This is a genomic window from Fulvivirga sp. M361 (genome assembly GCF_007097395.1).
GTDB lineage: Bacteria > Bacteroidota > Bacteroidia > Cytophagales > Cyclobacteriaceae > Fulvivirga.
In genome coordinates this window covers 1-57,671 of record NZ_VKDC01000017.1, presented here as the reverse complement: position 1 = coordinate 57,671, position 57,671 = coordinate 1, and the positions used below count along the sequence as shown (strand labels likewise).

Here is a 57,671-nt window from a genome sequence, read left to right as displayed (position 1 = left end):
CACCCTGGCAATCTTTTTATAAAGATGTCATCTTAATGGTCTTTATACTTCATCTTTTTTGGTATCGAAAAAAGTATAGTGGATTATTCAGAAGTTTACCTTCTACTGCTATCATAGTAGGTACGACTTTAATATGCTTCATTGTTGGTAAATATGCTGTGGATCATTTGCCATTTATTGATTTCAGACCCTATAAAATCGGGAACAATATTCCTGCTAATATGATAGCCAAAGAAAGTCCTGTTCTGGAATATACTTTTATGAAGGATGGTGAAGAGGTGACCTCTACCAAATATTACAGTCCTGATCAGGGATATGAATATGTATCATCCAAAATTTTAAATGAAAAGGCTTCCACGCCTAAGATTACGGACTATCAGGTAATTGGTACAGATGGCGATGACTATACCGAACAAACCTTTCAGGGGGATAAACTCATTCTCGTTTTCTATACTGCAGAAGCAGATAATGAAACAGCAGAGCAATTAAGTGCTTTGATTAGTTCGGTTTCCGCTGAAACTATGATGTTAACGTCCTCATCTGAGGCGGATTTTGAAAATTTCCGTCATGAACACCAGTTGGCGGCACCGTTTTTTTTCACGGATGCTACTGTATTGAAGGCAATGATCCGGTCAGACCCTGGGGTTATGCTGTTGAGAAATGGTACAGTATTAGGAAAGTGGCACTATCATGACATTCCTTCCGCCAGGGAAATCTCAGAACTCCTTGGATAAGATATTTTTCATTGGGATGCCTGGTTCAGGCAAATCTACCTTAGGTAGAGAGGTGGCTATTGAATATGGCCTTATGTTCCTGGATTTGGATGAGGAAATAGAAAAGCGGGAAAATAAAACTATAAAAGAGATCTTCGAAGCTGAAGGAGAAGATTATTTCAGACAAGCAGAGAAAAGAGAATTAGAAAAGATCACTTTACAGCATCCTAAATTTCTACTATCCACAGGAGGTGGAACACCTTGCTTTTATGATAATATGACGTTTATCAATGCGCATGGATTATCCGTGTTTATCGATGTGCCCTTAGATCACCTCATAAAACGTTTGAGGGCTACTGACCTTGCACAAAGACCCAAAATCGGTATTGAAAATGATCTTTTTCAACAATTGGAAATTACCTACAGGGAGCGGATCGATATTTACAGGAAAGCTAAAATAAAGATCACAGGGCCGGAAATTACCGTCATGGATGTTGTTACTGCGTTAGATTTGAAGTAGAATCTGATAGTCTGTCTGATTTCCATCCTTATCCTTGTAATGATCAGGGAGTGGTGTTGGTTTTGGAGATAAAAAAACTATGTGATCAGTCAATTAAGGCCAATGATTAATGTATTTTTCAAATCTGAAAAGAGAGGACGTAATAACTCGTGAACAGTCAGTTGTAGTTAAAATTTAAATCCGGCTGTGAAAGTAATCCTTGTTCGATTATTCTCTACAAGAGCTACAGGTGCAAAGGGATAGGGAATTACATCTGATTCAGGATTAGTAACACTAGCCACGGCCACGTCGAAATAAAAGTCTTTTTTCCTTATACCTGCTCCAAAGGTGATCTGACGTTCTTCTTCATTTAAGCTATTATTGAAAGGGTCATTGAGGTAAGCAAAACCACCTCTAAGTCTGAAAATGTCATATCGATATTCCATTCCGGCCCGGTAATTGAAAGCATTATTAAAGGTATTGATCGTCTGATTGTCGCCGTCAAACGATAGCCCGTCATCTGCACGCGAGAGGCGCCCACCTGTATAATCTACATATTCTATTTCACCCGTTATAAAACCATTTTTATTGATAAAAATAGTTGCACCACCTTTTAACCTTGAAGGCGTGGTAATACTATAGTCGAATGCTTCAAAGATAATCCCATCTTCAAAATTGTCCCCATCTGTAAATACAGAATTCAGTACGAGTTCCTGATCTTGTGTGACCGTATAGTAAGTAGGAGAGGTATAGCTCAACCCTAATAGTACCTCATCAACAGGTCGGGCGATAATCCCCAGCGTAGCGTTAATGCCTATTCCACTTTGTTCATAAACGTCTGTTAGTGCTAATTCAGATAGGTCCGTTCTTATGGGTCTTTCTGTGAAAATACGTTCCACCTCCTGGTTAAAACTGGCAATGCCGATTCCAGCTCCTATGTATAATATATCATCGTAATTGGCTCCATAAGAAATACTGAATTGAGAACTGGCACCTCTAATATCAATAGTCTCGCGCTGGGTGGTAGGAAATTCTTCGGTGGGAAATCTGGGTTCGCCGGTTTGACTGTCAAGAATGTTACGATCTACAAAAAATTCACCTGGATTATCGGCATCTTCAAAGACCTCGGTAAGAAATGTGTTATAAGCCAACTCAGCAAAATCACTGAAAAAACTGGGGGTATTACCATTCAATTCCGTATCAAAAACTGCCTGATCCAGAAAATCGACCGGGCGATTATCAGGTGTTATTTCGAGAAAGGTATTGCCCTGATAAGTAATACGGTTTTGGAAGTCTGCCATACGGTTAATACTTACGCCGAAAGACTGACTTTTCCACTTTCCCTTTTCTCCTTTATTCTTGATCACCACTCCTAAATTTGGAAGGTTAAAGTTTAATTTTGAATCATTTCTTGTGTTTCCCAAGTAGCTGGACGAAGTTGAGATGCTATTGAATTGCATACTGAACGATACTTCCGATCGGTTAAAGAACCCTAATCCGGCTGGATTGGACGATACGGAACTTATGTCCCCTCCAATGGCCGTTTGCGCCCCTCCAAGTCCCAGTATTCGTGCACTACCTCCATTATTGATCCTGGATAGATTGAGTACTGTGGAGGAGAAATTAGTGGCGTCTTGTGCGAATACAGCCACTTGAGCGCATACCAATATAAGGCTTACTTTTATAAGCGTTGCTAGAACTTTCATAACGTTTAATTAGAAGAGAACCTATTAAGTTGGATTAGTTACGTCTTCTTCCTGAATAACTTCGACTTCCTGAACTAGATCTGCTGGGAGAACTGCTAATTGAACGAGATCCACCACTGCTTCTACTTCCTGAATAACTTCTGCTTCCGCTGCTGGAGCGACTGCCAGAGTTGTATCTATTATTAGATGATCTGGATGGAGTGCTATAGCTTCTTGATCTGGAAGAAGGTCTGCTGTAACTATTATTACCTGAACTTCTGGACCCATTGCTATTCGAACGGTATGATCGTCTTTGTTCCGTTTGTGAGACCCTTGAATAGTTAGAGGACGACCGTGATGAGCGGTTGTTGCTGTACGACCGATCAGTATTGGATCGGGATCGTGATACATTACCAGTAGTATTGTTGGCTGATCGGGATCTGCGATAGTAGTTCCCCTGACTGCTACGGTCAGCCGATCTTGAAGAATATCTGCTTCTGGTTGATTCACCTGATCTGCTGTTACTTGCTACGCGGCTGTTTGATCTACTGGTCCTGCTTGTTGAAATGTCTCCGGTAGATCTGTTACTGGTAACTGCGGTGCGTCGTGATGAGCTTACACCTCTTCTTAATGTCCGGTTTGACCTGTTTTCTATATTGTTGATCACTACAACATTATTACGGAATGGTGAAGGGCAAAAGAATGGATCATAGAACCATGGGTCGTAGAAACCACCACCGAAAAGCCATGGATCTCGCCACCCGGCTCCCCAGCCATAGCTTACACCGAAGCCCGAACCCCACCGACCCCATGAATTTCTGCCGAAACCTATATTAACATTCCAGCCCGGTCTAAAACGATTCCATCCAAATCCAGGGTTCATAAATGGATCAAAGGCGGTACCTCTGTAAAGAAATGGATCGCTCCAATAAAGGTCCTGAGCATCTCTGTAATAAGTAGTGTTACCAAACCGGTCTTGAACCACTACATCCGCATTATTTCTAAAACCTTGAATACTATTACCGTTGCTTTGATTAAAATCCTCGTCGAAATATTCGTCCTGATTGTAATCGTTACCTCTGTCAGATTCTTCCTGATCTGCTCTATATTTGGCAAGGTATTCAGGGTTTACATTTTTTTGTGAATAGCTAATATCGGAATCTATAGTGGCCTGTTCAATTTCTTTTAACTCTGCACTTTGTCTGGCTACTTTTTCCTCCTTAACCACACGGTCTTTGGAGTTGAAATACATATCATCGTATTCAGTAGAAGACTGGGCTGAAACATTAGACGCTGCCACGCAAGCTACTAGCACGACCGGGACGAAAATTTTGCGGTAGGTATTCATGATTCTGCAGGTTTTACATTTAAACTTAGTTTATTCAACGGCAAATCCAAAAAACAGGTTCATTATTATCATTATATTTGTCGCCATTTACATTATCAAAAGTAACAAAAAACGTACCAAATCTAAAAATGGCGAAGGGCTTACCGAAAAGAACAGAAGATTATTCTCTGTGGTATAATGAACTTGTAAAGAAAGCTGATCTGGCTGAACATTCGGCTGTACGTGGCTGTATGGTAATTAAACCGTATGGTTTTAGCATATGGGAAAAAATGCAGTCTGCTATGGACCAAATGTTTAAAGATACAGGTCATTCTAATGCCTACTTCCCATTATTCGTGCCAAAATCGTACCTGAGTAAAGAGGCAGATCATGTTGAGGGGTTTGCCAAAGAGTGTGCTGTGGTAACTCATTACAGACTCAAAAATGCTGATGACGGAAGCGGGTTGGTGGTAGATCCTGAAGCCAGACTGGAAGAAGAACTTATTGTACGCCCTACCTCTGAGACAGTGATCTGGAGTACCTACAAAAATTGGATACAATCGTATAGAGACTTACCTATACTTGTAAACCAGTGGGCCAATGTAGTAAGATGGGAGATGCGTACACGTCTGTTTTTAAGAACAACAGAGTTTTTATGGCAGGAAGGACACACCGCTCATGCTACCCGGCAGGAAGCCATTGATGAAACCACACAGATGCTCAATATATATGCTGATTTTGCTCAAGATCTAATGGCTATGCCAGTGATCAAAGGGGTGAAAACGGAGAGTGAGCGTTTCCCGGGTGCTGTTGATACCTATTGTATTGAAGCATTAATGCAAGATGGTAAAGCTTTGCAAGCCGGAACATCCCACTTTTTAGGTCAGAATTTTGCCAAAGCGTTTGATGTGAAATTTGCAGGTAAGGATGGTAAGGAAGAACTCGTGTGGGGCACCTCTTGGGGTACGAGTACTCGTCTGATGGGTGCATTGATAATGGCCCACTCTGATGATCAGGGTTTGGTATTGCCTCCCAAATTGGCGCCTATCCAGGTGGTAATGGTGCCAATATTTAAGTCTGAAGAGCAACTTAATGCCATCAGAGAGGTCGCCGATGATATTTCAAGCAAATTAAAAGCACTTGGTGTAAGTGTGAAATTTGATGATAGAGATACTCAATCGCCCGGATGGAAGTTTGCCGAATATGAGCTAAAAGGTATTCCTATACGATTGGCAATGGGCCCCAGAGATCTGGAAAACAATACAATAGAAGTAGCCAGAAGAGATACTGGAGAGAAACAAACCTTGGATATTAGCGGAATAGAATCCCGAATTAATGATCTGCTGGATGATATTCAATCAAATATTTATCAAAAGGCATTGAACCATCGTGATCAGAAGACATACACCGTAGATAACTATGATGGCTTTAAATCGGTTTTAGATGAAAAAGGGGGATTTATATTGGCCCATTGGGATGGAACAGCTGAAACTGAGGCTAAGATCAAAGAAGAAACAAAGGCTACTATTCGTTGTATTCCTTTGAAAAGTAAGGAAGAGGCTGGGAAATGTATCTACAGCAACAAATCTTCTAAAGGTCGGGTGTTATTTGCCAGGGCTTACTGATCAAAGATTGCTATAAAGGTTTTCTGCGCGACAAACTAATGTCTATACAGTATCGTTAATAGGCCTATTGTCTTTAGTTTGGTCCGTTTACTTTTTTGGATACACTGAATAGGTGTCTATCGTTGAGTTTTATACGAACCAGACTAAAATGTAGTAATGTGTTTTCATTCTTACAGGTTGGCTTTTGAAATTAAAAGGTAGGCATAGGATACTCGTCATAATTTTTACATTCGTGGTGCTGTTGGTAGTCTACTTTATTGTCTATCAGCATTACAGCTTTTTAGAACACGCTAAAAATGAAGTACACCAGAGGTTAAAGGCCATTTCATGCACAGCATCTTTGCAAATCGATGCTGAAAAACTACTACAACTCCAAAAAGAAGCACCCGACAGAGATGACATTCTGACCAATGAACAACATCCGATTTACCAGGAACTACATCTCTTCCTGAAAAAAATTCATTTGGTCAATAAATTGGAGAGCCCAATTTACATTATGGTGTTTAATAACTCAACAGAGAAGTTTCAGTTTTTGGCTACTTCTTCAGATCGCCCTTATTACCGACATGATTATGAGTTATTTCCCAGTGAACTATTGGATAATTATGAAACCGGTGGTGTGTTAGATGTTTATGATGATGAAAATGGCAGCTGGTTATCCGCGTATGCCCCGGTGAAGGATTTAAATGGCAACCCTGTGGCATTGATACAGGCGGATGAACGATTCGATGACTTTCTGGACCGTGCTTCCGATGGTCTCATTAATAATGTCTTGATTGCTTTGGTGATTCTGGTGCCTTCGTTACTGCTATTATACTCTCTGGTCAATAAAATGCTGATGAATGAAGAAGAGTCAAAGCAATTTCTTAAGGAAAAAAATGAAGAGATCAGGGTGCAGAACGAATTAATTATTCAAAATAGCAATCGCCTGGAAGATGCGAAACGAATTATTGAAGTACGTAACAGGGACCTGGATTTACAGGTACGAAAAAGAACTCATGAACTACTGAAAGCAAACAGAGACCTGGAGACTTTCCTGTATCGTTCTTCTCACGATGTACAGGGACCTTTGGCTACACTTAAAGGCTTATGTTATGTGGCTGAAAAGGATATGACCACTAAAAATGCGGCCCATTTTGTGCAAATGATGAGTCAATCAACACATAAGCTCAGTACGGTAATAAACGGTATTGAGGAAGTGTATCATATTAAAACAAGAAACCTTAGAAAAGAAACGTTTAACCTGAAAGCTGTAATAGAAAAGATCAAACAGGACCACTTATCTGATATTACTAAAAGTTCGATTAATTTTCAATTTGAGCAAAGGGATACAATAGAATTGAATACTGACATTGACATGTTCATTTTGGTAGTAAATGAATTAATTGAAAATGCCATTCAATATGGTGTCACCGACGCTAATCCACAGATCATTGTAAGGGCCTTCAAACAAGGAAAGATACTTCATTTCTCTGTATCTGATAACGGAGGTAATATAGATGTCAGTATGAAAAATAGTATAGCGAAGATCTTTACAAAAGGAGTTATTACTTCGATGGACCAGGGATTTGGCCTGTATGTCGTATATCTTGCTGTGAAAAGGCTTAATGGTACCATTCGTTTAAATACTGATAATCCACCAATTACACGTTTTGAACTTTCATTTGATAACTTTTAAACTCTCTTCGCTTTTGTCTGATATAAGACTTTCATTGCACCATAATTCGGTTAATTTTGGGGGCTTATTTTGATGCACATATGACTTCAGTTGTAAAAGTGATCATCCCGGCATTTAATGAGCAAAATGGTGTAGGAAATGTGATCCGGGATATTCCTAAAGACATCATCTCCGAAGTAATAGTCGTTAACAATGCATCTACGGATGAAACGGAAACGGTAGCAACAGAGGCCGGGGCCACTGTGTTAAAAGAAGATACTAAAGGCTATGGAAGGGCATGTCTGAAAGGGATTGAATATGTTAAGTCTTCTGTTGACAAAGTAGATATTATTGTATTTATTGATGCTGATTATTCGGATTATCCCGAAGAAATGACAGAGTTAATAAAGCCTATTGTAGAGGACAAGGCTGATCTTGTGATTGGGTCTCGTGCATTAGGTAACCTGGAAAGGGGTGCTATGACCCCCCAACAACTCTTCGGGAACTGGCTGGCTACTACTTTGCTTAAGCTTTTTTATGGGGTAAAATTCACCGATCTGGGGCCTTTTAGGGCTATTCGATATGATACACTTATGGCGTTGGAGATGCAGGATAAGACCTATGGTTGGACCGTGGAAATGCAGTTAAAAGCAGCCAAACAGCACTTTAAATGCATAGAAGTACCGGTAGCCTACCGCAAAAGGATAGGCTTTTCTAAGATATCAGGAACGGTAAAAGGCACAATAATGGCTGGGTATAAGATTATATGGACCATTTTTAAATATTTGTAATGCTGAATTACATTATCATCATACTATATTGCTTTAGTTTACTTTTGATTTTTTTCTTTAGTATGGGACAATTAAACCTGGCTTGGAATTACATCAAAAGCAAAAGGAAACCTAAAGAAGGTGATAAATTACTACCTGAGTCACTTCCCGTGGTAACAGTACAACTCCCTATTTATAATGAAAAGTATGTAGTAGAGCGATTGATCGATGCTGTTTGCACATTTGACTATCCGGACACACTGCTCGAAATACAAGTGCTGGATGATTCTACCGATGAAACAGTACAAATAATACAACGTAAAGTAGCAGAATGGCAAGCGCGGGGAGTAGATGTAAAACATATACAACGGACGGATAGAGAAGGTTTTAAGGCAGGTGCTTTGCAATATGGCCTGGAGGCAAGCCGTGGAGAGTTCATTGCAATTTTTGATTCAGACTTTTTGCCTGAAAAGGACTTTCTGAAGAAAACGTTACCCCACTTTGATGAGTCTGTTGGCCTTGTCCAAACCCGTTGGGGGCATCTCAATAAAGATTATTCATTGCTTACACAGCTTCAGGCTTTTGGCTTGGACGCCCATTTTTCAGTAGAGCAAGGCGGTCGTAGTTATGCCGGTAGCTTTATTAACTTTAACGGAACGGGAGGCATCTGGAGGAAGTCCACAATTGTTGATGCAGGAGGTTGGTCAGCAGATACGCTGACAGAAGACCTTGACCTTAGTTACCGTGCTCAACTCAAAGGCTGGAAGTTCCAGTACTTGGAAGACTGTGTGGCGCCGGCAGAGTTACCTATTATCATGCCGGCTATTAAATCTCAACAATACCGTTGGAACAAAGGAGCAGCTGAAACAGCAAGGAAGAACCTGTCTAAGGTGCTTTTGTCAGATATAAAATTGTCCGGAAAGATCCATGCTGTATTTCATTTGTTTAACAGTTCTGTATTCATTTGCCTTCTGATTGCCTCTATTTTAAGTATTCCGATGCTTTTTATTAAAGATGCTAATCCGAGGCTGGAAATACTGTTTGATCTTGGGAGTGTATTCCTGGTAGGGTTCTTTTCGATTGCTTTTTTCTATTGGGTGGCAAGTAAGAGTTTACATCCCTTGAAAACCGGCAAATATTATTTCAGATTGTTTCCATCTTTTTTGGTAGTTTCTATGGGGCTATCCCTTCACAATGGACTGGCCGTTCTAGAGGGCCTCTTTGGCTTCAAAAGTCCATTTGTCAGAACGCCAAAGTTCAATATTTTGAAAAAGGGAGATTCATGGAAGGGCAACACGTATGTGAAACCTACTTTTAACTGGCTTACCTTATTTGAAGGCGTCTTTAGCCTTTATTTTATAATGGGTATTGCGTCGGGGATCTATTTACACGATTGGGGGCTTATTATTTTTCATTTTATGTTGGCCCTGGGATTTGGAAGTGTATTCTATCACTCTGTTAAACCTATCGTAAATGGATGATAAGCGCTCCATTAATGTATTCTATGGCGCTTCATTTCTATCTGCATTTCTTTATATCGGAATAGTTTACTTTATCAACAGACATGATTCAGTAACACTATTAACTGCCTATGGTACACTTTTTTTATGTTACTTTTTTTTATTAAATAAATCTGCTAATGTCAATATCAAAGCGGCCATAGGAGCAGGTGTAGTTTTTAGATTAGTACTGTTTTTTTCTTTTCCTAACCTTTCTGATGACATCTATCGTTTTGTTTGGGACGGTAAATTGATAAATGCAGGAATACATCCTTTCAGCTATTTGCCACGTCAACTTGTTGAAGCAGGAGACTTGCCAGGTAGTTTGACACTGGAATTGTTTAATCAATTGAACTCCCCTGATTACTTTACCATTTATCCCCCTGTTGCCCAGTTTGTTTTTTGGCTGTCAACGGTGGTTTCTGATACCGTTTTAGGAAGCGCGATTTTTATACGCAGTTGTATTTTTACTGCTGAATTGGGTACACTTTGGCTTTTAATTAAGCTATGTAATATTTACCAGACGAAGTCTCATAATGCACTCATTTATGCTTTAAATCCCCTTGTGATACTGGAGCTTACCGGTAACCTTCATTTTGAGGCTTTTATGATCTTTTTCATTTTATTGAGCCTTTATCTATATAAAAAACAAAAGATAGCCGGAGTTGCTACAGGTCTGGCGCTGGCCATCGCGGCCAAACTCTTGCCTTTGATGTTTTTACCTTCATTTTTTCGTAGAATGTCATTTAAAAAGCTCATTTTCCTTTACTTACTAGTGGCTATTGGCGCTGTCTTGCTATTTCTTCCGCTTGTAGACTTTTCCTTGTTCAAGGGAATGGGATCAAGTATTGCATTGTACTTTCAAAAATTCGAATTTAATGCCAGTATTTATTACCTGGTGCGTGAGGTAGGGTTTTGGGTAAAAGGATATAACATTATTGGTGTAGCGGGTAAATGGCTCTCCGTGATCACTTTTTTACTTATTATTATGATTTCATTGGTACCGAAGCCGGAAAAGATAAGATTGCCCCTGGTGTTTTTATGGATATTGTTCATCTACCTGGTCATGGCAACAACAGTCCATCCCTGGTATATCACCACGCTACTCGCCTTATCTGTTCTTACCAACCTACGTTTTCCAATGATTTGGTCAGGGTTGATTTTTTTGACGTATATCGGGTATACTGAAACTACCTATGTAGAAAGTATGTTTGTGGTTTTAATAGAATATTTTATTGTCTTTATCTTCATTGGTTATGAGCTATTTTATTCATTTAAAGGAGTTAAGAAGCCCATGGTATTTCATTAGAATGCCGTGGCGATTAGCTTTGTTTTTTATTCTTATTCCCCTGATGGGTATGTCGCAAAAAGATTTTGATAAGAAGATCAATGAGCTTCTCAGCCATACGGTAGATCTGATCCATCAGGATGAGTTGAGTGAAAAGCTACAGTATGAGAATCTGGTTTTGTTGGATACCAGGACCAAAGATGAGTTTGAAACAAGCCATATCAAAGACGCTCAGTTCATTGATTATGATAATTTTTCGGCGGAAATGGTTAAGGATATAAATAAAGAAAGCCCGGTGGTTTTATATTGCTCGGTGGGCTATAGAAGTGAAAAGATCGGGGAACGACTGAAAGAGTTAGGCTTCACTAACGTATTTAACCTGTATGGAGGTATATTCGATTGGAAAAACAATGACCAAGAAGTAGTAAGAGGTAGAGATACGCCTACAGATAGTGTCCATACCTACAATAAGAACTGGTCAAAATGGCTGGTTAAAGGAGTAAAAGTTTATGACTAAGCTGCTGATTGTTTTTTGTAAGAATCCCGAGCTAGGGCAGGTAAAAACCAGGTTGGCCAGGACGTTGGGAGATGACGCTGCGCTTGCTATCTATTTGAAATTACTCCGCCATACACGTGAAGTGGTCGGTGCTATAAAAGCAGATATAGCTGTTTACTATTCAAATTATATTGATCATCAGGACGATTGGAATAAAAGCTATTTACGCAGACTTCAACATGGTGACGATATAGGGGATAAAATGTACAATGCCATTTCTGAGGGCCTGGAAATGGGATATGAGTCAGTATGTTTGATAGGAGCAGATATCTATGCTTTGACTTCGGCCATAATCAGGGATGCCTTTGAAACGTTGGACAAGAAGGACATGGTAATAGGTCCTGCTGAAGATGGAGGCTATTATTTGATAGGTATGAAGAAAGCGACTAAAAAGGTCTTTGAATTAAGTAAATGGAGTCATCATACAGTGATAACAGAGACATTGAATCATATTAAAGGACTAAACGCCAGCTTTGGGCTGGTCGATAAACTGAATGACATAGATGTAGAGGAAGATTTGCAAGGGACGGATTTACTTTCCGTTGCAAGTGCACTTAAATCCTGATCTTCACAGGGTAAGGGTTATCTATTTCAATTTATCAAGATCACGGATCAATATCTTTCTTCTATCGAAATTGATCAGGTTACTTTCTTTTAATTCATTTAAAATAGTCGTGACAGTCTGTCGGGAGGTTCCCGTTAAATTTGCAATATCTTTATGCGTTAACCGGGTAGGGATCATGGTCTCAAAGCCCACTTTTCTCCCTTTCCAGGCAGCGGCTTCTTTCAAAAATTCTATGATCCTTGTTCGGGCATCTTTAAATACAAGTAATTCAACCTTTCTTTCCAGTCTTCTGATACGCAGACCTATAAGTTTGTAGATTTTAAAGCTTAACTCTTTGTCGTCCGCCATCAGAGCCTGCATATCTTCTATACTCATAGGGCACACCGAGGTTTCGTCATCCATAGCCTGAGCGAAATCTGTTCGTGTCTCTTCTCCTGTAAGCGCCAGTTCTCCAAACATCTCACCTGCACTTAATATGGCTTTAACTACTTCTTTACCATCTTCTGTATAGTGACCTATTTTCACCCGGCCGTCTGCAATCATGTAGACATATTTGGCCTTTTCGTTAGGGAAATAAATAAAATCGTTCTTCTTAAAGTTGTTGAACTCATGGTGATCTTCCATGGTTTTGACCTTGTGAGGGCATAATACATTGAAAAGATCAACATCTTGAAAATACCAAAATTTAGTTTTTTCACCCATAATCTTTATTCACTAACTTATTTTATTCCTTATCACCAAAAAACGTAATATAGTGGAGTTTGATTGCATCTAAAGAACATACCTTCTTAAAGCTCATTTGCTGACAGGTCATTTTTAGTTGTAATCAAAGTATCCTGTTGTTGGGAGTAGCAATATTTGAAAAAGTAAATATAACCAGTTTAAACACATATGACTAAACTTTATCTTTCGGATATCTATGTTTATCCGATTAAATCATTGGGAGGCATACACCTGGAAGAAGCACAAGTAGCTGAAAAAGGATTAAACCATGATAGAAGATGGATGTTGTTAGAGGCTGATTCTGGTAATTTTATGACCATTCGCAGGTTCACTGAATTTTTATTTTTTAAAGTCAACTTACAAGAGGAAGGGTACTCAGTTGAATATAGGGGAGAGTTTCTAAGTATTCCTTTCTCAATAGAACAGGGCAGCAGCTTTAAAACAAAGGTCTGGGATGATGAGGTAGAGGTTATTGAAGGGAAAGATGAGTGGAATCAGTGGTTTTCCGAGAGGTTAGGAAAACAATGCAAGCTTGTATATATGCCTGCAAGTTCGCGCCGGCTTATAAAACCGCAATGGGGGTCAAGGGCGGTGAGTTTTGCCGATGGTTATCCCTACCTGATCATTGGTAAAGCTTCTCTTCAAGCGTTGAACAACAAACTCACTACACCAATCGAAATGGAACGCTTCAGGCCCAACCTGGTCTTTGAAGGAGGGCAATCCTACGAGGAGTTTAACTGGTCAGCGTTTGATGTTGGTGAATGCCGTTTTCAAGGGCTTAAACCATGTGCGCGATGCGTGGTTACCACATATGACCTGACTACCGGAGAAAAAGGAAAAGAACCATTATTAACCCTGTCAAAACAGGAAATTGACAATAAGCTTGTTTTTGGACAGCATGCCACAGCTATGGAACATAAATCCATCAAGGTAGGGGACGAAATTATTGTTCATCAGTATAAAGATTCTCCTTTCGAACCCCTTCATCAATGATTTGTCCTTTAACTTTGAGGTGAATATGACATTTTACTATATAAAGGCCCTGCATATTATTTTTATTGTAACGTGGTTTGCAGGGTTGTTTTATATTATCAGATTATTTATCTATCAAGTAGAAGCTAATGCCAAACCAGAGCCTGACAGATCAATACTTATTAAAGAATACCAAAGAAACTCTATGAGGTTGTGGTTAGGGATTACCTGGCCATCTGCTGTGCTTACGTTACTTTTGGGAACGGTTATATTATGGGATTCCCCACATTTTTTGACTCAGTCCTATATGCATGTCAAGCTGGGCATGGTATTTTTATTATATGTATACCACTTTATTTGTCATAGCATTTACAAGCAATTGCAAAATGATATATACAAATATTCCTCGCAAAGACTAAGAGTATGGAATGAAGTGGCTACTATTTTTCTGGTAGGCATTGTTTTCATTATTGTTTTGAAAGATACGCTGAGCATGTTCTGGGGATTCCTGGGGCTTGCCGTATTTACATTAATCCTGTTGATGGCAATAAAAATTTACAAAAAAATAAGAGAGAAAAATGAAGGTTAACAGTGTACTTGTGTGTATTGTGGTACTGGTAATGTTTGCTGTGGCTTGTCAGCCGGGAACAGAAGAGAAACTACCTTACCTTGGCAGGAAGGAGATCAATGGTCAGGATACGACATATCATACCATAAGCGATTTTAAATTTGTAAACCAGGATAGTAATGTGGTAACACATGAGAATTTCAAAGGCCAGATATATGTGTCTGACTTTTTCTTCACCACTTGCCCTACCATATGCCCTATCATGAAAACTCAAATGTTGAGAGTGTATGAACAATTTAAAGATAATGATCAAGTAAGTATACTGTCGCATACAATAGACCCTAAGCATGATACAGTAGGTGTATTAAAAGAGTTTGCTTCACGTCTGGGGGTAGAAAGTAGTAAGTGGCACTTTGTTACGGGCGAGAAAGAGGAAATTTATAAGATAGGTCAAACCAGCTACATGGTAAGTGCGGTGGAGGACCCTAATGAACCGGGTGGTTTTATTCATAGTGGAGCATTTATATTAATAGATAAACAGCGGAGAGTAAGAGGAGTATACGATGGAACGAAAGAAGATCAGGTGAATAAGTTGATGGGGGATATGTTAGTGCTGTTGAAAGAATATGAATAAAGGTTCGTTAGTTTTATTTAGCCTCTGGGTGTTTTTAGTAAGTTGCACAGGTAAAAGTGGGGGTGGAGCCCAACAGAAAGACGTTAAGCTGGAGCAATACCTGGTGGAAGGCCAGCAACTTTATTTACAAAACTGCAGTAGTTGCCACCAGCGTGAAGGTGAGGGGCTGGCTAAACTTTTCCCTCCTTTAAATCAGTCGGACTATCTTGAAAATAATACAGAGGATGTAATTTGTATTATTAGAAATGGTATGAAAGGCGCTATTGTGGTAAACGGTATAGAGTTCAATCAACCCATGCCTGCTAACCCTAAATTGACGGCGCTGGAAATTGCAGAGATCACCACTTATATCTATAATAGCTGGGGAAGGGCAGAGGGCTTAACGTCCGTGAAAGAGGTAGAGAAAGTGTTAAAAACCTGTCCTACGACAAAATAATAACATTACTCTTTTGCCTAAAAGGTTTTCATTTTTATGAGTACCGAAATTTCTTTACCCTTTACCTCAAAGCATGTCTCTTTGAAAGAAGGAGGTCCCATAACTCCTAAAGACTTTTTTGTAAACCCAAAGCTTTCTTTTGGGATGCCTATCCAATTTTTATCCAATTCGCCATTCTCATTTTCGTCATGTATGATACTCGCGGAATATATTCCTTGAGGCACATCTTCAAACACAACACTTTCTTTGATATTCTTTGCGTCGACGATCAGTCTTTTATAATCCTTCTTTAAGTAACTCTCTTCTGAGTTGAATAAAGCAATGATCAAAACTCCTTTGTCTGATTTAAGATTTTCAATCTTTACCACAATACGATTATTATCAATCGAGGTGTATCCGGTGGTCGATATACCTAGATTCAAGGCAAGTGCTATGAAAAATGGAACTGTCATATCACACAAGGTTATAGATCGGAACAAGAATATAAAACGTCTGTATGGTTATGGTAATTAAGGTTTTTTGTAGGGTATTCGCATTTGTAAAGTCAATTTCTCTTTAAGGAAATCGGTGTATGAGTTTCAATAAAATGCGCATTCTGACTGTATTATCTATTTTTCAGTGAAGCTAATAGCTACTCCACCCCCTGCGGCAAGCTTTAGGTCCAGAGAAGATGCATTATTCACATCTGCAGTGGTGATTTTGTAATCTGTTGGGTTGTCATTCCAATGAGACTTATCTCCATCAGAATATATGGTGGCTGTATAGTTTTTGTTGTCATCCAGAAAGTCAAGGCTGATGGTCAATTCCCTGGGTTCTTCGTCCGTAATGGCTCCGAAAAACCATTTTCTTGTACCTCTTTCTTGTCTTGCTATAGCTACAAAATCTCCTACTTCTCCATCTAAAACGCGTGTTTGTTCCCAGTTCACACCTACATCACGAATAAACTGAAATGCCGGATGACCGGAATAGCTCTCCGGTAGGTCGGCTGCCATTTGAACAGGGCTGTATATCACTACATACAGTGCGAGTTGATGGGCAAGTGTGGTATTTACCTGATGCTCTTCTTTATATGGGCTTAATTTTATATTGAAAATACCAGGAGTAAAATCTATGGGGCCCGCCAGCATCCGCGTAAAAGCTACAGTAGGGAGATGGTCCGGAGGATTACCTTTTTCTACAGACCATGCATTGAATTCCTGGCCTCTCAACCCTTCCCTGGATATTGCATTAGGATAGGTTCTTCTAATACCCGTGGCTTTTATCGGCTCATGGGCATTAATGGCTACCTGGTACTGAGCTCCTTTTTCTATTGCCTTACGATAGTGGTTTACCATCCACTGACCATGATGGTATTCACCTTTTGGAATAATTTTTCCTACATATCCTGTTTTAACAGCATGGATGCCTAAACTCTGCATTAATGAATAGGCTGTGTCCATTTGTTGTTCATAAGTTCTTGGTGCCGCAGAGGTTTCGTGATGCATGATTAGCTCTACTCCTTTTTCTCTGCCGTACCTTACTACCTCTTCGAGGTCATAGTCTTCATATGGAGTAACGAAATCGAATACTCCCTCACGGTCTTCAAAGCCTATCCAATGTTCCCAGCCGGTATTCCACCCTTCTACGAGTACTGCGCCAATATCATTTGCCGCAGCAAAATCAATGTATTTTTTAGCATTTTCGGTAGTAGCCCCATGCTTGCCATCGGCTTTGGACCAGGATGATTTACCCAGATGCATCTCCCACCATATCCCAACGTACTTTGTAGGTTTGAACCAGCTCACATCGCCAAGTTTGTTAGGCTCATTCAGATTTACGATCAGATTGGATTCAATCAGGTCACCTGCACGATCAGCTATTTGGACAGTTCGCCATGGGGTACTGAACGGAGTAGTACGTATCACCTTATAATCTGTATTTTCAGACCCTACCAGTTCACTTTGTAAGCTTAGCTTAACAACATCGACTTTCAGTGTCATCCCGGCATAATCAGTAAGGTTAGCTTCATGAAAACTAAGGTAGGTTCCATTCTTTGTTTTCATAGTTACCGGGGTATTTACGGCATTTTCAGGTATGTAGTTATGCTGACCAAGGTTAGGGTGATTGCGTTTGGAGGTAGCGTCAACGGCAGAAAGTTTAGTTTCATTATACAGGTATTCATAAATATCCCAATCCCCGGGTATCCACCATACATCATGATCACCCGTCAGGTTGAACTGAGTATTTTCATCGGTAATCATCACCTCCGTTAAATTGGTTTGTTCCGGGAAAAAATACCTTAAGCCTATACCATCGTCGTAGACTTTGAAGATAATGGAAAACTGTCGGTTAAGCCCTTGCTCTTCGATCAGGTCTATTTTTAGTTCGTTGTAGTGATTGATCACTGTACGTTGTTCGCCCCAGGGCATCTCCCATTGTTCATTAAATGTCCGCTCATGCTGGCCAGCTGTTATCAACCCTTGTTGAAGAGTGGGTTGGCCTTTAAATTCAAAACTCAGATACGAAGTATCGATAACTATTTTATTATTGTGTGCAACAAGGTAAGCAGCTTCCCCTGCGTCAGTTAAGAAGAAGGTGATCAGGTTATTGCCGGAAGGAGATTCTACAGTGATCAGTTTGTCAGCAGATGGACTACAGGCCACTCCCCAGCACATTAAAGAAACAAGTATCGTTTGGTTGAAAAATTTCATTAACTACGTTGTTTTGATTCGGGCAATAAAGATATGAAGTGCCTGGTTTTTTGAGCTATTTCCAGCCGTTACCTTTAACGAAATGCATGAAAAAACCCTAAGCACTGTATCAGCACTTAGGGTATGTTTTTGAATGGAACTTCCGATTTATGACGTAAAACAGGAATTACTAGGCATCCAATTTTACACCATCATTGCCAAGCAATATTGGCTTTCCAAATCTATCTGCTTCATCTTTAACTTCCAGGTTAAGTACGCCACGAGGACAAACCGAAGAACATACTCCGCATCCTACACATGAGGAACGTACAATATTCTGACCGCGCTGTGCATACCAACGCACGTCAATACCCATCTCACAGTAGGTAGAGCAATTGCCACAACTTATACACTGACCGCCATTGGTAGTAATTCTAAAACGTGATTTAAAACGCTGTACTATTCCTAAATAGGCAGCTAACGGGCAGCCATAACGACACCACACTCTGTTCCCCATTAAGGGATAAAAACCAGTACCTACTACTCCTGCAAAACCTGCGCCTATCCAGGCGCCGTATACAGAACGTACATCATAGCTGCTAAATCCCAGAATTTGACTATTTCCCGTCCAATAGGTATACAGTACTCCCCCGGTCATTACAATGGCGAAGGCTAACACCGTATGGATCATCCATCGTTCCACTTTCCAGGCTTTCAATGATTTATCTGAAAGTTGACGGTACGGGTCGCCCAGTGTTTCAGCAAGTCCACCACAACCACACACCCAGGAGCAATACCAGCGTTTTCCAAAGAAATAAACAAATACAGGTACTCCTATTATGATCAGAGCAATACCCCAGCCAAGCATAAATATTCCGAGAGAGCCACTCTCTATTAAGGTACTGAGCTCATTGTCAAAAAAGAAGTCATAATCCAAGGGCCAAATGTTTTTGAAATCAAAATACGGCTTGTTAAGACGCAGTAAGATCTCTGGCAATAAAAACGCGAAAGAGGTTTGGAAAAACATCACTGAGGCGGTGCGCACGATCTGATATTTACTGTGCCGGTATTTGATCATCATACGTACGCCCATTACCAGTATGCAAAGTGTGTAAATAAAACCATAAAGGAAAAACCTACCTGCGTCAGAGCCTTTTAGGAATTGACTTACCGGATCTACCATTATGATCCAGTTGGTCATGTATTCAGGAAAGAAATATAAAATGACATAAAATGCAATCAGAAAAGAGCCGGTCAAAATCCCTAACCAGCCTACACTGGTCATGGCCCTGTGAAATAAGCCGTTATTTTTTATGCCAGGAGGGCCGTCTTTGATTTTAGGCAGGATATACATCAGTGCCCCTACAATACAAAGTACGTAGGTGAGAAATAGGAACAAGCTGGGAGAACTGCTTACCGGCCCGATACTTGATTCCTTTGTCATGGAATATTTAAGATCTTTGATCTTATACTTGTCAAAACCTTTTTCATTGACGATCTGATACTTTTTAATATTTTCCACAACTCCTGAAATCTGTGATTTCATTTCCTCAGCGCTGCCAAATTCTCTGCTATCAAGCCATCCGCCGTAGTCTTTGAAGGTACTTTTTTTATATGCTGCTATATCTCCTTCCCCTAGTTGGTCTAAACTGGTGAGTTGAAAGCTTCCGGTATTGGCACTGACTATCTTTTCTATTTCTGTCTCTGTAATGCCGTATATTTTAAGTTGCTGTGTGTTAATATCATTGAAGGCAGTTTCAAGATCACTTACCAGTTTGAAATTGGACGAATAAGACTGTCCGGTAATTTTATTTGATTCCTTGAATAACTGTGCTTTATCACCTAGCTGGTTTGCCAGCACTTCATCCGTTACAGTGTAGGACGCCATGAAAAATGACCCCAGGAATATGGCAAAGCCTGTAAGGAACAATCCTAACCCTATAATTTTTATTGCTTTCATGTCTTATCCAAATATTGATTCTAGTAAAGATTTTTTGCCTTTAAGTGTGATTGGTTTTTGAGGAAACTGATGATTAAATGTGTCAGAAATCTCCTGTTCATGGCGGTCGAAAAACTCAGGATCGAAATTGGCCTCCCTCAGGTTTTCAAGCACATGATAAATATCCCGTTCCTCGTTCAGCCATTTGTCAAAAGATTCATGTCTTAACCGGATGCCGAACGTGTTTACCCCGAGGAATTTTTTACTTGACTTGTCGAAAATAAAATGCATACATTTCTTTCCTGATTTATGCTCCCAGTAGAATTCTTCCTCGTTTTCCTTAAGTTGGTTCCATACCCACCCATAGGTTTGGTATTCTATATCAAAGAACTTCGCCGAATTGAACCAGTGACCTGGTTTATAATCGGACCGGTTTCCTGTTATCGTTTGGGCTACGGTTTCTCCCATCATGCGTCCGGTATACCACACCTGTTCTATGGGGCGTCGGCTGGGAAGGGGGTCCTTTCGCTGGGCGCAATCTCCAATGGCATAGATATCAGGTTGATTGGTTTCCAGGTATTCATTGACAAGTATGCCACGATCTGTTTCTATTCCGGAAGCTTTTGCAAGATTGATATTAGGGTGCACTCCGGCTGTCAACCCCACAAATTGACAGGCTATCTCTTCTCCGCTTCCTGTTATTATTCTCTTGACATGGCCCTTATCATCTGCCAGGATCTCTTTGAGTTCTTCGCCCAAGCGGAGGTCAATATGGTTTTCCAGGATGTGACGACTGATCAATGAAGCTTCTTGCTGCGGAAGTACGTTATTCCAGAATTGTTTTTCACGTACTAAAAAAGTCACATCTATTTTTCTGGAGTGGAACATTTCTGCCATTTCCACACCTATCAAACCGCCACCTACGATCACCGCTCTTGAAATTCCCTTAGAGTGTTTTTCAATGTATTGCAAGTCTTGATAACTCACCATTCCACTTACTCCTTCAAGGTCCTGACCCGGCCAGCCGAATTTATTAGGCTTTGCACCTGTGGCTAAAATTAATGCATCATAGTCCATGACACCTTTCCGGGTGAGCTTGATGTTTTTTGCTTCAGGGTCTATTTGCTCTACATAATCATTGATCAGGTTAATGCGATTCTTCTTCCAAAACCAATCTTCATATGGCTTGGTATTCTCAAATTTCATGTGACCCATGTAGATGTACATCAGGGCAGTACGAGACCAGAAGTGATCAGTCTCAGCAGAAATTACAGTGATGTCAAAATCACTATTTTTGCGGATATGTCTCGCGGCTGTGATCCCAGATACCCCATTCCCCACAATTACAATATGCTTCATTCAGGTTGATATTTGTTTAAAGTTTGGTTTTTGTTACGAATTGACCTTTCGTTTGTTAACAAATAAAAGGCAATTGTCATTCTATTGACAAGTGTCCCCGTGAACAATACCCCTCACAGGAAGGAACATCAGTTAAGGCGTTAATTAAAACTTATATTAAAAGTAGTTAAAAATTCCATTGTAACTCTTATACAGGTTTGATGTTTAACTATCAGATATTTACCTATTTAAAGAGTTATTTAGAATGTGTTGAAACCTAAACCGGAAAGATTATGAAATTCTCATTTTTAATAATGACTTTTATAGTATTGGCGGAGACGGCGACTGTTACGTCTGCTACAAGCCTGGAGGACTATTTCAATAAAGCGAATACTTTTCTAAAAACCAATGTAAAAGATGGCAAGGTAGATTATAAAGATATTGTCAGGCATTTTTCAGAAATAGAAAATCTTTATAATTACCAAAGTACTATTAATTTGAACGGTGCTAGTGATCAGGAACAAAAAGCCTTTTACATCAATGCTTACAATCTGATCGTCATTTATCAAATAGCGAAATATTACGAGTTCAACAAAAAATCACCCATGGATCAAAGCGGCTTTTTTGATAAAATGAAACATACTGTGGCGGGGAGTTTAATGACCCTGAATCAATTGGAAATTAAAAAACTATTACTGGTGTATAAAGATCCAAGAATTCATTTTGTACTGGCCTGTGCTGCTAAAAGCTGCCCTCCGCTAGCGAGCTATGCCTTTCATCCTGAAAAACTTGAACAACAATTGGAAACCCGAACAAAGATGGCTCTCAATGACACGGATTGGTTAAGATTGAATACTGACCAGAAGAAAGTTTTTCTCTCGAAAATATTTGATTGGTACAGAAAAGACTTTACACAAAACGGGAATACCGTCGTTCAATATATCAATCAATACAGAGACAGTCCTATACCTCCTGATTTTACGGTTGATTTTTACAAATATGACTGGAGTTTGAACGAAGGTTGAGTGAGTAACATGTCACAAGTCTTTTGAAATAATGGTCAAATAAGTCCTTGCTTTCTTTTATATTCGATGGCAGTGTGTCCAATAATGAAAGGGTATCGTTTTATTCTAAATGTGTAGTGATGTCAATTCGCAGACAAACCAGTTTTCGAGGAGCGCCGTATCTACTGATAACTTAATTAAAGAGATTATGAAAAGTGTATTTTTAATTTTTATAGCAACTACTATGCTGCATGTTACTTCAGTTGCTGCTGACGTAACTAGTTTTTTTTCGCAGACTGACGCTTTTTTGAAGAAGTATGTGGATAACGGAATGGTGCATTACAAACAGATCAACTCCAATTTTTCCGAGATAGAAAGTTTATATCAAAGTATTGCTGATATGGACCTGTCCAATGCGAATGATCAGACAAAAAAAGCCTTCTATATCAATGCGTATAACCTTTCAGTAATTTATCAGGTAGCCAAATATTATCCACTCAAATCCCCCCTTGACAGAAGCGGTTTTTTTGATCGCGTGAAACATGTTATTGCTGGTGAGTCTATGACTTTGAATGCCCTGGAGATCAAAAAAATCGTGATTGCCTACAAAGATGCTCGCATTCATTTCGCGCTGGCCTGTGCTGCAATCAGCTGTCCTCCGCTTGCCGATTTCGCCTATGTTCCGGGTAAATTGGATCGGCAGTTGGATGCACGTACTAAAAATTCCATCAATAATGCGGCCTGGCTTAAACGAGATGATAAAAATAAACAAGTAGCGATCTCGAAGATATTTGACTGGTACGAGAAAGATTTTACAATGAATGGTGAGAATTCTGTTCTGGAGTTTATAAATAAGTATAAAGCCTCTCCTATACCGGATGCCTACAACATCACCTATTATGAATATAACTGGGGCCTTAATGAAGGTTAATTATAACTGGTCCAGGTATTGAATAAGTTTTTCGAGGGAGTCCAGAGTGACTCCTTCATTTATTTTCCAATATGCTTTGTCAGAGGTTACCATTGTTTCTATGGTAAAATCATTTTCAGGATCGATGCCATAGCCGTTTCTTTCCAGGGCATTTTTAGTCCATAGCAAGTAATGCCCTTCACTTTCACCTGTTAAACTTACATTTCTCTTGGATTTTCTTTTTTCAAGATGGCCGGTCCTTAAGTCGAAACCCTTTAACTGAAACACATGATCAACCTTTCCATTCAGTACCAGGTCTTCCGGAAAACCTACCTGCAGTTTTTTGTCAAACCCTACAATCCAAAGCTCATCAGCGGTTTGCAACGCCAAATCTAGTTCGTGTGTTGCCATCACAATGGCTTTTCCCGTCTGCCTTGAGAGGTGTTTTAAAAGATTGATGATCTCTACGCGATTGTTTAAATCTAAGTGGGCGGTGGGTTCATCTAAAATTATAATGTCAGTATCCTGGCATAAAGCTCTGGCTATAAGCGCTTTTTGACGTTGCCCGTCACTGAGTTCTGCCAGCTTAGTGTCTGCTATTGGTTGTAGTTGTGTCTCTTTTATTGCCCGGTCAATTATCCTGGCATCTTCCGGTGAGAAATTCATGTTCCATCCGGTGTATGGGTATCTGCCGAAAGAGACAAGCTCCCGTACAGTAATATTTCCAATATAGACAGGGTCTGTAAGCACTACGCTGATCTTACGTGCCAATACATCCTTTTGAATACTTTCTATTGCTTTATCCTGGATAAACACCCCACCCCTCAAAGGGCGTTGTACACCACATAATGTACGTAGTAACGTTGATTTACCCACGCCATTAGGTCCCATAAAACATACCAGCTTTCCAGCCATGAGCTGTACGTTAAGATGGTCTATAATGAGAACATCCCTCCTTTTTATTCGATATCCAACCGCTAGATCTTTGGTATGAAGCTGGATACTCATTATCTGCTAAAAGAAGTTTTTATACCACCTTTGGACAAGATCACCCAAATGACAACAGGTGCCCCTATAAGCGAAGTAATGGCATTAATAGGGAGAATATATTGGCTTCCCGGCAGCTGTGAAACAATATCACAGGTAAGCATGATGATCATTCCTGATAAAGCTACTGCTGGTATCAGTACTTTGTGGTTAGCAGTGTTAAACAGGATACGCGTGAGGTGAGGTACCGCCAGGCCGATGAATGCAATCGGTCCGCAGAAAGCTGTAACTGAACCCGCCATAAGGCTGGTACTGACAACGATCAAAATCCTGACCTTTTTCACGTTTATACCCATACTCTGCGCATAACTTTCGCCCATTAGTAAGGTGTTGAGAGGTTTTGACAGGTAAAAAGCGATCAATAGGCCCAGGCCACAAAGTACCGCCAGAAGGTAAAGTTCATTCCAGTCCAATCCTCCCAGACTTCCAAAGGTCCAGATAAGATAGATCTGAAGTTGTTGTGCTTCACTAAAGAATTGTAATACACTCACTATGGCACCAGCCAGACTTCCAAACATCAGGCCTATGATAAGTAGTGTCATGCTGTCTTTTACCTTTAGAGATAAGGCTAACACAGCCATAAGTACTACTCCGGAGCCGGTACTTGCCGCCAATACCACGATCCAATCCCCCAGGAGTGAAGTGTTGAAAATGCTGCCTAGTGAGTAACTTGCCAAAACTACCAGGGCCACTCCCAGGCTGGCACCTGAACTGATACCCAGTACATAGGGTCCTGCCAGAGGGTTTCTAAATAAAGTTTGCATTTGTAATCCACTCACAGCTAATGTAGCACCGGCCAGTATAGCGGTGAAAGCTTTCGGCATCCGGAACTCCCAAATAATATTTTGCCAGCTTACCTTGTCTGTTTCAGCGCCTAAAAGCGCTTTTACAATTTGGAGCAAAGGTATATTCACACTGCCCAGTGAAACATCGAGAATGAGCAAAATGATTACCAGTGTAGGGAGTAAGATCCCTAGTTGAAAGGTCCATTTGGTATAGGGAAACGACTTCTGCAAACAGGTCTAATTAAGCTTTTGAAAATAATAAAGGTTATATTCCGGGAACAGCTCCGGATGAAATATTTTGGCTAGGTCTTTTAATACGATGTCCGGCCGGGAATAACCCGATTCATAATAATCATTCCCACCAGCTTTTGTAACACGGGCATTACTATTATATACCATTTTGTTTTTGTAGGCATTAAATGCCTTATATCTTTCATCGTTATCCCCCAATTGTTGTAATGAAGTGAAACTATGTGCATTGATCCATATATCGGCGTCCTGGGCACGGTCATAAACAGTTTCAAAACTTAGCTCCAGGCTACCTGTGCTTGTATCTTCCTTCCACAGGTATGACGAGCGAGCGTCCCGGAGAAACTTACCCATCCAACTGTCCCCACCAGGCATATACCATACGCCTTTATAGTTAATACCACAAAAAGATGTGGGTTCGTCCTTTTCTATTGCATTGACTGTTGTGATCACCTCGTTATATTGTGTTTCAATACCATTAAAAATAGAGTCTGCCACTTGTTCTTGTCTAAATAAAAGACCAAAAAATTTGATCCACTCAGCTCTTCCCAACGGAGTGTTTTCTAAGTAATCGGAATTCAAAACGATGTTTGAACCCATTTTTTCGAGCGGAGATAAGTGCTTGTAGTTTCCATCTAATGTAAAGATCATCACAACTTCAGGGGAAAGCTCAATGGCCAATTCTGTGTTTAAGTTGTAATCTCTGCCTAGATCCACCACTTTACCTTCTTTTGCCCTTTGCTTAACATGCTTCGATGAAACTAACTGCAAAGATGGAAATCCAACCAGGCGGTCAGTAACTCCTAGCATATCAATGCCGGGCAGGTGGGTCGTAGAAGTACATACAAAGCGTTCTACCGGCGTTTGTATTACTCGTCTTCCCAAAAGTGTATCAGGTATGGCGGATCCTTTAGGGATTAAGAAGTATTTGATGGCTTCGGATGCCCCTTTAAAAGGCTCGCTAATGGTTACCATAGCCATTTGGTCGTGATACTCAATTTTTAGCTTTTGCGCATGTTTGATCTCAAGTGGATAAAATGCTTCATTATCCACGAGTTCTTCAGTTACCGTAGTAACTGTTTTTTCGGGTGGTTGGCAGGCGGTAAAAAGTAATATAATCAGGAAAGTACTACCAGCTTTTATCATATCATTTAGGACAGAGTGACAATATTAGTGATTTGTTTTGCAATGGATAAACTTTGTTAACTACCTTTGCCGCATATTTTGGTTCTTATTGGTCATAACAGACTACAAAGATTAAAAGGGAACCCCGTGAAAACCGGGGGCTGTACCCGCAACTGTGAGCTCTAAGAAAGTTTGCCGGTCATCTTTGCCACTGTCTTTCATTATTACCTGAAAGATGGGAAGGCGCCAGCAAGAGAGCAAGCCAGGAGACCTGCCAAAGAAAACTTTATTAAATAAGCTTTCGGGAGTTATGGCTTGGATATAGATACACATTTATTCTTATCCACTTTTATTTTTCGATAAGCTTTGGCCACAGTGATTGTGTCAAAGTATGAAAAGATTTTTGAGCGTTTTGCTTGTTTGCTATGTCTATACTTATCAGGTAACAGGCCAGTCGGTACGTGATACTTTGGTACTGGACGATGTCAGTGTTTTTTCTACACGTCTGGAAGACTATGGTACGGCGAACAAAAGTGTAACACTAGATAAGAAAATAACCGGCATTCAAAATCAGGCCAATCTTAACCAGGTACTTTCCCGCTATTCAGGATTAAATGTACGATCTTACGGTGTAAGTGGCCTTTCCGGCGTGTCATTTCGGGGGGCAGGAACTAATCATTCCACTATACTTTGGGAAGGTGTGAATTTACAAAGCCCTATGAATGGAGGGCTTGACCTGACATTAGTTCCTATATCATTTGTCGATGATATTGTACTTCAATACGGTGCAGGCAGTTCATTTTATGGATCAGGTGCCATAGGCGGTTCTGTTCAACTGCGTACAGAGGATCCAGCTTTTTCAAAAAGACCATTGGCGCTTTCGTGGCAACAGCAAGTAGGTAGTTTTGGTCAGCGTTATTCAGGTATTCAGTTATCATCTACCGGGAATAAAGCACAGCTCAAGTTAAGAGGGTTTGTACATCAGGCGGACAATGATTTTCAATTCTATAATCGGTTTTCAAACCGGGAAGAAACGTTGGCTAATGCAGGTATTCGTCAGAAGGGACTTTTAGTAGAGCCTTCCGTCAAAGTTGGGTCTAAAGGCTTAGTAAAGCTAAAATATTGGTTTCAGGACAATGATGTGCAAATCCCCAAAACAGCCGGAGAAACGGTGGATGGAACCGATTTTCAGAAAGACAGATTTCATAGAACGGTGCTTACGTACGCTAACAACCTACCAAACCTTCGTATTAAAGCTTTCACTTCCTGGATAAATCATGAGTTGATTTACAATGAAACCACACCGATCCGGTCCAACTCATGGATATCGGAATTTCAAATGGATCAATCATTCAAGCATTTTCTTAAAGTGCAATGGGGTATAAACCACACACTGGAAATAGCTGATGTGCAAAACTATGCCAATAACGACGCCAGGAGAGATCAAACTGCGTTATTTATTTCCGCGACAAAGCTGCTTTTTACCAAATTCGAAGTATCTCTTTCCGCGCGTGAGGTATTGGTAGATGGTGAAACTACTCCGTTTGTACCCTCTGTAGGAGTGAACTATCATGTATTTCCCGGGTATAGCCTGAAAGCTAAAGCTGCCCGTAGCTTTCGAATACCTACTTTTAATGATCTGTTTTGGGTAAGTGGTACCGATAGTGGTAATCCTGATTTGAAACCTGAAGACGGTGTGAACCTGGAGTTAGGCCAGTACATTGTTTTTGGTCAGGGCGAAACAATAACAGCGGAAATTACTGCATTCAGTAATTATGTCAAGAACTGGATAAGCTGGCAGCCTGACGATAATGGGAACTGGTCTCCAATTAATGTGCTGACGGCCTGGTTACGTGGGATGGAATTTTCTTTAGATGCTCAGAGAACTCTCCATGAAAAGATAAAGGTCGGTGGTAAAATACATTATACCTATACGGAGTCATCCAAAGAACGCATAGAGGAAGGGGGAAACATGGATGAGTTAGGTAAAAAATTGATCTACGTTCCTTTACATCAGGCTTCAGCTAACCTGTCTTTCAGCTATTCCCGGTTCGTAGCTTCTTTAAACCAAACTTTTACGGGTGAGCAATTCAGTACGTTCGATAATAATCCACGATGGGCGCTTGATCCTTTCGCGCTCACCGATCTGAACCTGGGTTACGCAGCTGATCTTGGAGCACATAAAATAAATGTTGGTGTAGGCGTCAACAATCTTTTCAATAAAGATTACGAGATAAGAAGCGCCTACCCCATGCCCGGAAGACATTATAATTTTAACATAACCTACTCATTTCATTAATACCTATTGCATGATGAACAAATTACGACACTTTTCTAAAATCATACTTTTTACATTACTATGGGGCACTTTTTCTTGTAACAATGACGAAGATGTTTCGCCCATATCGCTGGGAGAGAATGGATTCTTTATAGTTAATGAAGGCCTTTTCAATGGTGGTACCGCCAGCCTTTCTTTTTTTGATGTTGATACGGAGCAAATCCAAAACAACATCTTTTTTACTGTAAATGGTCAGCCATTAGGTGATCAGGCACAGTCTATGACCATAATAGGAGATAAAGGATACATTGTAGTGCAAAACTCCAATAAGATAGAGGTCATCGATACAGATAATGTCATTTCATTAGCTACTATTGACGGAACAAAAGGAATAGCGTCACCAAGGTATTTGCTTGCGATAAATGATGAAAAAGCTTATATATCCGACTGGGGTGCTACAGGAGATGTAGGAACGGTTAAAGTATTGGATCTCACAACAAATACGGTAACCAAGACGATTCCCACAGGTTTTGGTACCAACCGTATGATCCTGGTAGGTGAAAATGTATATGCTGCTAATGGTGGAGGTTTTAACAATATTACTTTTGAGCCTAAAAAAGATAACAGAGTGGTAGTGATCAATACTTCTACCGATGAAGTAACACAAGAGATCACAGTGGGAGATAACCCTAAAAGTCTTGATATAGATAGCGAAGGGAATATCTGGGTAGCAGGAACAGGTAACATAGTTCTTAATGATGACTTTTCTGTGAACCTGGATGCTACTACTCCGGGTTTCATCTCAAAAATATCTCCGGATAATGAAGTCTTGTTTACAGTTTTCATGTCTCAAAAGAACGTAGGGCCTAATCACCTGGTATTCAATAAGAGCAAGGACGGGCTGTATCTGGATTATGAAAAAGATATTTATAATGTAGGAACCATAGGTACAAACACGGAGGAAGACTTTGAAATGAATCTTTTCATAGATAGAGAAAAGGAGTTTTACGGATTCGCTGTTAACCCTTCAAATGGTAATTTTATTGGCACAGTAGCACCTGGTTTTTCAAGTGATGGTTTCATTATAAGATATACGGAAGAAGGTGAATTAATAGGTGAGCATACTTCAGGGATAGCCCCAAATAGCGCGACATTCAAATAATATGGCCATGAAAATGCCAAGAATAGTAAGCTTACTTCCCAGTAGTACTGAAATAGCAGATGCCCTGGGTTTTAGAGACCGCCTGGTGGGAAGGTCACATGAATGTGATTTTCCCGCAGGAATTGGTTCATTACCCATACTTACATCACCAAAATTCAATCCAAAGGGCTCCAGCCTTCAAATTGACAAAGAGGTACGCCAGATATTGCGTTATGGCCTTTCTGTTTATCAACTGGATGTAGAGCAGTTGGAAGAACTTAAGCCCGATTATATCATTACGCAGTCACAGTGTGAGGTGTGTGCTGTGAACATGAAAGATGTAGAAGCTGCTGTATGCCAATTGATCAGTTCCAACCCTACCATTATCAACCTTGAACCTAACAGCCTGCGAGATGTATTGGATGACGTTGATAAGGTGGGAGAGGCCCTGGATGTCAAAGGCAGAGCTCAGGAGTTAGTGAGCAGTATGCAGTCGGTATTTGCCAAGATACGTGATATAACAAGCGGTCTGAATAGGCCCAGGATCGCTTGTATAGAATGGTTGAGTCCTATCATGCTGGCAGGTAACTGGGTGCCTGAGTTAGTAGAAATAGCAGGTGGTGAAAATGTACTTGCTGCAAAAGATCAGCATTCCCACTATTTTAAGTGGGAGGAAATACGGCTTGAAGATCCTGAAGTCATCGCGGTTATGCCTTGTGGCTTTGACATTGACAGAACCATGGAGGAAATTGGACTACTGACTGATCTGCCCGGGTGGGATGAACTGAAGGCGGTTAAAAATGATCGTGTTTTTGTGACGGATGGCAATCAATATTTCAATCGTCCGGGGCCACGTATAAAAGATTCAGCAGAAATACTCGCGGAGATATTACATCCCGAAGTATTTGAAAAGCAACATTTAGGTAAAGGCTATGTTCCTCTGGAAAGAGTATTGAAATGATCCACTTAATTACAGGAGGAGAAAGATCCGGTAAGTCTTCCTATGGTCAGGAGATGGCAGAAAACCTTACAGATAAGCCTGTTTACCTGGCTACAGCTAAGGTATGGGATGAAGAGATGAAAGAACGGGTGAATAGGCATAAGGCTGAGCGCGGTACTAAAACCTGGGAAACGATCGAGGAACAAATAAGGCTTAGCGCGGTTCTTCCATCAGATAGGGTGGTGTTAATGGATTGTGTCACGCTCTGGCTTACCAACATTTTTCATCAATGTAATAATGAAAAGGAAAAAAGCCTGGAAGTTGCTAAAAGTGAGTTTAACAAGATAAAGGACTATAATGGTACACTCCTGGTCATTACCAATGAAATAGGAATGGGTGTTCATGCCCAAACCAAACTGGGTAGAGACTTTGTAGAGGTACAGGGCTGGGTTAACCAGTATATAGCCAGTTATTCCGATAGTGTGACACTAATGGTTTCAGGGTTGCCATTAAAGGTAAAGTAAGCGAATAACCCAACTATAAAATGATGGTGCAGTGAGGGACATAAAAAAAAGGAAAGGCGAGCTTTATTATATAGAAAACGGCCTGTACGTGTTTACAGAAGAATATCATTTAAAAAGAGGATATTGCTGTAAAAGCGGCTGTCGCCACTGCCCGTATGGATTCAAGAAAAAATAAATGTTATCAGAAAAAATACTACCGCCGGACTTAGGCTTGGAACAAGCTTTACAAAACAAAATTGATCAAAAAACAAAACCGCTGGGAGCCTTGGGTAACCTGGAAGCGTTAGCCCTGAAGATAGGGTTAATTCAGCAGACGCTGACGCCCGAATTAAAAGCACCGCATTTGTTGGTATTTGCCGCAGACCATGGAGTAGCCCTTGACGGCGTTAGCGCATTTCCGCAAGAGGTTACTTATCAAATGGTAATGAATTTCCTCGGAGGAGGTGCAGCCATCAATGTTTTTTGCCGTCAAAACGGCTTGGGACTTACCATTGTAGATGCCGGTGTAAAGGGTGATTTTGAAGGGCATAATAAGCCTGCGGACTTCAAAATAGCGCATGGCACGCAGAATTTTGTTGAAACGGCAGCCATGACTGCTGAGCAATGCAGTACAGCACTTGAACATGGTCGGGAGATCGTTAAAGACCTGTTTGAAAAAGGATCAAATGTAATAGGTTTTGGCGAAATGGGAATAGGTAATACCTCATCTGCCAGCCTGTTGATGAGTGTTTTCTGTGATCTGCCCTTAACAGAGTGCGTGGGTAGAGGTACTGGGCTTACTGACACCCAATTGCAACATAAGCAGGAACGTTTGACCAGGGCTTTGGAGTTTCATCAGTTGGATCGATCTGATCCGTTGAAAGTGATGGAGGCATTTGGTGGGTTTGAGATTGTGATGATGGCAGGAAGTATGTTAGCGGCTGCAGAACGGAAAATGATCGTATTAGTAGATGGGTTCATTGCTTCAGCAGCGCTTTTAGCCGCTTACCAATTGAATAAGAATATACTTCAATATGCAGTTTTTTGTCATGAGTCGGCCGAACAGGGCCACCAGAAAATACTAAAATACCTGGGAGGTAAGGCGTTATTGAAACTGGACTTAAGGCTGGGAGAGGGGACAGGCTGCGCATTGGCTTATCCATTACTTCAGTCTGCGGTACAATTCCTCAACGATATGGCTTCTTTTGAGTCTGCCGGAGTGAGTGAGAAGAAGTCATGAAATGGATTAAATCTGAGGTAAATGTGTTTTTTACCGCTTTAATGTTCTACACCCGGTTGCCTTGCCCAAGGTGGGTGGACCACTCCGCTGATATGCTCAATAAGTCCACCCGGTATTTCCCGCTGATCGGTTGGATAGTAGGTGGTTTTACTGTGCTTGTTTTTTGGGCTTCTATTCATTTACTACCGCTATCTGTTAGTATTCTTCTTTCTATGATCACGGGTATTTTAGTAACAGGTGCTTTCCATGAAGATGGTTGGGCGGATGTTTGCGATGGGTTTGGTGGAGGCTGGACCAAGGAGCGTATCCTGACCATTATGAAAGATAGTGTGATTGGGGCTTATGGCGTTGTAGGAATGGTATTGATGCTATTAATGAAGTATGTCTTACTTTGGGAAACCGGTGGGGTAGTTTCTGTTCCTGAGATGATCTTAGTGATGATATCAGCACATAGTACAAGCCGCTTAATGCCAATAACTATCATGTATTTAAACGAATATGTTAGGGAAAACGAAGATAGTAAGGCTAAACCAGTAGCTAAACAGCTATCCATTCGTTCTTTTTTGGTCGCTATGGCTTTTGGGCTGACGCCATTGATATTTTTTCAAAACCTCATGATAGCACTACTGTTATTACCCATGATAGGCATGACACTTTATTTGAGCTACTATTTTAAAAAATGGATAGGTGGCTATACAGGCGACTGCCTGGGAGCGGTTCAGCAGGTGACAGAAGTGGTGTTTTATCTTAGCTTTATGATCTTATGGAAATATATTTAGTACGTCATACCACCCCTGAAGTTGATAAAGGAGTGTGTTATGGCCAGGCAGACCTGGATGTGATCTCGTCATTTCAAGAAGAAGTCAATCGTTTAAAGTTTCATTTACCAAAGGATATCGGAAAGGTTTATTCCAGTCCGTTGAAAAGGTGTAAAGTGTTGGCGCAGCAACTGTCGGATGAAATATCTTTTGATGACAGACTCAAGGAAATGTCATTTGGTGATTGGGAACTAAAGAAATGGGACGATATTGGTACGGAAGGGCTCAATGTCTGGATGGACAACTTTGTGGGCGAAAGACCCGCGGGAGGGGAGTCGTTTGAAGATCTGAGTGCACGCGTACTTGAATTTTGGGGGGAGTTAATAAATAAAAAGCTTGAAGACCCCGTTATATTGTGTATTCATGGCGGTGTTATTCGTGTAATCATCAGTCATCTGTTACATATACCTCTTCGTAACACTTTTCATTTTCATCTCGATTATGGTAGTGTAAATAAAATTGCCAGACATGGGGATATCATGCGGGTAGAATATGTAAATCGCTAGCGGATGGAGGAAAAACAACCCGTATCTGTTGCCTGGAGTGGAGGGAAGAATAGTGCTTTTGCCTTTTACAAAATTCTTCAAAGTGGGAAATGGGAAGTAGAGCATATTCATACTGTATTCGATGTGGATACCAAATGTGTAAGGTCACATGGCATTCATGAAGATTTGATTGAACAACAAGCTTCTGTTTTAGGAATACCACTAAAAAAGCAGTATTTGGATGAAGTGTCAGATACAAACGCTTACCAAATACCTGATGACCTTTTATCAATCAAGCCATTATTAACTGGGCCACTCATGAAAAATAGTTTTAGCTCAAAAGTGTGTTTTGACGTTTAAATGCACCTTTTTATGGGAGGTTTTGGTGTTTTGAACCTCAAAATCATTGGTATTATACCATTTTCGAGGTTTTTGTCTTCTATCACGGTCTGATTTGCAATAAGCGACTGAGCAATATCATTTTTCAAGTGTATTTGTAATATGATGATAATCAATAAATTGTGCGCTGTATTGCCAGTGGCCCAGTGACCAGCACCCGGAAACAAACCTTGAAAATGGAATTTTCGAGAGAGCCCTAACTGCATGATAACATCTTCCCGGATCAATAAGCTAACTCGATCAAGCGTCTTGCTGCCGCAAAAGGGGTTATTTTACCTGATCTGATATCATCTTCTAACACGGGGATCTCTTTTTCCACCAGGGGAGATCTATAAAATGTAGTTTTAAGCAGATGACCTATACTTTCATGCATCCAGTTAAGGTTCTGACTTTTGCGTTGTTCATCAACACCCTCACCTCCCAGCTGTGTAAAGTAGCTTTCCATCATTTCCCAGACCTCGGCTATGCCACTGCTTTTGAGAGCAGAACATAGTTTTACTTGTGGTATCCATCCGGAGGCAGTGGGAGGGAAGAGATGCAGTGCATTTTGATATTCTGCTTTGGCCAATTTGGCAGGAGTTATGTTGTCTCCATCCGCTTTATTGATCACTACGGCATCTGCCATTTCCATGATACCCTTTTTTATGCCTTGAAGCTCATCACCTGCCCCGGCAAGCATTAGTAAAAGAAAGAAATCAACCATGCCTTTAACAGCAGTTTCTGACTGACCTACACCTACTGTTTCAATGAATATTACATCAAAGCCGGCAGCTTCACAAAGCAATAACGCTTCGCGGGTTTTATTGGCGACTCCTCCAAGCGAGGAACCTGTAGCAGAAGGACGGATATACGCATTTGGATGCTTCGAAAGGTTGTCCATTCTTGTTTTATCACCCAGGATACTGCCCCCCGTTCGTTGACTGCTGGGGTCTATGGCAAGTACCGCCAGTTTATGTCCTTTGTCTGCCAGGAAGAGCCCTAATGACTCTATAAAAGTACTTTTACCAACCCCTGGCACACCTGTGATCCCAATGCGTTTTGATTGGCCGGTGTAAGGCAGTATGGCGCTCAATACTTGTTCGGAAAGGTGCAGATCATCTTTCCGGCCACTTTCAATAAGTGTTATGGCTCTGCTCAAAGTAATAGTGTCTTTTTCCACTATTCCTTGTACATATTCATCTACGGAAAGCCTTGTTTTAACGGTGGTTGTCATATCACTTCTAAATTAAGAAGATCGATACATTTAGAGTCGAAATTGTGGGAATTTTGAGATAATTCTTAATTTGTTCGATTGTTAATAAATCTGTGTTATGGCTAAGAAAAAACTAGAAGGTAATATTTGGGTGGATAGTATATTCGCTACGTTATTTATATACCTGTTTATGTACGTTATATCTCAAATTCCTGCGTTTGGGATTTTTGATGCATTTGATGCCGTAGGTCAGGCATTGGAAGATATGGAAATGACCGATGTGGCCTTTAGCCAACTCCGGGAACCGTTGCCACCTGATACTTCCATTGTGTTGGTAAATATGGGTAATTTAAGTCGCGGGGGTATTGCTGAACAGATCAGAATTGTAGATAAATATGATCCTAAGGTCATTGGTATTGATAGTTTTTTTAAAGGATATACAGATACCCTGGAAACACTGAGCCTGGCGAGTGCTCTTACGCAGGCCAATTCGGAAGTGGTGATGGTGACAAAAGTAGAGCAAACAGATTCTATTGCGGAACTACATTTAGGTGATGAAGTGTATGATTACCTTTACCAGTCTGATTCTATTTTTATAGAAAACACCCATCAGGCCATTGCTAACCTGGATACCGATGCCCGGTTTCAGGATGACATAAAAATATGCCGGCAGTTCCCTCCCAGGCGGTCACTTACCAGCGGCGATACCTATGTGGCGTTTGCTGCAAAAATGGCCGAATTGTATCGGCCAGGTAGTACGGAAAAGTTGTTTAAGAGGGATAATGACTATGAGATCATCAACTACCGGGGAGATTTTGTGAATTTTTTTGAAGAAGATAAATTCTCCACACGGTTTTACTCATTGGATTGGTACCAGGTATTAAATGAAGATTTTGAACCCGGTCTTTTAAAAGACAAAATTGTGCTGTTTGGTTTTTTAGGAGCACAGTTTGGAGCACCGGAATGGGAAGATAAGTTTTTTACGCCGCTGAACCCGAAAATAGCCGGCCGAGCAAATCCGGATATGTTTGGACCCGTGATCCATGCCAATATACTCTCTATGATATTGAATAATGACTATGTAGATACCTATCGACCGACTTTTGAAAACATTCTTGGAGTACTGTTATGTTATTTGAATGTTTTACTTTTTTCTTATATCTACAGAAAGTACGGTGTGTGGTATGATGGCCTGACGAAGTTGATACAGGTAATAGAAGTAATTCTGATTCTCTTCCTGATCATTCAACTGTTCTCAACGCATAGCTTTAAGCTGGAACTTACTTACGGCCTTATTGCCCTGGCTCTGGCGGGTGACCTTCTGGAAGTTTATTATGGTGTGGTAAGAAATCTTTTTACGGAAACCGGTAGACGTTTAATGTTTAGAAAGAACAAAAGGCTAAAGGCTTAATTTGTTTTCTTTTGCAGAACAGATGCTTACATTTGTTAATATATAGGCGTAAAAACCTGATATTAAGAGGTTTTTGAAAAAATTGGCAGGGTATCTGTTTACCAAGTAGTACATTGAGGTATAAAATGACATGTATATCTTAAATATCATCTGATATTAGAATCTTCAAATTATCTGTGAAACCATGAAAAGGAATTTAGTAATAGTTTTTGTATTTCTTCTGACAGTAGGGCACTCCTTCGGTCAGGGTTATACGTTTAAGGTCTTGGCCAATAAGGGCGATAATAAGATCAAAACGGGATCGGACTGGAAAGCATTGAAGACCGGAGCTTCATTGAATACGGGCGACGAATTGGTGGTATCTGACGATGCTTACCTCGGGTTAGTACACGCAAGTGGTAAAACAATGGAATTGAAAGATGCCGGCACACACAAGGTAGCCGACCTGGCAGAAAGGGTAAATAATGGAGGTTCCAGTGTAGCCAGCAAATATGCAGATTTCGTGCTAAGTAAAATGTCTGCTGAAGGTAAGAAGAACAGGCTGAGTGCTACGGGAGCTGTTCATCGAGGCATAGGGACACCCATCAACGTATATTTACCTAACTCCATCTCAGAGATATACGGTGACAAAACAGTGGTGAGATGGGATCTTTCAGAAGACGCCGAAGTCTATAAAGTGACGCTCAAAAATATGTTTGAAGACGTTATTCTTGAAATAGAGACGAATGAGAACAGCGTTGAAATAGACATGACCGATCCAAAAATTGCGAAAGAAAATGTATTACTGGTAGAAGTAATTGACAATAATGATAAATCAGTTAAGCCTAAAGCAAAAGCAATGCGGAAATTAAATGCTGATAAATCAAATCAGGTCAAAACACAGCTGGAAGAGTTGATGGCTGGCGTGGAAGAAGTCAATGCGCTGAATAAATTTATACTTGCCGGTTTCTTTGAAGAAAATAACCTTTTGGCTGATGCCTTAACCAGTTATGAACAAGCCATTGCCATGGCGCCTGAGGTATCTACCTTTCAGGAAGCGTATGAAGAATTTTTATATCGCAATGATTTAAAACCAAATTAATATAAAAAAAAAGCGGCATTTGCCGCTTTTTTTATGTCCTTTAGTTAATGTTGATGATCCGCCGGTTATCAACTTTTTTGTTTAAAGGCAATTCTAGTTTCAGAATGCCTTCCTCATAATTCGCCTTTATCTTTGACTGGTTTATGTCTTCGGAAAGTTTGAAAGTCCTTTCAAATTTTCCGTACCCAGATTCCCTTTTCAAAAGAGTGTTAGCCTTATCTTCTTCGAGTTTCCTTTCTCCTTTCACGGTCAATCGATTTTCGTCGATGTCAATAATGAGATAACTTTTTTTCATCCCCGGAACTACAAAATGTAATTCATAGTGCTTTTCCGTTTTGAAGATATCTACCTGGGGCCTGAAAGAAGTAGGCTTGCGGTCATTATTCAAAGTGCTTTCAATCAGATCTCCAAACGTGGTGGGAAGGAAATCATTCAATGGGTTGTATCTAACAAGTGTCATATCTTTTTACATTTAGTTATTTGATGGTTCTATCTATCAATACCGTACCAATGATGATCAAACTCATTTTTAACATCCAAACAAGTCATTTTGTCATAAAAAATCAAATCCACCCTTTTTGAGCAAGACAAAATGTCATTATTATTTCAAATTTGTCGTATTCACGCATTCATATGATAATCCTTATATTTAGAGATTATAGTCACTCGAGTGGAGCGTAAGATTAAAAACTTTATTAAAACACTAGGTCCGGGGATTGTTTTTGCCGGAATGTGTATCGGTGTATCACACCTGGTACAATCCACGCGCGCAGGTGCGGATTATGGATTTTCCCTGCTGGCCGCAGTGATAGCTGCTAACCTTTTTAAGTATCCTTTTTTTGAGTTTTCGTCTCGTTATACCAGTGCGACAGGAGTAAGTATCCTGGAAGGGTATGCAAAAATGGGAAAATGGATCGTATGGCTATATGGTATTATCACCTTTGTCAGCATGTTTGCCGTTACATCAGCCGTTACTTTCGTTGCAGCAGGGTTACTCAGCAATCTTTTGGGGATAGACCTTTCTACCAACCTGTGGGCCGGTGTTATATTTATATTTTGTGTTGCTTTACTTTCTACTGGTAAATACAATGCACTGGATAGTCTGCTTAAAGTAGTGAGTACCGTATTATTGATTTCCACGATGATAGCTGCTGTTATCGCCTTTTATAGAGGAGGGGTAGAACCCATAGAGAGTTTTGTGCCGAAAGAAGTATGGACTTCAGGAGGTGTGATCTTTTTAATAGCCTTAATGGGATGGATGCCTACTGCTGTTGATATCGGTACCTGGACCGGCCTGTGGGCTGAGGCGCGTATTACTCAAACAGGCTATAAGCCTACCCTCAAAGAGACATTGCTTGACTTTAATTTGGGGTACATTGTTACGGCAGTACTTGCAGTCATCTTTTTGTCACTTGGAGCGCTGGTGATCTATGGGTCCGGTACAGAGTTGTCCAATAGCTCTCCTGTTTTTGCCGGGCAATTGATCAGTCTTTATACAGATTCTATAGGAGCATGGAGCTATCTGATCATCTCTACCGCGGTTTTTAGTACCATGTTTAGCACTTCCATCACTGTTTTAGATGGTTATGGCCGTACCATGGACCGTATGGTTAAGCTGTTAACCGGAAAATCATACAAATGGAATTACAATTTTTGGATCGTCTTATTAAGTGTAGGCTCATTCATGGTGATCTCTCAATTTTTGAATAACCTGAGGAGCCTCATTGACATGGCAACGATCCTGTCATTTGTGATTGCACCATTTGCCGCTTTTCTGAATTATAAGGCTGTTTTTTCGAATGATGTAAAGGAAGAATTCCGACCGCCACAGTGGCTGAAATTGCTGGCTATTGCCGGTCTTATTTTCTTAAGTGCATTCACACTCATTTATTTTTATGTGCTGATCGTATGATCTTAAAATTTTTTCGATTTTATCTATTGGAAATTAAACTATCAAACTCTAATATTGCAAACCATTTATAACACTCCCCCTTAGCTCAGTTGGTTAGAGCGGCTGACTGTTAATCAGTAGGTCCTTGGTTCGAGTCCAAGAGGGGGAGCTTGAAGATTAGCCAGTTACGTTTAGTAGCTGGCTTTTTTGTTTGCCTCCCGGCGTGTTTTTGGAATTTGGGTTTAAAACTCTATAGACTTATTTCATGGGAGCTACTGCATAGGCAGGACTTAAAACTATGTGGGCATTGCGCCCGTGCGGGTTCAAGTAATGCTCCTGTATGCACTGTTAATCAAGTGGTTAGGAGCTTCAAGAATTTCTTGAAGCTCTTATTATTTTGTACTGGTACAACATAGGTACAATCTAGTAAGGCTTCAGTTTGACCAACAGCGGTCTGAACTTCCTGCGGTAATTCCCCGTAATTTAAGATTTCCACAAAATTACTATCTGAAAAAGCTATAGTTTCGACAGTCTTGGTTTTCAACTTACCAGGAGTATTTGTGAGAATAGGATCGATCAGTTGAACTAGATCCTTAATCTTACTTGTTTGTTTATCTATTTTCAGTTTTATAAGAGCCCCAACATTGAGCTTTGGAATGGAATTAATATATCCAGGTCCTAAAACATTTTCCTTGTATTTCGTAATATCAACGGATGAAATCTTATTGTCGAGTCTTAAGGAAATTTATCCATTCTGGAGCTTTTTTTAGAATATTAATTTTTATAGTAAATCAAATCGATACTAAGCTTAAATGAAATACCCAAGGTTAGGTATTTTTATAATAGGTTTCCGAAAACTCATCAAAAAGTTGAACTTTCTCAAAACGACACATATGAAAATGAAAAAATAGATTCCAACCTTTAATTTGGAATTGTTTATAAAAAGGAACCAACGACAAATGACTACAAAGTGTCTACTATGGTTTTCCTTGCCTAACGGAGCACCATTGGATCATTACTTTCTAATCGGTCATTTCGGGTATGGTAATGCTGCTTGATTTCCAGGCTGGTATCATCTATAAATATTTTTCAAATACAATGAATTAGCCTGTGTAAGCTGATATTATGTAACTCATAAAAGCAAACTTTGAAGAACGGCAATGATTAATATCCGGTGCTTTCTTTAGGGCATGACATGTCCTTTAAACCGATAGTGTTACTGCAAAGTGATATGGGATACTATCGCACTAAGGAGCTTATCCTTAGTGCGATCCTGAGTCCAAAACCTCCTTACTGTTCATATTTTGCCTTAGCAGAAAAAGATTGTCTTTCTCAGCGACACTTTTGTTGGGATAGGCATTTTTTTACTCCGCTTGTTAAAATGTCCCACTTATTTTATGAAAACACCCCCAAGGTACGGGAAACTCATTCAATAAATTTGAAATGCCGTGACAGCACTGAAACCTGGCTAAAATCTACCATGCACAGCAGACGGGCAATAGTCTTCCTGTTCATGGGTAAAGACATAAAATTAAAAAGTCACATGTAATGTTGCTAACATGGCCATTTTCAAATAAAGTCTAAACTATTCAGTGTGATAGGTTTCACAATCTATCCTGAAAATTCTCAAACCAAAACTACAATGAAGAACACTTATACCAACTTCAAACCTTCATGGCTGTTGAGCCTGATGTTATTGATATTTTCTATAGCATGTAACGACGATGAAGGAAGCAGCCTGAATCCTGCTTTCGACGTTTCCACGAATACCCTGGATTTAGGTAACATCACAGTAAAAACAACCGCTATCAAATCAATGTCAGTAACCGCCAGCGACCTAACCGAAGATGTGATCATCACCGTGAGCGGTGACGCATTTTCTATTTCTGACGACCAAAATGGTACTTTTACTAACTCTTTGACCATACCGGCCGTCGACGCAAACACGGCAGGAACCGTTTCCGTTTTTGTGAGATTCGAATCAGAAACAACTGGAGACATCACAGGTTCTTTGAAAATAACGAGTGAGATAGGAGAGTTTACTGTAACACTTTCAGGAACGGTTGAAACTGAAAAAGACCCTTCTTTGGATGTCTCATCTACCACTTTGGATTTTGAAGATATAGAGTCCGGGACTTCGGCTATTAAGTTCGTCACTATTACGGCAGCAGATCTGACGGAAAACATAGTAGTAACGGTGACCGGAAATGGATTTTCCATCGCCGATACTGAGGATGGCTCCTACGGTAATTCTATAGCAATTTTAGCATCGGCTATTAACGGAGCAGGTACAGCTTCTGTTTTTGTAAAGTTCTCTTCATCCTCAACAGGAGATTTTGAAGGTGAGCTTACGATCATCAGTGAGCTGGACGCCGATAAAAAAGTGGCTCTATCAGGATCTGTTTTTGAGAACGCTGAGGCAAGCCTTGAAGTATCTGCCGAAGCAGTCACATTCAGTGCCGAACCAAATACGGCGGCCACAAAATTTATCAATATTAGCGCCGATAATCTCACCGAAGATCTAACGGTTACCGTATCAGGCAATGCCTTCACCATTTCAGACGCAGAAGACGGTACTTTTGGCTCTGATCTGGCACTTGCCGCAGCAGATCTAAACGGTTCGGCTGAAGCTACCCCTGTGTATATTAAATTTTCACCTACAGACATAGGGACTTTTGAAGAAACTCTGACTATTTCTTCCACAGAGCTGGATCCGGGTAAAACAGTCGCTTTAAATGGAACGGCTACAGCAGGAACACTATACTTTGTAGAAAACTTTGATTACGATGCTGATGCCATTACCCCTGCAGGTACTCAGGAAGAATGGTTCGCACTGACGGACCCGGATACTGAAGGATGGTACCATTATGCGAACACTATTTCCCCTATGACATTAACAGAAGGACTTACATTTACAGGGTATCCGGGGTCGGGAATTGGCAAAGCATTTGACCTATCCGGTGCAGCTGGTGGCCCGGGAGCCTTTAGAGATGCAACCGTTGAAGATCTGTCTAACCCTACTAAAGATTTCTACTACGCCGCTATGGTCAACCTTACCAGTGTAACGGCCACAGGGTTTGGAGGGCCATTTGCCAATATTTTGGCAGATGATGGAGTCGGCGGCGTTTCCTGGAGAACCAGGTTTAATGTGAGAGTGGATGGCAACGATGCGACAAAATGGCAATTGTCGGCAAGAAAAGATCTGGCCAGTGCTGCCGTTTACAGTGAAACCTCATATAACAATGGTGAAACCTATGTAGTCGTTTACAAGCAAAGTCCCGCTACAGGAGATGTAAGTTTATATGTATTCAACCAGGCTGATGGGATCCCAGCCACAGAACCGGTTGTGCCAGATGCAATAAGTAAGGAAGTGGTGACCGAAATGACCCCTATTGGTTTTATCTTGAGAAATTGGAACAACGTCGGCGATGGGTCTAAAATAGATGGTTTACGTATCGCTGACAGCTGGGCTACATTGTTTAGAAATGAATAATGGCAGTGATTTCCCGGATACTTTCTATACCGTCACAGAGATCTCCGGGAGCCAGTCTGTCGTTAAAAACAGGCGATGAAGGCATTACCGATCACTATTATTGTGCTAGACGGTAATAAATAATCTCCGACGACATTCTGGCTTTCGGGTCATAAGCAGTCGTACAACTTTGGATCTACCAGAGGTCAATTCTGGTAGATCCAAATTAAGTTAAACCTTAATCATGCCAAATAACTAATGAAAACAGTCCTCATAATCATATTTGCAGTGTTCGCTTTTTTAAGCGCCACATCTCAGGAGAAGATCATTGTAGATCCAGCGATGAAATTGTCCGATGTCTCTCATAATCCGGTAGGGCTTAACGCCTGCTGGCTTTTGAGTTCCGATAAAGGTTATCCAAACAGAATAAACAGCTTCGAGGCTGCTATTGCAGATATGGGTATAGGAGCGCTTCGGTTTCCCTTCGGTCATTTGGCTGATAACTACTTATGGCATACCGGTGATTGGTCAAGCGCATCTAATGGCTTGAAACCCAAGATAGCAGCGTTCAGCGAAGACCCCTCACCTACACAAAAAGACAGGTGGAAACAAATGGTCAACCCTGATGGGACTTTCATCAACGATATGGATTTCGACGAATATATATCCATTTGCAACAGGCAAGGTATAGAACCCGTCATAATGGTCAATGCCTTATCCTGGAAATATGCCGACGGCCCTACAAGAGGCTATCTCATAGAAAGCGCCAAGGAATGGGTACGTTATGCCAATGTGACAAATGATTTTGGCATCAAATACTGGGAGATAGGTAATGAAGTGGATCTTCATGCCAAAAGAGGAGAGATCACTCAAAAAGAATATGTAGACTTCTTCCTGGAAGTTACTGAAGCCATGAAATCCATAGATCCCTCTATTAAAGTTGGATTCGGGCTATTAGGTTTCTGCTGTAAAGGCTGGTATGACGATATCTTAAAGGACCATAAAACGGAAGTCGACTTTTTTGTGGCACATTCCTACTTAAACAAATGGAAAACGTATGAAGAGTACCGGGATGACCTCACTTTCAACACCTTAAAAGCACTCAATAACGCCCTTAACAGTATAAGGACTTTCGCTCCAGATGAAGGCATAGAGGTTCTTTTAACTGAGGTTGGTCCATTTAGTACAGGTAACAAATGGGAGAACAGGAATAACAATTTGCTAAAAGCGCTTGCATTTTTCGAGCAAACAGGACGAATGATCAGGAATAAAGAAGTCACCTATTACATGCACTGGACAAGTCATAATGCCTTTGGGTCTACTTCTCCTACTACAAACCGATTTGATGCTACTGCACTGGATCTCGAAAACCAGGTGCTGGCTACCGGCCACGTGCATAGATTATGGTCAGAACATCTGAAACAGGAAATGGTTGCATCCACCCTGGAAGCAGGAAAGCTGAGGTCATTCGCCAGCTTTGATGAAACCAGCAATGAACTTTCCTTATTCCTGCTCAACAAAGATGACAAGCCTGTGGAAACCGAGGTGCTTTTGAAAAATTATGTAGGCAGCCTAAGACACACTAAATGGGTATTTACAGGCACTTCACCTATGGACCTGGCTCCGACCATTAAACAACATGATGAAGCAGAGATCAGCGACAATACTTTTGAGATCACATTAGACCCTTATTCTGTGACTGTGATTTCTTTCCAAGAACCTGAAACAATCGTAACCGGATCGATACCTGAAATATCGGACGGAGAGGTTATATTCTTCCCTAACCCGGCCAATGAATATCTGAAAATAAAGACTAAACCGGACCTCACGCTTTCGAGTGCCAAAGTTTTTGATCTTACCGGAAAATTGATGAAAGAATCCTTTGGCAACAAAAGGAGTATTTATGTGGCAGACCTGGAAAAAGGCACTTATTTGATAAAGATATACTTTACAAATAGAAGCCAGTTAGTTCATCGCTTTTTTATCAATTAGAGTCATCGTCAAATAACCATGTACTATTATCCAGCTGCAAGAAAGAATAATAAGCTCAATTACCATAAAACAAGATCTGTTTTTATTTTTTGTATTGTGTTATGGATGTTTTCATGCTCTACCCAAAAACTCCCGGAGCTGAATGTTTCATTCGAAAGTTCCCAAGCCTATACAAAGGGAAATAAATTGGTTGTTTCGACAGGCAAAGTTGAAAGGGTATGGGAGCTAACGAGCTCCGGATTACTCACTATTGCATTCAAAGATCTGACTAATGGGGTGCAATATGCCGGAGAAACTAACGGTATTGGTGCTGACTGGTCATACTTTGGACTGATCGGGGAGAAAACCACCGGCACTTTGGCCAGCCTTACCGCCAAGCAGTCTAATGATGAACAATTCACCTCAAATCATATTGAGATTATAGCCGAAGTTGATTATCCTGAAGTGGAAAGTAGTGTAAAATATGTGATATGGGCTTATCCTGATGCTCCCGGTATAAGAACGCAAATTTTTATAAAGGGAGAAGCTAAAAAGCATATAAAACTTTCAACCGCTACGAAGAGAAAAGACATCCGCTTCGATGTGGTTTCGGGAAAAAACAAATTCGATTATCATGCGGCAACAGTTGGTGAAAGACACGTTGGCAGCACACTCGAGGATGACCGATCTATCGAACTTCATGTAAAAGGATTGGAAAAGAAAAAAAGCTACAAATTAGGCTTTACCTGGTGGGATTTCAAAGGGCAGGGAACTGAACAGGACGTACGTGTAACAAGCGTTGATGGAGAAATCAATGTCAACGTTATTTCATCTGCCAGGCTGCCTGATTATAAAAACGATCAAAAGCCGTTTGAAACCGTGCTGGTAGACCTCCCGTCGGAAACACTGCTTGATGGCACATGCCGTATATTTTTAGATAAAATAGCCGGTGATATAGCACAGGTCTCAGAAGTTTTCATTTATGAAAAAGGAGGCTCAGACCCTGAAATACTAAATAATTCAGATGAACGTGTCGATGAGCTTAAAAAGAGTGCTCCATCCGGGTACGCGCTCACAGGTTATATGAACTGTGGTGAACGTATACAAGGAGAAAAAATGATGACAGCCGGACGGGTAGATTACCTGCCTGTCAGCGCTATAAATGTAACACGAACCTATATTGGCTATTATAACGACACACAACATCGTAACAAACCGGGAACTCCCATTTTAAGAGAAGAAATGACCAGCCAAGGGATTGATCATGAGGAAAAGGTCAACTGGAGTAACATAGTACGTATGGAAAAGCATGGAAACGGCGTACTCATGGTAAAAGAATCCCATAAATGTGTTAATCAGTATGGTGTTGAGACCGGGGAATTTCTGCTGGATAAAACAGGGATCCGGAACACAGGAACCTCTTTGTTCCCCTCGGATATATCACCGGAAGAATACAAGCAATGTTGGGCCTCCTGGAGCATTTTATATTCAGGAAGCCAGGACGAGGCTGAGCTGGCATTGAAACAATTCGATCGCCTGCGCTACCCGGTAGACAAGGAACGAGATATTTACTTACAAGCGAATACGTGGGGCTCAGGGAAAAACCGTGAAGGGTCAAAAGAAGCAAACGTTTTGCTGGAAATAGGATCTCAGGCTGACCTTGGCATAGATATCCAGCAAATAGATGATGGCTGGCAAACCAAAAACTGGAAGCTACGTGAAGACTGGTATCCGGAAGGTTGGAAAAATGTTGTAGCAAAATCACACGAAACCGGTGTAAGGCTAGGGCTATGGGCTGCGGCCATGCCCGTTACATATGAAGCACTGAAATGGCATTATGATCAAGCGGGGTTTACAACGTACAAACTTGATTTCGCCAATTTGGGGAATCACAAAAATATGCAAGCGTTAACCGGCAAGATCAGGAGCTTTATTAAATATACTGACCACAAAGTAAGGGTGAACTGGGACCTTACAGAAAATGCCCCGCGTTTCGGTTACTTCTGGGCCAGGGAATATGGATGCATTTATTTGGAGAACCGGAAACCGGACAAACCCTCAAATGTGGTATACATCCCTTATTTGGTATTGCGTGATATCTGGCATGTGGCGAAATACACTAACATTAATAAGTTTCAAACCTCTATACAGAATATAGATAGGGTCAACCAAAAAATAAGTGACGCTTATATGCACAATCATCCTTATGCCGTAGCTATTGGATTGGTCGGAACCCCATTATTCTTTCAGGAAACGCATTTGTACAGCAGTGAAGCTAAAGACCAGATCAGGCCGCTTATTGCAACCTATAAAGAACATCGGGAAGAAATGTACGACAGTTATGTTTTCCCCATAGGCAACGAACCTGACAATGCCAGCTGGACAGGGTTTCAATGGTACAATCCACAAAAAAATATCGGCTATCTAATGATTTTTAGAGAGCTGAATAATATCAATGCTAAAAACCAAATTGCACTGAGGTTTGTGAAGAACAGAATGGTAAAGTTACTGGATATTCAGTCCGGTGAAAAAATGATCGAAAACATTGGCCCACAAGGTGGGTTGAATGTAGAAATTGAAAATCCAGCCGGGTTTTTATTCTTACAATATGAAATTGATCAAACACCCCTTCAATAACTACAGCTCTCTGTTATCCTTCCCCCTTAGGTAATTCCTCCTAAACACCCTGGGGGAACTGGACAACAAAAAGAGAGCGCTCTACAGTAATCCTATATTCACTTCTAACTCGTACCTGTCTGGTACAGGAGAAACGGTAAACATTAGCACTGAATTTTATGACACCTTTATTTGAGAAGGATCATGGCCTTTAACATGATCGAAGATGGATAACGAGAGGCTTTACAGCCTTACTGATTAAACAAAATGCTATGATGAGTTTGAAATTCACCGGTAATTAGCTGAATAATATAAAGGCCGTTTAAGAGAGTGGTTCCATTTTGTCCCTGTCCGGACCACTCATAAGAATAGTTACCCGCCGCATGCTTGATCCCAGGGATAAGAGTATGCACCTTCTGCCCTTTCATATCATAGATGTATAGATACACTATCTCATTTTTTGGTAGTGTAAATCCAATGGCTGTCTTACCGTTAAAGGGGTTAGGATAACTTCGGAGGGCGGCTGATGCCATCCGTAAAGGCTCATTTCCCAATATTACCGCTTCTTCTGAGGCGAATACCGGTACCCACCTGGTCCATTCACCGGTGCTGGTATTTTTTGCCTGTTCAATGAATGGATTGTCACTATTTTGCGAAATTATCCTTAATTTCTTTTGGGTGTGCCTATTAACAATATGCGCATAGCCATCCCTTGTGCCTACCAGTTTCCACTGTACCCAATGCCCTAATGAACCACCCGGCACCTGTACCATACGAGAGGCATCTGTAATATCAATCGGCCTGAAATACTTTTTGGTTTCCCTGTTTTTTAAGAGGAAGTAACTACTATCTGTGTCTATTTTTTCCCATTGAACCCAATGGTCCTCGGTTTGAGCAGTAGTGTGAACCATTTCCGCACCACCTCCGGCATGCTCGGGTCTCATTTTAAGGCTATCCGTTTGCAAGACTAAATAGTAGTAGGGAGTCCCATTACCGCTATTAACAACAACCCTAAAGGTTTGCTGTGTTTTTGCGCCGCATTCATTGGTATAAGTAACGTTATAGACCCCTTTATGATCCATTTGAATCTGATCCAGCGCAATTTGGCGGTTTGATGCTGTAAAGTTATTTGGTCCCTCCCAGCTCCATGAGCCTGGGGTATTTGCTGGTCCGGGGGTCATGGTTAAAGCATCACCAATCTTGACAAAGGCAAATGAAGTTTTTTGCGGGCTATCTTGATTGACCTGCAGCTGACTAGTAACAGCTGATGGAAAGCAGCCATTCCCTTGCCCGCTTGTATTGGAAAGCCCCATATCCTCACGCAAGGCCCCAACCATGTATACATGACGCTGCACATCTTCATCTTTTGAATTTAGCCCGTAAGGCCAGAAATGCCATTTATCAGCGTGCAAAACAGCATCGGCTCCGTTATACTCCATGATAAGTGCATTCGCAACCGGACCCGTCCACACCTTCTTCTCATCATCTCGATTCGCTCCCCAGTTACTATAGGTGCCTACCCCTAAAACATGCGCCATTTCGTGCAAAGCAGTTCGCTGTCCCCTGGATCCGCCAAAGGCAATCCGGCCTTTATAACTTGCATTTGCCGTTGGTACTGAAGCGCTATAGATCACTTTCACATTTTCAGTGTAGTTACTGTAACGGTTGTATATAGTCACACAGGAATCCATAGATCTCCTGATCTGGCTTTCATAGGGGCTGTCCAATACCGATTGGTCTAACCAGTAGGTAAGTTGTGCATAAGCAGCCCCATTCATGAAGGCAACAAAAATAAAAATTGATATTAAAGGGCGTAAAGCACTTTTAATAGATGCAGCTGTGTTCATTGACCTAATTCTCTTGGTTACGACAAGTTAAGTATACTCACCAGCACTTGTGTATATACAGCTTATCATTGATTGATATACCCCTCCGATTATGCTAAAACACCCACTGCAACAAGGGCTCTTCTACACAGGGTACCTTTTCAGTATAAACAATGAAAATCAAGCCACCGGATGATGTGGCTAACTTGTATTTTGAGGCAGTTAAGTGTAAGTTCTTGTCAATCTAAAATACATGCTGCGCAGAGCGAGCCTGTCAAAAAACGGTGAATCCAATTCCGCGAGCTGATTACCGGCTTTTCCATATATATAGATGAATAAATGGCCGGTAAAAGTAATAAAATATGATCTGTGACAAAAAATGGAAAGAGCTTAAACATTGCCTTTGCTATTCTATTCGGCAAACCGTATTCTCCAGGAGATACCCGTATCTATAAACCAGTCTGTGAGGCCCTCATTCTTACCAAAACCACCCGGTAGGTCCTGTTGAAGATCGTTACTCACTAAATAGCCAATTCCGGTGTCCCATCGAACGTCTAGGTTACAGGCCTGTCGAACACTGGCTTGATGCGTAGCACATATGTAGCGAGCCAGTTCCCGTTTTTCAACAGGCCTTAAAGCTTTTTTCTATGACATCTTTAAGGATATAATTATCATGGGCTAACTCGGCGTACATCTTCTTGTATTGGGCCAGTTTAGATTCTAACTCTTTCACTCGTTTTAACTGGTTGGCATCCATACCACCATACTTGCTCTTCCAATTGTAAAAGGTAGCCTGGCTAATCCCATACTCACGGCAAAGGTCTCCAAGCTTACGACCATTTTCATGCTCGGTGAGAATCTTAATGATTTGAGTTTCGGTGTAACGTGATTTTTTCATCTCCCTAAGTTAAAGTTACGATTATTTTATAGTTTCAATCGTTCCGGTTTTTAGGGAGGAGGTCATTGTCCACAACCGCAAGATCTATGGCCCATTTCGATAGACACGTACAACCTGCTTTACCGAGTTTTAATAAGCACGTTGAGTCAACGGCAGTTTTCAAATGGTGTTAAATTTGGACGAAAAAAGGCACATTCCACGTGCGCATACACTGCCCTGACTTCACCATTCTACCCCCATTCCGTCCATGTTTTTCCATGATCAGGTTATATTTTACAATGTAATATTTTTTTTATGCGGTGAGTCTGAAAAGGAACCTGCTGTACTTCAGAAAGCTTTTATTTTTTTGCTGATGGCGTCCTACTATTTTGTTACATCCGGTTGCTACTATTAAAATTTCTAGGTCTTTTTGGCGGCTTTAAAATTGTTTAAACGAATAAACCCCAAAACAAATGGAGATTAACGTAGCGTTATTAACCACCGCAGAAGAATGTGACACCGCCCTGGAGATCCTGCAGGCTGAAAAGACCCAGCTACAGCGTAGGCTGCGCAACCTGGGAGAGCGACTGGAAAGCCGCTCGGCTACTACGGTGGATGTGAGTGAAGGCATAGACAGTGTGCAAGCCATCCTTACAGGCTATCAGGCCGCGGTAGACCTGATTACCGATGAGAAAGCCAAACGTGAGCTGGAACTGAAGATAGAACGGGAAGAGACTAAGCTCAAAGCCTTACAAAACCGTCAGGCCAACTATAATGCTGTTTCGGTGGTGGAAGACCAGGTAGACCATACCCAGCTGGAAGCACAACTTCCCGTACTGGATGATGCCATTACCATGGTAGAAACCCATAAAGGCACGCTCTAATCCAATACGCAGTGCCTGAAAACCCGATGTGTTCGGGTTTTTTTATGTAGGTGTTGTACAACGAAAAAATAAACCCGAAGTGATGTTGTACAAAACACAAAAGGCATTTGTACAACGTAAAAATATTTTCGTTAAAACTTTGTACAAGCTTGTACAACATGTGGTAGAAAAAAATAAAATATTGTACAACATGTCACTCCTGGAAACCCTCAGACACTATTTTGATATCAGTAACACCTCCATAGCGCATTTGATCGGAGCGTCTTCTTCCCTGGTTCATTCTGTGAGTTCCGGCCGCAGGTCATTATCGCTATACCACATTCAGCCCCTGCTACTCCTCCAGGAAGCGCTGGAAGTGGATACGCCCTGTGAAGCGCTACCCCATGCCCGGCGTTTTATAGCGCATGAACAGCAAAAGCTGCCAGTAGCCCTGGCACAGTCCATCAAAAAGATGGAAAACAAACTACTGAGACGGCAAGACGCCCTGGCCCAACTAAAAGCCTACCGCCAGCGACTACTACGTGGGTTAAATGCTTGTGATAGCCTGCTGGAAAAAGAGCAACTCTCCTCCCACCAGACCAAATGGGTGAAGCTAAGAAAGCGGCACCTTACCGGTAAGCTAAAAGAAAGCCCCCTGGCTTGGGAAGTAATGTTACAGACCCAGGTGAAAGGGCTGGAAGCACAGCTTACCATGTTACAGGAAGCTGTGTCTACAAAGTAAATTTTATCCGTAGAGATTTTTATTTGATTTTGCCGACACACTGACAAGCACATTGCGTCTGCCCTTCGGGACAGCCACAAAGAGCTTGCCTTCCCTCCCGCAGATTTAAGAATTTGAATTTCGCTTTCGAGTTGGATATAACTTCTGCTTAGAATCAGTGATTTCATCTTTTAATTTCTTGTTGGCGCTATTCAGTAATTCATTTTGATGTTTCATGATACTCAAAAGGTCATGCATGGCATTGAGGTTTTCCAATTGGACGGAAACGATTTGTTCTAAATCGGCTTTGGTATATCTTCTACTCATGTGTCATTTTTTGAAATTATTGTTTATTATTTCTATACAAAAGTGTAGATAAAAAACCTATTTTCAAAACAATTATATAAATAATAGCAACAAAAGTTTCATGTATCTAAATTTACGTTTTAAAAAACGATACAAAAATGACGGATTTAGGCTTGTATCTTGCGAAAAAGACTGTTAACAAGGCAGAAGTATCGAGAAGGACAGGAATTAGCAAATCTCGGTTGACACAGCTAACCTCCAATGAAACTACAAAGCTAAGAGCAGACGAGCTTTACTTGATCGCTTTAGCTATTGATGCTGACCCCGGAGAAGTCTTTAAAGAGCTTTATTCAGATTTAAAACTAAGATAGAATAGTGAAGATTGATCATTCAAATATTGAGAGAAATCACCCTGGTCTTAGGTTAAGCGCAGCGGTCCTAAGACCCTAAATAGCCGAGAGCGTCCGCTCGGAACTCCTTTAGAAAACATCCTCTAAAATTCACAACACTAGCCCACAGGGTCGACATCACCACGCATAGGGTAGTAGCAATACCCATCAAATTAAACCATAAAAACTATTTCCAACTTACCCCTAACCTCTCTTTCATAACTCATACAACTACTCCATTCCCATCCTGACATAAGTTTGACAAAGCGTAACTTATGCCTACCCATAACCGCAAGTCCCATAGCCTTCATGACCATTTTGGCAGAAACGTATCACTTGCTTTGCCGAGCTTTAATAAATACTTTGAGTTAACGGCAGTTACAAACTGCCTAGGATTTGAGGGCTATGGTTATAAACTTAAGCCAGTTGAGAGAAACGATTACTCGTAACAACATCGAACAAACAGAATAAATACTACCTACAAACATATTCCTTGAGATCAAGTCTTAAGATTTCCCCCACAAGGCAGGTATATATTGGTCGAAATAAGACTGCCGCTGTACGATGATCACCTTCTTTACACCGCGATCATCGTTGATAGGCGAAAAGGCAAAGTCATAGCAGACATAATAGTATTTACCTTGCCTGGACCTATATATTCCGGTAAAGAATCTATAATCATAACCAAGTGTATCTAATACCTCTTTTCGCACGGTAGCCTTCCCCATAGGACTTAGCTGCCTGAGAATTTTTCGGTTACGCCTTAAAATGATGTGTGTTTCTGCAATTACTTTTTCACCTTCCGATTTATTTTGATTATTAAAGGTATTCCTGCAGTAAGAATCGCAAAACCGTTTGTCCGTGCGACCTGTGAGCTCTTTCCCGCATTGTTGACAGTGTTTTTGTTGATAATTATCCATTTTTTAAGTGCTTATTGTCGAATATAAATGTTTAAAAAACAGATATGGCTAATGCAAAGGGTTTATTTGGAACATGGATCATTTACAGTTTTACCAAAGTGAGCTTTTAGCTTTTAACCATACCTTATCCGCTCACAGGTATAGTGAGTCTACATGCAGAATTTATGTAACTATGTTCCGTGAATTTCTGAACTACCTGTACCCCCGACGTCTGCATAGCATCAATGGGCAGGATATCGTTCGGTTTCAATCTGCCCTGATCACACGAAAAAAGATCAGCCGTTCCTACCAAAACCAAAGTATCAATGCGATCAAGTTTTACTTTGAGAAGGTATTACATTGTAAAAAACAACGCTTTAAGCTGGAAAGACCGAAAAAAGAAAATACATTGCCGGTAATCCTCTCAAAAAAAGAAGTTGCCAGGGTCATTAGCTGCATTAAGTCCATAAAGCACCGGGCGATCATCAGCACTATCTATGGTACAGGCCTGCGAATATCAGAATTACAACATCTGAAAATTGAAGATATCGACTCAGATCATCGCCGAATATGGATACGATCAGGCAAGGGCAATAAAGACCGTGCCACCTTATTACCGGATAATCTTCTGATGTTATTACGTGCTTATTATCGAAAACACCGGCCTGAAAAGTTTCTTTTTGAAGGGCCTGATGGTGGTATATACAGTGCGAGCAGTATACGAAAAATACTGAAGCGTGCTTGTTTCAAAGCCGGGGTTAGAAAAAAAGTAACCCCTCATACGCTAAGACATTCCTTTGCCACCCACTTAATGGAGTCAGGAGTAAATTTACGGTACATTCAAACACTGTTAGGACATACCAGTAGTAAAACCACAGAAATTTACACGCACTTGTGTAACCAGCATATTTCTGAGATCCGGAGCCCACTAAGTATGCTGGAAGATTTGAGTACCTTTGAAAGGTAGATAACAGGAACAGTTCCTGTTATTCACATGTTGTGTATAATTGACTTCATGAGTAATTTTAGTTTAGTAATGCTGTTCTGCTGCCTCAATATGAATTTGGCAGCATTTTCCCAAACATTATATCTAGTTCCATTTCAAAGCATGAATCACATCAAAGATTCTATTGTAAATATAAAAGTGGAAAGGAAACAAAAAGGGATTTGGAAAGATAACGGATATTGGAAAAACTGGTACAAATATAATGAGAACGGATTCTTGGTTGAAGCCTTGATTCTTAATCAAAGATTTGTTCCTAAATACAAAAATAGACGTGTTAAGCATATTTTAGTATATGATAAGAAAAAGAAACAGACTAAATTAATTTATCACTACAACGAAAAAGGCCTAGTGTTCAAAATTGAGACATATGATTTTTTAAGAGGGTCGCCTAAGTTTTGGGGAAGTGAGTATTTAGAGTATGATACTTTGAATAAGGTTATTTCTTCATCTTATACGATTGAGAATAAACATTCCGCACATACAGGATACAACCACAGTGCAAACTACGTCTATAATATCAATGGACAATTGACTTTAGAAGATTGGGGTTATAAGCAAGAGAAACACTTTTTTAATGATGAAGGAAAAATTGAATATAGCCTTATATTCGACAACGAATTTGGATCAAATGAATACAGGAGACAATATAAAATCCTGGTAACCAAACATGCAATTAGAAAAACTATACACAACAAATGATATAGCACATGCCTCTAAGAAGTTACTTGAAACTGATCTGCAAATCCCCTAGATTGTAGATATAAATAAAGTTCAGAGTCACGTGCCATATCTGGACGTTAGTGGCAAGTTGGTCATACATAAATAACTTATCCGATTACAATATTTTATCAAGAATTGGAGTTGTTAATTTAGGAGAAAACAAATCATACTATTATGCATCAATTCCTGAAAATAGCTTGTTTAACGATTGGAATAACCTCTGTGACTTGTTTGGATGTCTTCTCGCAAAACAATTCTAGTGGCTTTTATGATAACCCACACTCAACAGTTATATTTTTTAGAACTTTTAATATTTTCGACTTCGGGTTCAATTATAACCTTTATATGGCTGACAGTCTAATAGGGAGAATCAGAACTCATGACGTTTATATGGTAGATATAAATTCCAGTGTTGCCACGCTTAGGGCAACAACGAAAGCACCTTCTTTAAATGCTGATAAAAGAACAAAATATAAGAAAATCAAGAGTGTTCAATACCCAATCAATTTGAAGTCTGGAGATACCTACTTTGTGAAATGTGGGTTCTTAAATCAAAATGTTTTTGATCTACCAAGGCAACCAACACTTACACTTTTGAAATCAACACAAACAAAAAAATACCTTCGCAAGAGATTTTTGAGAGAAAAGATCAAAGACAATCTTTATGAAAAATGGCTTAGTGAAAATGGCATTTGAATTAAATTTCGACAAAGATAAAATAGTCCAGCCACTAACATCGTATAGAAACGCATGCCTTTACTCTCGTTTATTTAAGTCCATGCGACTAGTCCGTATTTTCTGTGTTTAGAGTTTCATGGCGGATTAAGTAGGTCTCGATGGAGCAAGTTGTTGTGGTTGGCCTGCACGCAGGTTCCGGCTGGTGATCACGCAGAAAGGTTGTCGCTAAGTTCTCTGCTACTTGGAAGGAAACACAGAAAATACTACTTTCATCACCATTAAGTTCCGGATAGGCACAGCGTCCTATACGGGCGTTACCAGCAATTTCACCAATGAGGATAATTCTACTTTTATTATTATTTGTCGGACATTTTGGTCAATCACAAGAACTGATTGAGCCTTTAGAACTGTCTAAGCAAATCTTCTCCAAGACAAAATTCAAACAGCTCAAAAAATATACTACCGGGGAATACCAGAGCAATAAAAACCATCCGAATGGAACAGATTTATCATCTACAATTGAATTAGAATTTGAACTGCTGACAAAATTGGAAGATATATCTGTTGTCGCTCTAACTCTTGTAGATTCAACGGGAATTCCGGTTACAGATGTTTACCTTCATTTCAAGTTCGAAGACCAGATTTGGAAACTGGCTGCATTTAGAGGTTTGGCGATGACTGGTCTGATAGAGCAAGTTGTTCAGATGTATGACTCACTGAACGAACAACAAATTGATAGCTTAATAAATCAAGAAAATAGCCGCTTTAAGAACCGAAAAGAGTTTGATTTTGAGCTTATGAACTCCAAGCTAACTCTTGCATCAGATCGGGAACTAATTGAGCACTTTATCACAAATCAAGAAAAATTTCAAGTGTTGGTAAACGAAGTAAATCAAGATAGACCTGAGTTCAATCCAATGAGACGAACTCCATTAGGAGAAAATCAAAAGCAGTTAAGACAGGAACTTTTGATTAGCCACATAACCGATGGGGCGTACAGCTGTGAAGACTGCATGGAATTGACAATTGGAGGGATGGTCGACAATACAGTAGGTTATCTTTATTTAACAGATCTAGACCAAGTTCCTAAAATGAATCCGAACAGATACATAATGGTGAGGCAAATTGCTTCCAACTGGTATCTTTTCAAAACAACATAAAAGCTGGTAACAGGCGCTAAGCCCAATCGGCTTACTGAGTTGTTTGCAGAGGGCATTTGGATCCGATACATTTGAGATATTTGGTATCCCTTCGGTGTTGGGCGTATTGCTGTATGCTTTCTGAATAGTGATTTTTGTTCACAAAAAGAGCGATGAGCAAGGAATCTAAGATGTTTGAGTTGATGAAGGAGTGGGAGTCAAGTGG

52 protein-coding genes, 1 tRNA gene, 1 pseudogene and 1 riboswitch (1 of these 55 running past the window's edge) are annotated in these 57,671 nt (G+C 40.5%); of the genes and pseudogenes, 38 read left to right on the top strand and 16 right to left on the bottom strand.

What is annotated here, in order from left to right; genetic code table 11:
• On the top strand, positions 1-734 hold the 3' portion of the coding sequence (locus tag FNH22_RS18145; RefSeq protein WP_143399849.1) for a BT_3928 family protein. 364 nt of this gene lie to the left of the window's left edge; the window shows 734 of its 1,098 coding nt (coding positions 365-1,098); the start codon falls outside the window, past its left edge; it ends in the stop codon at positions 732-734.
• Positions 727-1,233, top strand: a complete 507-nt coding sequence (locus FNH22_RS18140) for a shikimate kinase (RefSeq protein WP_185154280.1) — start codon at positions 727-729, stop codon at positions 1,231-1,233. The genes FNH22_RS18145 and FNH22_RS18140 overlap by 8 nt, the downstream gene beginning before the upstream one ends.
• Positions 1,234-1,400: 167 nt before the next feature.
• On the opposite strand, the gene FNH22_RS18135 is transcribed toward FNH22_RS18140, so the two are convergent.
• Both FNH22_RS18135 and FNH22_RS18130 read right to left on the bottom strand, forming a co-directional pair.
• Positions 1,401-2,918, bottom strand: a complete 1,518-nt coding sequence (locus tag FNH22_RS18135) for an OmpP1/FadL family transporter (RefSeq protein WP_143399847.1) — start codon at positions 2,916-2,918, stop codon at positions 1,401-1,403.
• A gap of 34 nt (positions 2,919-2,952) precedes the next feature.
• Entirely contained in the window at positions 2,953-4,245 is a 1,293-nt protein-coding gene (locus FNH22_RS18130) for a hypothetical protein (RefSeq protein WP_143399846.1), read from the bottom strand.
• Positions 4,246-4,373: 128 nt separating this feature from the next.
• Between FNH22_RS18130 and proS the strand changes: the two genes are divergently transcribed.
• The 7 genes from proS to FNH22_RS18095 all read left to right on the top strand — a co-directional run bounded on the left by proS (position 4,374) and on the right by FNH22_RS18095 (position 12,184).
• A complete protein-coding gene (proS, locus tag FNH22_RS18125) occupies positions 4,374-5,849 on the top strand; it encodes a proline--tRNA ligase (RefSeq protein WP_143399845.1) in 1,476 nt (491 codons plus the stop codon).
• Positions 5,850-6,033: 184 nt separating this feature from the next.
• Complete coding sequence (locus FNH22_RS18120; RefSeq protein WP_143399844.1) at positions 6,034-7,527, top strand: ATP-binding protein; 1,494 nt, start codon at positions 6,034-6,036, stop codon at positions 7,525-7,527.
• An 80-nt stretch (positions 7,528-7,607) separates the two neighbouring features.
• Positions 7,608-8,297: a glycosyltransferase family 2 protein gene (locus tag FNH22_RS18115; RefSeq protein ID WP_143399843.1), complete on the top strand. Its 690-nt coding sequence runs from the start codon at positions 7,608-7,610 to the stop codon at positions 8,295-8,297.
• Between the two features lie 62 nt (positions 8,298-8,359).
• On the top strand, positions 8,360-9,757 hold the full coding sequence (locus FNH22_RS18110; protein WP_370513189.1) for a cellulose synthase family protein: 1,398 nt from the start codon (positions 8,360-8,362) through the stop codon (positions 9,755-9,757).
• Positions 9,750-11,084: a polyprenol phosphomannose-dependent alpha 1,6 mannosyltransferase MptB gene (mptB, locus tag FNH22_RS18105; protein ID WP_143399842.1), complete on the top strand. Its 1,335-nt coding sequence runs from the start codon at positions 9,750-9,752 to the stop codon at positions 11,082-11,084. Before FNH22_RS18110 ends, mptB begins: the two co-directional genes overlap by 8 nt.
• On the top strand, positions 11,032-11,580 hold the full coding sequence (locus tag FNH22_RS18100; RefSeq protein ID WP_255518089.1) for a rhodanese-like domain-containing protein: 549 nt from the start codon (positions 11,032-11,034) through the stop codon (positions 11,578-11,580). The genes mptB and FNH22_RS18100 overlap by 53 nt, the downstream gene beginning before the upstream one ends.
• Positions 11,573-12,184 (top strand): TIGR04282 family arsenosugar biosynthesis glycosyltransferase, encoded by a 612-nt coding sequence (locus FNH22_RS18095; RefSeq protein ID WP_143399841.1) that lies wholly within the window; start codon positions 11,573-11,575, stop codon positions 12,182-12,184. Before FNH22_RS18100 ends, FNH22_RS18095 begins: the two co-directional genes overlap by 8 nt.
• A 21-nt stretch (positions 12,185-12,205) precedes the next feature.
• Here the strand turns inward: FNH22_RS18095 and FNH22_RS18090 are convergent, their stop codons facing one another.
• On the bottom strand, positions 12,206-12,808 hold the full coding sequence (locus tag FNH22_RS18090; RefSeq protein WP_255518088.1) for a Crp/Fnr family transcriptional regulator: 603 nt from the start codon (positions 12,806-12,808) through the stop codon (positions 12,206-12,208).
• A gap of 267 nt (positions 12,809-13,075) precedes the next feature.
• Between FNH22_RS18090 and FNH22_RS18085 the strand changes: the two genes are divergently transcribed.
• From FNH22_RS18085 to FNH22_RS18070, 4 genes are read left to right on the top strand one after another with little or no spacing between them, the layout of a single operon-like run.
• Positions 13,076-13,900: an MOSC domain-containing protein gene (locus tag FNH22_RS18085; protein ID WP_143399839.1), complete on the top strand. Its 825-nt coding sequence runs from the start codon at positions 13,076-13,078 to the stop codon at positions 13,898-13,900.
• Between the two features lie 25 nt (positions 13,901-13,925).
• Positions 13,926-14,468 carry a CopD family protein gene (locus FNH22_RS18080; protein ID WP_143399838.1) on the top strand — a complete coding sequence of 181 codons (543 nt, stop codon included), beginning with the start codon at positions 13,926-13,928 and terminating at the stop codon, positions 14,466-14,468.
• Positions 14,458-15,081 carry an SCO family protein gene (locus tag FNH22_RS18075; RefSeq protein ID WP_143399837.1) on the top strand — a complete coding sequence of 208 codons (624 nt, stop codon included), beginning with the start codon at positions 14,458-14,460 and terminating at the stop codon, positions 15,079-15,081. The genes FNH22_RS18080 and FNH22_RS18075 overlap by 11 nt, the downstream gene beginning before the upstream one ends.
• The gene (locus tag FNH22_RS18070; protein WP_143399836.1) at positions 15,074-15,517 is read left to right on the top strand and encodes a cytochrome c; all 444 of its coding nucleotides are present in this window, start codon (positions 15,074-15,076) and stop codon (positions 15,515-15,517) included. The genes FNH22_RS18075 and FNH22_RS18070 overlap by 8 nt, the downstream gene beginning before the upstream one ends.
• Before the next feature lie 17 nt (positions 15,518-15,534).
• Here the strand turns inward: FNH22_RS18070 and FNH22_RS18065 are convergent, their stop codons facing one another.
• The 4 genes from FNH22_RS18065 to FNH22_RS18050 form a co-directional block, all read right to left on the bottom strand.
• Positions 15,535-15,969 (bottom strand): DUF2141 domain-containing protein, encoded by a 435-nt coding sequence (locus tag FNH22_RS18065; protein ID WP_143399835.1) that lies wholly within the window; start codon positions 15,967-15,969, stop codon positions 15,535-15,537.
• A 156-nt stretch (positions 15,970-16,125) separates the two neighbouring features.
• Positions 16,126-18,207: a glycoside hydrolase family 97 protein gene (locus FNH22_RS18060; RefSeq protein ID WP_143399834.1), complete on the bottom strand. Its 2,082-nt coding sequence runs from the start codon at positions 18,205-18,207 to the stop codon at positions 16,126-16,128.
• A gap of 169 nt (positions 18,208-18,376) precedes the next feature.
• The gene (locus FNH22_RS18055) at positions 18,377-20,146 is read right to left on the bottom strand and encodes a 4Fe-4S binding protein (protein WP_143399833.1); all 1,770 of its coding nucleotides are present in this window, start codon (positions 20,144-20,146) and stop codon (positions 18,377-18,379) included.
• Positions 20,147-20,149: 3 nt separating this feature from the next.
• On the bottom strand, positions 20,150-21,484 hold the full coding sequence (locus FNH22_RS18050; protein WP_143399832.1) for an NAD(P)/FAD-dependent oxidoreductase: 1,335 nt from the start codon (positions 21,482-21,484) through the stop codon (positions 20,150-20,152).
• Positions 21,485-21,756: 272 nt separating this feature from the next.
• Between FNH22_RS18050 and FNH22_RS18045 the strand changes: the two genes are divergently transcribed.
• Entirely contained in the window at positions 21,757-22,488 is a 732-nt protein-coding gene (locus FNH22_RS18045) for a DUF547 domain-containing protein (RefSeq protein ID WP_143399831.1), read from the top strand.
• Positions 22,489-22,675: 187 nt separating this feature from the next.
• Positions 22,676-23,398 carry a DUF547 domain-containing protein gene (locus FNH22_RS18040; RefSeq protein ID WP_143399830.1) on the top strand — a complete coding sequence of 241 codons (723 nt, stop codon included), beginning with the start codon at positions 22,676-22,678 and terminating at the stop codon, positions 23,396-23,398.
• On the opposite strand, the gene FNH22_RS18035 is transcribed toward FNH22_RS18040, so the two are convergent.
• Genes FNH22_RS18035 through FNH22_RS18025 form a run of 3 tightly spaced genes read right to left on the bottom strand, consistent with a single transcriptional unit; the run spans position 23,399 to position 26,604 of the window.
• Positions 23,399-24,385 (bottom strand): ABC transporter ATP-binding protein, encoded by a 987-nt coding sequence (locus FNH22_RS18035; RefSeq protein WP_143399829.1) that lies wholly within the window; start codon positions 24,383-24,385, stop codon positions 23,399-23,401.
• Positions 24,385-25,440: an iron ABC transporter permease gene (locus FNH22_RS18030; RefSeq protein ID WP_143399828.1), complete on the bottom strand. Its 1,056-nt coding sequence runs from the start codon at positions 25,438-25,440 to the stop codon at positions 24,385-24,387. The genes FNH22_RS18035 and FNH22_RS18030 overlap by 1 nt, the downstream gene beginning before the upstream one ends.
• Before the next feature lie 6 nt (positions 25,441-25,446).
• Positions 25,447-26,604 (bottom strand): ABC transporter substrate-binding protein, encoded by a 1,158-nt coding sequence (locus FNH22_RS18025; RefSeq protein WP_143399827.1) that lies wholly within the window; start codon positions 26,602-26,604, stop codon positions 25,447-25,449.
• 62 nt (positions 26,605-26,666) lie between these two features.
• Positions 26,667-26,877: riboswitch (cobalamin riboswitch) on the top strand.
• Positions 26,878-26,974: 97 nt separating this feature from the next.
• On the opposite strand from FNH22_RS18025, the gene FNH22_RS18020 reads away from it, so the two are divergent.
• From FNH22_RS18020 to FNH22_RS17985, 9 genes are read left to right on the top strand one after another with little or no spacing between them, the layout of a single operon-like run.
• A complete protein-coding gene (locus tag FNH22_RS18020; protein WP_143399826.1) occupies positions 26,975-28,882 on the top strand; it encodes a TonB-dependent siderophore receptor in 1,908 nt (635 codons plus the stop codon).
• A 10-nt stretch (positions 28,883-28,892) separates the two neighbouring features.
• Complete coding sequence (locus tag FNH22_RS18015; protein WP_143399825.1) at positions 28,893-30,023, top strand: YncE family protein; 1,131 nt, start codon at positions 28,893-28,895, stop codon at positions 30,021-30,023.
• 13 nt (positions 30,024-30,036) lie between these two features.
• On the top strand, positions 30,037-30,963 hold the full coding sequence (locus tag FNH22_RS18010) for a cobalamin-binding protein (RefSeq protein WP_143399824.1): 927 nt from the start codon (positions 30,037-30,039) through the stop codon (positions 30,961-30,963).
• Positions 30,960-31,466 (top strand): bifunctional adenosylcobinamide kinase/adenosylcobinamide-phosphate guanylyltransferase, encoded by a 507-nt coding sequence (cobU, locus tag FNH22_RS18005; RefSeq protein WP_143399823.1) that lies wholly within the window; start codon positions 30,960-30,962, stop codon positions 31,464-31,466. Before FNH22_RS18010 ends, cobU begins: the two co-directional genes overlap by 4 nt.
• A 31-nt stretch (positions 31,467-31,497) precedes the next feature.
• A complete protein-coding gene (locus FNH22_RS32065) occupies positions 31,498-31,641 on the top strand; it encodes a DUF5522 domain-containing protein (protein WP_255518087.1) in 144 nt (47 codons plus the stop codon).
• Complete coding sequence (gene cobT / locus FNH22_RS18000; protein ID WP_143399822.1) at positions 31,642-32,685, top strand: nicotinate-nucleotide--dimethylbenzimidazole phosphoribosyltransferase; 1,044 nt, start codon at positions 31,642-31,644, stop codon at positions 32,683-32,685.
• A complete protein-coding gene (locus tag FNH22_RS17995) occupies positions 32,682-33,464 on the top strand; it encodes an adenosylcobinamide-GDP ribazoletransferase (protein ID WP_221420302.1) in 783 nt (260 codons plus the stop codon). Before cobT ends, FNH22_RS17995 begins: the two co-directional genes overlap by 4 nt.
• Entirely contained in the window at positions 33,449-34,009 is a 561-nt protein-coding gene (cobC, locus tag FNH22_RS17990; protein ID WP_143399821.1) for an alpha-ribazole phosphatase, read from the top strand. Before FNH22_RS17995 ends, cobC begins: the two co-directional genes overlap by 16 nt.
• A 3-nt stretch (positions 34,010-34,012) precedes the next feature.
• Positions 34,013-34,348 carry a hypothetical protein gene (locus FNH22_RS17985; protein ID WP_143399820.1) on the top strand — a complete coding sequence of 112 codons (336 nt, stop codon included), beginning with the start codon at positions 34,013-34,015 and terminating at the stop codon, positions 34,346-34,348.
• Between the two features lie 262 nt (positions 34,349-34,610).
• Here FNH22_RS17985 and meaB read toward each other — a convergent pair whose 3' ends face one another.
• Positions 34,611-35,600: a methylmalonyl Co-A mutase-associated GTPase MeaB gene (gene meaB, locus FNH22_RS17980; RefSeq protein ID WP_143399819.1), complete on the bottom strand. Its 990-nt coding sequence runs from the start codon at positions 35,598-35,600 to the stop codon at positions 34,611-34,613.
• Between the two features lie 97 nt (positions 35,601-35,697).
• On the opposite strand from meaB, the gene FNH22_RS17975 reads away from it, so the two are divergent.
• Positions 35,698-36,990: a CHASE2 domain-containing protein gene (locus tag FNH22_RS17975; protein WP_143399818.1), complete on the top strand. Its 1,293-nt coding sequence runs from the start codon at positions 35,698-35,700 to the stop codon at positions 36,988-36,990.
• 184 nt (positions 36,991-37,174) lie between these two features.
• On the top strand, positions 37,175-38,071 hold the full coding sequence (locus FNH22_RS17970; protein WP_143399817.1) for a hypothetical protein: 897 nt from the start codon (positions 37,175-37,177) through the stop codon (positions 38,069-38,071).
• Positions 38,072-38,111: 40 nt separating this feature from the next.
• Here FNH22_RS17970 and FNH22_RS17965 read toward each other — a convergent pair whose 3' ends face one another.
• Entirely contained in the window at positions 38,112-38,531 is a 420-nt protein-coding gene (locus FNH22_RS17965; RefSeq protein WP_143399816.1) for an Hsp20/alpha crystallin family protein, read from the bottom strand.
• Between the two features lie 210 nt (positions 38,532-38,741).
• Here FNH22_RS17965 and FNH22_RS17960 point away from each other — a divergent pair, with 210 nt between their 5' ends.
• From FNH22_RS17960 to FNH22_RS17940, 5 genes are all read left to right on the top strand, one after another.
• Positions 38,742-39,983: an Nramp family divalent metal transporter gene (locus FNH22_RS17960; protein WP_185154277.1), complete on the top strand. Its 1,242-nt coding sequence runs from the start codon at positions 38,742-38,744 to the stop codon at positions 39,981-39,983.
• A 74-nt stretch (positions 39,984-40,057) separates the two neighbouring features.
• Positions 40,058-40,131, top strand: a tRNA-Asn gene (locus FNH22_RS17955).
• Positions 40,132-41,604: 1,473 nt separating this feature from the next.
• Positions 41,605-43,455, top strand: coding sequence for a choice-of-anchor D domain-containing protein (locus FNH22_RS17950; RefSeq protein WP_143399815.1), 1,851 nt, complete (start codon positions 41,605-41,607; stop codon positions 43,453-43,455).
• A gap of 237 nt (positions 43,456-43,692) precedes the next feature.
• Positions 43,693-45,426: a T9SS type A sorting domain-containing protein gene (locus FNH22_RS17945; protein WP_143399814.1), complete on the top strand. Its 1,734-nt coding sequence runs from the start codon at positions 43,693-43,695 to the stop codon at positions 45,424-45,426.
• Positions 45,427-45,444: 18 nt separating this feature from the next.
• On the top strand, positions 45,445-48,042 hold the full coding sequence (locus FNH22_RS17940; RefSeq protein WP_143399813.1) for a hypothetical protein: 2,598 nt from the start codon (positions 45,445-45,447) through the stop codon (positions 48,040-48,042).
• A gap of 230 nt (positions 48,043-48,272) precedes the next feature.
• Here FNH22_RS17940 and FNH22_RS17935 read toward each other — a convergent pair whose 3' ends face one another.
• On the bottom strand, positions 48,273-49,868 hold the full coding sequence (locus FNH22_RS17935) for a T9SS type A sorting domain-containing protein (protein ID WP_143399812.1): 1,596 nt from the start codon (positions 49,866-49,868) through the stop codon (positions 48,273-48,275).
• Positions 49,869-50,408: 540 nt separating this feature from the next.
• Positions 50,409-50,745 (bottom strand): annotated as a pseudogene (locus FNH22_RS17930) (transposase); the annotation flags it as partial.
• A 452-nt stretch (positions 50,746-51,197) separates the two neighbouring features.
• On the opposite strand from FNH22_RS17930, the gene FNH22_RS17925 reads away from it, so the two are divergent.
• Positions 51,198-51,608: a hypothetical protein gene (locus tag FNH22_RS17925; protein ID WP_143399810.1), complete on the top strand. Its 411-nt coding sequence runs from the start codon at positions 51,198-51,200 to the stop codon at positions 51,606-51,608.
• 82 nt (positions 51,609-51,690) lie between these two features.
• Positions 51,691-52,329, top strand: coding sequence for a hypothetical protein (locus FNH22_RS17920; protein ID WP_143399809.1), 639 nt, complete (start codon positions 51,691-51,693; stop codon positions 52,327-52,329).
• Positions 52,330-52,434: 105 nt separating this feature from the next.
• On the opposite strand, the gene FNH22_RS17915 is transcribed toward FNH22_RS17920, so the two are convergent.
• Positions 52,435-52,635: a hypothetical protein gene (locus FNH22_RS17915; RefSeq protein WP_143399808.1), complete on the bottom strand. Its 201-nt coding sequence runs from the start codon at positions 52,633-52,635 to the stop codon at positions 52,435-52,437.
• A gap of 137 nt (positions 52,636-52,772) precedes the next feature.
• On the opposite strand from FNH22_RS17915, the gene FNH22_RS17910 reads away from it, so the two are divergent.
• The gene (locus tag FNH22_RS17910) at positions 52,773-52,985 is read left to right on the top strand and encodes a helix-turn-helix transcriptional regulator (RefSeq protein WP_143399807.1); all 213 of its coding nucleotides are present in this window, start codon (positions 52,773-52,775) and stop codon (positions 52,983-52,985) included.
• A gap of 524 nt (positions 52,986-53,509) precedes the next feature.
• Here the strand turns inward: FNH22_RS17910 and FNH22_RS17905 are convergent.
• Entirely contained in the window at positions 53,510-53,923 is a 414-nt protein-coding gene (locus FNH22_RS17905) for a hypothetical protein (RefSeq protein WP_143399806.1), read from the bottom strand.
• Positions 53,924-53,996: 73 nt separating this feature from the next.
• On the opposite strand from FNH22_RS17905, the gene xerA reads away from it, so the two are divergent.
• The 4 genes from xerA to FNH22_RS17885 all read left to right on the top strand — a co-directional run bounded on the left by xerA (position 53,997) and on the right by FNH22_RS17885 (position 57,466).
• Entirely contained in the window at positions 53,997-54,869 is an 873-nt protein-coding gene (gene xerA, locus FNH22_RS17900) for a site-specific tyrosine recombinase/integron integrase (RefSeq protein ID WP_143399805.1), read from the top strand.
• Positions 54,870-54,917: 48 nt separating this feature from the next.
• Complete coding sequence (locus FNH22_RS17895) at positions 54,918-55,607, top strand: hypothetical protein (protein WP_143399804.1); 690 nt, start codon at positions 54,918-54,920, stop codon at positions 55,605-55,607.
• 366 nt (positions 55,608-55,973) lie between these two features.
• Positions 55,974-56,324 (top strand): hypothetical protein, encoded by a 351-nt coding sequence (locus tag FNH22_RS17890; RefSeq protein WP_143399803.1) that lies wholly within the window; start codon positions 55,974-55,976, stop codon positions 56,322-56,324.
• A 314-nt stretch (positions 56,325-56,638) separates the two neighbouring features.
• On the top strand, positions 56,639-57,466 hold the full coding sequence (locus FNH22_RS17885; protein WP_143399802.1) for a hypothetical protein: 828 nt from the start codon (positions 56,639-56,641) through the stop codon (positions 57,464-57,466).
• The last annotated feature ends 205 nt before the right edge of the window (positions 57,467-57,671 follow it).

Excerpts from the sequence above, each read along its gene's own strand:
- FNH22_RS18020 (WP_143399826.1), top strand. The coding sequence starts at position 26,975 with ATGAAAAGATTTTTGAGCGTTTTGCTTGTTTGCTATGTCTATACTTAT.
- FNH22_RS17895 (WP_143399804.1), top strand. The coding sequence starts at position 54,918 with ATGAGTAATTTTAGTTTAGTAATGCTGTTCTGCTGCCTCAATATGAAT.
- FNH22_RS18035 (WP_143399829.1), bottom strand. The coding sequence starts at position 24,385 with ATGAGTATCCAGCTTCATACCAAAGATCTAGCGGTTGGATATCGAATA.
- FNH22_RS17945 (WP_143399814.1), top strand. The coding sequence starts at position 43,693 with ATGAAAACAGTCCTCATAATCATATTTGCAGTGTTCGCTTTTTTAAGC.
- FNH22_RS18060 (WP_143399834.1), bottom strand. The coding sequence starts at position 18,207 with ATGAAATTTTTCAACCAAACGATACTTGTTTCTTTAATGTGCTGGGGA.
- FNH22_RS18065 (WP_143399835.1), bottom strand. The coding sequence starts at position 15,969 with ATGACAGTTCCATTTTTCATAGCACTTGCCTTGAATCTAGGTATATCG.
- FNH22_RS18040 (WP_143399830.1), top strand. The coding sequence starts at position 22,676 with ATGAAAAGTGTATTTTTAATTTTTATAGCAACTACTATGCTGCATGTT.
- mptB (WP_143399842.1), top strand. The coding sequence starts at position 9,750 with ATGGATGATAAGCGCTCCATTAATGTATTCTATGGCGCTTCATTTCTA.
- meaB (WP_143399819.1), bottom strand. The coding sequence starts at position 35,600 with ATGACAACCACCGTTAAAACAAGGCTTTCCGTAGATGAATATGTACAA.
- FNH22_RS18095 (WP_143399841.1), top strand. The coding sequence starts at position 11,573 with ATGACTAAGCTGCTGATTGTTTTTTGTAAGAATCCCGAGCTAGGGCAG.
- FNH22_RS17925 (WP_143399810.1), top strand. The coding sequence starts at position 51,198 with ATGGAGATTAACGTAGCGTTATTAACCACCGCAGAAGAATGTGACACC.
- FNH22_RS18080 (WP_143399838.1), top strand. The coding sequence starts at position 13,926 with ATGACATTTTACTATATAAAGGCCCTGCATATTATTTTTATTGTAACG.
- FNH22_RS18015 (WP_143399825.1), top strand. The coding sequence starts at position 28,893 with ATGATGAACAAATTACGACACTTTTCTAAAATCATACTTTTTACATTA.
- FNH22_RS17915 (WP_143399808.1), bottom strand. The coding sequence starts at position 52,635 with ATGAGTAGAAGATATACCAAAGCCGATTTAGAACAAATCGTTTCCGTC.
- FNH22_RS17970 (WP_143399817.1), top strand. The coding sequence starts at position 37,175 with ATGAAAAGGAATTTAGTAATAGTTTTTGTATTTCTTCTGACAGTAGGG.
- FNH22_RS17885 (WP_143399802.1), top strand. The coding sequence starts at position 56,639 with ATGAGGATAATTCTACTTTTATTATTATTTGTCGGACATTTTGGTCAA.
- FNH22_RS18075 (WP_143399837.1), top strand. The coding sequence starts at position 14,458 with ATGAAGGTTAACAGTGTACTTGTGTGTATTGTGGTACTGGTAATGTTT.
- FNH22_RS17965 (WP_143399816.1), bottom strand. The coding sequence starts at position 38,531 with ATGACACTTGTTAGATACAACCCATTGAATGATTTCCTTCCCACCACG.
- cobT (WP_143399822.1), top strand. The coding sequence starts at position 31,642 with ATGTTATCAGAAAAAATACTACCGCCGGACTTAGGCTTGGAACAAGCT.
- FNH22_RS18025 (WP_143399827.1), bottom strand. The coding sequence starts at position 26,604 with ATGATAAAAGCTGGTAGTACTTTCCTGATTATATTACTTTTTACCGCC.
- FNH22_RS17995 (WP_221420302.1), top strand. The coding sequence starts at position 32,682 with ATGAAATGGATTAAATCTGAGGTAAATGTGTTTTTTACCGCTTTAATG.
- proS (WP_143399845.1), top strand. The coding sequence starts at position 4,374 with ATGGCGAAGGGCTTACCGAAAAGAACAGAAGATTATTCTCTGTGGTAT.
- FNH22_RS18010 (WP_143399824.1), top strand. The coding sequence starts at position 30,037 with ATGCCAAGAATAGTAAGCTTACTTCCCAGTAGTACTGAAATAGCAGAT.
- FNH22_RS17920 (WP_143399809.1), top strand. The coding sequence starts at position 51,691 with ATGTTGTACAAAACACAAAAGGCATTTGTACAACGTAAAAATATTTTC.
- FNH22_RS18045 (WP_143399831.1), top strand. The coding sequence starts at position 21,757 with ATGAAATTCTCATTTTTAATAATGACTTTTATAGTATTGGCGGAGACG.
- FNH22_RS17890 (WP_143399803.1), top strand. The coding sequence starts at position 55,974 with ATGGCTGACAGTCTAATAGGGAGAATCAGAACTCATGACGTTTATATG.
- cobC (WP_143399821.1), top strand. The coding sequence starts at position 33,449 with ATGGAAATATATTTAGTACGTCATACCACCCCTGAAGTTGATAAAGGA.
- xerA (WP_143399805.1), top strand. The coding sequence starts at position 53,997 with ATGGATCATTTACAGTTTTACCAAAGTGAGCTTTTAGCTTTTAACCAT.
- FNH22_RS17905 (WP_143399806.1), bottom strand. The coding sequence starts at position 53,923 with ATGGATAATTATCAACAAAAACACTGTCAACAATGCGGGAAAGAGCTC.
- FNH22_RS18050 (WP_143399832.1), bottom strand. The coding sequence starts at position 21,484 with ATGAAGCATATTGTAATTGTGGGGAATGGGGTATCTGGGATCACAGCC.
- FNH22_RS18110 (WP_370513189.1), top strand. The coding sequence starts at position 8,360 with ATGGGACAATTAAACCTGGCTTGGAATTACATCAAAAGCAAAAGGAAA.
- FNH22_RS17910 (WP_143399807.1), top strand. The coding sequence starts at position 52,773 with ATGACGGATTTAGGCTTGTATCTTGCGAAAAAGACTGTTAACAAGGCA.
- FNH22_RS18135 (WP_143399847.1), bottom strand. The coding sequence starts at position 2,918 with ATGAAAGTTCTAGCAACGCTTATAAAAGTAAGCCTTATATTGGTATGC.
- FNH22_RS17940 (WP_143399813.1), top strand. The coding sequence starts at position 45,445 with ATGTACTATTATCCAGCTGCAAGAAAGAATAATAAGCTCAATTACCAT.
- FNH22_RS17950 (WP_143399815.1), top strand. The coding sequence starts at position 41,605 with ATGAAGAACACTTATACCAACTTCAAACCTTCATGGCTGTTGAGCCTG.
- FNH22_RS18085 (WP_143399839.1), top strand. The coding sequence starts at position 13,076 with ATGACTAAACTTTATCTTTCGGATATCTATGTTTATCCGATTAAATCA.
- FNH22_RS18090 (WP_255518088.1), bottom strand. The coding sequence starts at position 12,808 with ATGGAAGATCACCATGAGTTCAACAACTTTAAGAAGAACGATTTTATT.
- FNH22_RS17935 (WP_143399812.1), bottom strand. The coding sequence starts at position 49,868 with ATGAACACAGCTGCATCTATTAAAAGTGCTTTACGCCCTTTAATATCA.
- FNH22_RS18055 (WP_143399833.1), bottom strand. The coding sequence starts at position 20,146 with ATGAAAGCAATAAAAATTATAGGGTTAGGATTGTTCCTTACAGGCTTT.
- FNH22_RS18070 (WP_143399836.1), top strand. The coding sequence starts at position 15,074 with ATGAATAAAGGTTCGTTAGTTTTATTTAGCCTCTGGGTGTTTTTAGTA.
- FNH22_RS18100 (WP_255518089.1), top strand. The coding sequence starts at position 11,032 with ATGAGCTATTTTATTCATTTAAAGGAGTTAAGAAGCCCATGGTATTTC.
- cobU (WP_143399823.1), top strand. The coding sequence starts at position 30,960 with ATGATCCACTTAATTACAGGAGGAGAAAGATCCGGTAAGTCTTCCTAT.
- FNH22_RS17975 (WP_143399818.1), top strand. The coding sequence starts at position 35,698 with ATGGCTAAGAAAAAACTAGAAGGTAATATTTGGGTGGATAGTATATTC.
- FNH22_RS18130 (WP_143399846.1), bottom strand. The coding sequence starts at position 4,245 with ATGAATACCTACCGCAAAATTTTCGTCCCGGTCGTGCTAGTAGCTTGC.
- FNH22_RS17985 (WP_143399820.1), top strand. The coding sequence starts at position 34,013 with ATGGAGGAAAAACAACCCGTATCTGTTGCCTGGAGTGGAGGGAAGAAT.
- FNH22_RS18115 (WP_143399843.1), top strand. The coding sequence starts at position 7,608 with ATGACTTCAGTTGTAAAAGTGATCATCCCGGCATTTAATGAGCAAAAT.